49 protein-coding genes and 1 pseudogene are annotated in these 57,671 nt (G+C 39.2%); 6 read left to right on the top strand and 44 right to left on the bottom strand.

Annotation, left to right across the window (positions count from 1 at the left end):
• Window positions 1-398 precede the first annotated feature (398 nt).
• Window positions 399-3,389 (bottom strand): type I restriction endonuclease subunit R, encoded by a 2,991-nt coding sequence (locus tag PCY12_RS06465; RefSeq protein ID WP_301352117.1) that lies wholly within the window; start codon window positions 3,387-3,389, stop codon window positions 399-401.
• A gap of 147 nt (window positions 3,390-3,536) precedes the next feature.
• On the opposite strand from PCY12_RS06465, the gene PCY12_RS06460 reads away from it, so the two are divergent.
• Window positions 3,537-4,154: a TVP38/TMEM64 family protein gene (locus PCY12_RS06460; RefSeq protein WP_000076168.1), complete on the top strand. Its 618-nt coding sequence runs from the start codon at window positions 3,537-3,539 to the stop codon at window positions 4,152-4,154.
• 42 nt (window positions 4,155-4,196) lie between these two features.
• Here PCY12_RS06460 and scrK read toward each other — a convergent pair whose 3' ends face one another.
• Window positions 4,197-5,084 carry a fructokinase ScrK gene (gene scrK, locus PCY12_RS06455; protein ID WP_000164311.1) on the bottom strand — a complete coding sequence of 296 codons (888 nt, stop codon included), beginning with the start codon at window positions 5,082-5,084 and terminating at the stop codon, window positions 4,197-4,199.
• Between the two features lie 148 nt (window positions 5,085-5,232).
• Window positions 5,233-7,170, bottom strand: coding sequence for a sucrose-specific PTS transporter subunit IIBC (locus PCY12_RS06450; protein ID WP_301352115.1), 1,938 nt, complete (start codon window positions 7,168-7,170; stop codon window positions 5,233-5,235).
• A 378-nt stretch (window positions 7,171-7,548) separates the two neighbouring features.
• On the opposite strand from PCY12_RS06450, the gene PCY12_RS06445 reads away from it, so the two are divergent.
• Genes PCY12_RS06445 through PCY12_RS06435 form a run of 3 tightly spaced genes read left to right on the top strand, consistent with a single transcriptional unit; the run spans window position 7,549 to window position 10,082 of the window.
• Entirely contained in the window at window positions 7,549-9,003 is a 1,455-nt protein-coding gene (locus tag PCY12_RS06445) for a sucrose-6-phosphate hydrolase (protein ID WP_173306617.1), read from the top strand.
• Window positions 8,984-9,949, top strand: coding sequence for a LacI family DNA-binding transcriptional regulator (locus PCY12_RS06440; RefSeq protein ID WP_175880591.1), 966 nt, complete (start codon window positions 8,984-8,986; stop codon window positions 9,947-9,949). Before PCY12_RS06445 ends, PCY12_RS06440 begins: the two co-directional genes overlap by 20 nt.
• A gap of 7 nt (window positions 9,950-9,956) precedes the next feature.
• Window positions 9,957-10,082, top strand: coding sequence for a hypothetical protein (locus PCY12_RS06435; RefSeq protein ID WP_033689216.1), 126 nt, complete (start codon window positions 9,957-9,959; stop codon window positions 10,080-10,082).
• 56 nt (window positions 10,083-10,138) lie between these two features.
• Here the strand turns inward: PCY12_RS06435 and PCY12_RS06430 are convergent, their stop codons facing one another.
• The 23 genes from PCY12_RS06430 to PCY12_RS06320 all read right to left on the bottom strand — a co-directional run bounded on the left by PCY12_RS06430 (window position 10,139) and on the right by PCY12_RS06320 (window position 32,096).
• Window positions 10,139-11,413 (bottom strand): hydroxymethylglutaryl-CoA reductase, degradative, encoded by a 1,275-nt coding sequence (locus PCY12_RS06430; protein ID WP_301352165.1) that lies wholly within the window; start codon window positions 11,411-11,413, stop codon window positions 10,139-10,141.
• Window positions 11,413-12,585 carry a hydroxymethylglutaryl-CoA synthase gene (locus PCY12_RS06425; RefSeq protein ID WP_301352113.1) on the bottom strand — a complete coding sequence of 391 codons (1,173 nt, stop codon included), beginning with the start codon at window positions 12,583-12,585 and terminating at the stop codon, window positions 11,413-11,415. The genes PCY12_RS06430 and PCY12_RS06425 overlap by 1 nt, the downstream gene beginning before the upstream one ends.
• Before the next feature lie 130 nt (window positions 12,586-12,715).
• Window positions 12,716-12,964: a hypothetical protein gene (locus PCY12_RS06420; protein ID WP_301352164.1), complete on the bottom strand. Its 249-nt coding sequence runs from the start codon at window positions 12,962-12,964 to the stop codon at window positions 12,716-12,718.
• A 160-nt stretch (window positions 12,965-13,124) separates the two neighbouring features.
• Window positions 13,125-13,574, bottom strand: coding sequence for a threonine/serine exporter family protein (locus PCY12_RS06415; protein WP_057487161.1), 450 nt, complete (start codon window positions 13,572-13,574; stop codon window positions 13,125-13,127).
• Between the two features lies 1 nt (window position 13,575).
• A complete protein-coding gene (locus tag PCY12_RS06410) occupies window positions 13,576-14,334 on the bottom strand; it encodes a threonine/serine exporter family protein (protein WP_301352112.1) in 759 nt (252 codons plus the stop codon).
• 114 nt (window positions 14,335-14,448) lie between these two features.
• Window positions 14,449-16,428: a Stk1 family PASTA domain-containing Ser/Thr kinase gene (gene pknB, locus PCY12_RS06405; RefSeq protein WP_301352111.1), complete on the bottom strand. Its 1,980-nt coding sequence runs from the start codon at window positions 16,426-16,428 to the stop codon at window positions 14,449-14,451.
• Window positions 16,425-17,165: a Stp1/IreP family PP2C-type Ser/Thr phosphatase gene (locus PCY12_RS06400; protein ID WP_000406237.1), complete on the bottom strand. Its 741-nt coding sequence runs from the start codon at window positions 17,163-17,165 to the stop codon at window positions 16,425-16,427. Before PCY12_RS06400 ends, pknB begins: the two co-directional genes overlap by 4 nt.
• A gap of 14 nt (window positions 17,166-17,179) precedes the next feature.
• Complete coding sequence (gene rsmB, locus PCY12_RS06395; protein ID WP_301352110.1) at window positions 17,180-18,493, bottom strand: 16S rRNA (cytosine(967)-C(5))-methyltransferase RsmB; 1,314 nt, start codon at window positions 18,491-18,493, stop codon at window positions 17,180-17,182.
• Window positions 18,486-19,421, bottom strand: coding sequence for a methionyl-tRNA formyltransferase (gene fmt, locus PCY12_RS06390; protein WP_301352108.1), 936 nt, complete (start codon window positions 19,419-19,421; stop codon window positions 18,486-18,488). The genes rsmB and fmt overlap by 8 nt, the downstream gene beginning before the upstream one ends.
• A gap of 12 nt (window positions 19,422-19,433) precedes the next feature.
• On the bottom strand, window positions 19,434-21,830 hold the full coding sequence (locus PCY12_RS06385; RefSeq protein WP_301352107.1) for a primosomal protein N': 2,397 nt from the start codon (window positions 21,828-21,830) through the stop codon (window positions 19,434-19,436).
• Between the two features lie 65 nt (window positions 21,831-21,895).
• Window positions 21,896-22,210, bottom strand: a complete 315-nt coding sequence (gene rpoZ / locus PCY12_RS06380) for a DNA-directed RNA polymerase subunit omega (RefSeq protein ID WP_000979235.1) — start codon at window positions 22,208-22,210, stop codon at window positions 21,896-21,898.
• Window positions 22,211-22,234: 24 nt separating this feature from the next.
• Window positions 22,235-22,861 (bottom strand): guanylate kinase, encoded by a 627-nt coding sequence (gene gmk / locus PCY12_RS06375; protein ID WP_000775041.1) that lies wholly within the window; start codon window positions 22,859-22,861, stop codon window positions 22,235-22,237.
• Between the two features lie 129 nt (window positions 22,862-22,990).
• Window positions 22,991-24,604 carry a ribonuclease Y gene (locus PCY12_RS06370; RefSeq protein ID WP_000404934.1) on the bottom strand — a complete coding sequence of 538 codons (1,614 nt, stop codon included), beginning with the start codon at window positions 24,602-24,604 and terminating at the stop codon, window positions 22,991-22,993.
• A gap of 202 nt (window positions 24,605-24,806) precedes the next feature.
• On the bottom strand, window positions 24,807-25,904 hold the full coding sequence (locus tag PCY12_RS06365) for a nucleotidyltransferase (RefSeq protein ID WP_301352105.1): 1,098 nt from the start codon (window positions 25,902-25,904) through the stop codon (window positions 24,807-24,809).
• 9 nt (window positions 25,905-25,913) lie between these two features.
• The gene (locus tag PCY12_RS06360; RefSeq protein WP_301352163.1) at window positions 25,914-26,654 is read right to left on the bottom strand and encodes a class I SAM-dependent methyltransferase; all 741 of its coding nucleotides are present in this window, start codon (window positions 26,652-26,654) and stop codon (window positions 25,914-25,916) included.
• Window positions 26,655-26,763: 109 nt separating this feature from the next.
• On the bottom strand, window positions 26,764-27,117 hold the full coding sequence (gene rsfS, locus PCY12_RS06355; RefSeq protein ID WP_301352103.1) for a ribosome silencing factor: 354 nt from the start codon (window positions 27,115-27,117) through the stop codon (window positions 26,764-26,766).
• Window positions 27,118-27,711 carry a bis(5'-nucleosyl)-tetraphosphatase (symmetrical) YqeK gene (gene yqeK / locus PCY12_RS06350; RefSeq protein ID WP_301352100.1) on the bottom strand — a complete coding sequence of 198 codons (594 nt, stop codon included), beginning with the start codon at window positions 27,709-27,711 and terminating at the stop codon, window positions 27,118-27,120.
• Window positions 27,711-28,340 (bottom strand): nicotinate-nucleotide adenylyltransferase, encoded by a 630-nt coding sequence (locus PCY12_RS06345; RefSeq protein WP_176139697.1) that lies wholly within the window; start codon window positions 28,338-28,340, stop codon window positions 27,711-27,713. The genes yqeK and PCY12_RS06345 overlap by 1 nt, the downstream gene beginning before the upstream one ends.
• 51 nt (window positions 28,341-28,391) lie before the next feature.
• On the bottom strand, window positions 28,392-28,703 hold the full coding sequence (yhbY, locus tag PCY12_RS06340) for a ribosome assembly RNA-binding protein YhbY (protein WP_000060165.1): 312 nt from the start codon (window positions 28,701-28,703) through the stop codon (window positions 28,392-28,394).
• A gap of 212 nt (window positions 28,704-28,915) precedes the next feature.
• Window positions 28,916-30,022, bottom strand: a complete 1,107-nt coding sequence (yqeH, locus tag PCY12_RS06335) for a ribosome biogenesis GTPase YqeH (RefSeq protein ID WP_267240734.1) — start codon at window positions 30,020-30,022, stop codon at window positions 28,916-28,918.
• Between the two features lie 2 nt (window positions 30,023-30,024).
• Window positions 30,025-30,552 carry a YqeG family HAD IIIA-type phosphatase gene (locus tag PCY12_RS06330; RefSeq protein ID WP_173226865.1) on the bottom strand — a complete coding sequence of 176 codons (528 nt, stop codon included), beginning with the start codon at window positions 30,550-30,552 and terminating at the stop codon, window positions 30,025-30,027.
• 17 nt (window positions 30,553-30,569) lie between these two features.
• Entirely contained in the window at window positions 30,570-31,475 is a 906-nt protein-coding gene (locus tag PCY12_RS06325; protein WP_173226867.1) for a magnesium transporter CorA family protein, read from the bottom strand.
• A gap of 60 nt (window positions 31,476-31,535) precedes the next feature.
• A complete protein-coding gene (locus PCY12_RS06320; RefSeq protein ID WP_172922536.1) occupies window positions 31,536-32,096 on the bottom strand; it encodes a mechanosensitive ion channel family protein in 561 nt (186 codons plus the stop codon).
• 138 nt (window positions 32,097-32,234) lie between these two features.
• Between PCY12_RS06320 and sstT the strand changes: the two genes are divergently transcribed.
• Window positions 32,235-33,440, top strand: a complete 1,206-nt coding sequence (sstT, locus tag PCY12_RS06315; protein ID WP_173262016.1) for a serine/threonine transporter SstT — start codon at window positions 32,235-32,237, stop codon at window positions 33,438-33,440.
• Window positions 33,441-33,506: 66 nt separating this feature from the next.
• On the top strand, window positions 33,507-34,460 hold the full coding sequence (locus PCY12_RS06310; RefSeq protein ID WP_301352098.1) for an aromatic acid exporter family protein: 954 nt from the start codon (window positions 33,507-33,509) through the stop codon (window positions 34,458-34,460).
• 157 nt (window positions 34,461-34,617) lie between these two features.
• On the opposite strand, the gene PCY12_RS06305 is transcribed toward PCY12_RS06310, so the two are convergent.
• The 18 genes and pseudogenes from PCY12_RS06305 to PCY12_RS06220 form a co-directional block, all read right to left on the bottom strand.
• On the bottom strand, window positions 34,618-34,842 hold the full coding sequence (locus tag PCY12_RS06305) for an accessory secretory protein Asp5 (RefSeq protein WP_301352095.1): 225 nt from the start codon (window positions 34,840-34,842) through the stop codon (window positions 34,618-34,620).
• A gap of 4 nt (window positions 34,843-34,846) precedes the next feature.
• Window positions 34,847-35,026 (bottom strand): accessory secretory system protein Asp4, encoded by a 180-nt coding sequence (gene asp4 / locus PCY12_RS06300; RefSeq protein WP_001287962.1) that lies wholly within the window; start codon window positions 35,024-35,026, stop codon window positions 34,847-34,849.
• A gap of 1 nt (window position 35,027) precedes the next feature.
• Window positions 35,028-36,365, bottom strand: coding sequence for an accessory Sec system glycosylation chaperone GtfB (gtfB, locus tag PCY12_RS06295; protein WP_301352092.1), 1,338 nt, complete (start codon window positions 36,363-36,365; stop codon window positions 35,028-35,030).
• Window positions 36,358-37,869, bottom strand: a complete 1,512-nt coding sequence (gene gtfA, locus PCY12_RS06290) for an accessory Sec system glycosyltransferase GtfA (protein WP_301352090.1) — start codon at window positions 37,867-37,869, stop codon at window positions 36,358-36,360. The genes gtfB and gtfA overlap by 8 nt, the downstream gene beginning before the upstream one ends.
• Before the next feature lie 11 nt (window positions 37,870-37,880).
• Complete coding sequence (gene secA2 / locus PCY12_RS06285) at window positions 37,881-40,253, bottom strand: accessory Sec system translocase SecA2 (protein ID WP_301352088.1); 2,373 nt, start codon at window positions 40,251-40,253, stop codon at window positions 37,881-37,883.
• Window positions 40,246-40,686 carry an accessory Sec system protein Asp3 gene (gene asp3 / locus PCY12_RS06280; RefSeq protein ID WP_301352087.1) on the bottom strand — a complete coding sequence of 147 codons (441 nt, stop codon included), beginning with the start codon at window positions 40,684-40,686 and terminating at the stop codon, window positions 40,246-40,248. The genes secA2 and asp3 overlap by 8 nt, the downstream gene beginning before the upstream one ends.
• Window positions 40,683-42,215 carry an accessory Sec system protein Asp2 gene (gene asp2 / locus PCY12_RS06275; protein WP_301352085.1) on the bottom strand — a complete coding sequence of 511 codons (1,533 nt, stop codon included), beginning with the start codon at window positions 42,213-42,215 and terminating at the stop codon, window positions 40,683-40,685. Before asp2 ends, asp3 begins: the two co-directional genes overlap by 4 nt.
• On the bottom strand, window positions 42,199-43,779 hold the full coding sequence (gene asp1 / locus PCY12_RS06270; RefSeq protein ID WP_301352082.1) for an accessory Sec system protein Asp1: 1,581 nt from the start codon (window positions 43,777-43,779) through the stop codon (window positions 42,199-42,201). The genes asp2 and asp1 overlap by 17 nt, the downstream gene beginning before the upstream one ends.
• Before the next feature lie 9 nt (window positions 43,780-43,788).
• Entirely contained in the window at window positions 43,789-45,006 is a 1,218-nt protein-coding gene (secY2, locus tag PCY12_RS06265; protein ID WP_301352079.1) for an accessory Sec system protein translocase subunit SecY2, read from the bottom strand.
• Window positions 45,007-45,258: 252 nt separating this feature from the next.
• Window positions 45,259-46,457: pseudogene (locus tag PCY12_RS06260) on the bottom strand (glycosyltransferase family 8 protein).
• A 58-nt stretch (window positions 46,458-46,515) separates the two neighbouring features.
• Window positions 46,516-47,622, bottom strand: a complete 1,107-nt coding sequence (locus PCY12_RS06255) for a glycosyltransferase (protein ID WP_301352162.1) — start codon at window positions 47,620-47,622, stop codon at window positions 46,516-46,518.
• Between the two features lie 231 nt (window positions 47,623-47,853).
• On the bottom strand, window positions 47,854-49,329 hold the full coding sequence (locus PCY12_RS06250) for a glycosyltransferase (protein ID WP_301352077.1): 1,476 nt from the start codon (window positions 49,327-49,329) through the stop codon (window positions 47,854-47,856).
• Window positions 49,329-50,615: a hypothetical protein gene (locus PCY12_RS06245; protein ID WP_301352074.1), complete on the bottom strand. Its 1,287-nt coding sequence runs from the start codon at window positions 50,613-50,615 to the stop codon at window positions 49,329-49,331. The genes PCY12_RS06250 and PCY12_RS06245 overlap by 1 nt, the downstream gene beginning before the upstream one ends.
• 103 nt (window positions 50,616-50,718) lie before the next feature.
• Window positions 50,719-52,500: a glycosyltransferase family 2 protein gene (locus tag PCY12_RS06240; RefSeq protein WP_301352072.1), complete on the bottom strand. Its 1,782-nt coding sequence runs from the start codon at window positions 52,498-52,500 to the stop codon at window positions 50,719-50,721.
• Between the two features lie 58 nt (window positions 52,501-52,558).
• Window positions 52,559-54,322 carry a glycosyltransferase family 2 protein gene (locus PCY12_RS06235; RefSeq protein WP_301352071.1) on the bottom strand — a complete coding sequence of 588 codons (1,764 nt, stop codon included), beginning with the start codon at window positions 54,320-54,322 and terminating at the stop codon, window positions 52,559-52,561.
• A 55-nt stretch (window positions 54,323-54,377) separates the two neighbouring features.
• Window positions 54,378-55,259 (bottom strand): glycosyltransferase family 2 protein, encoded by an 882-nt coding sequence (locus PCY12_RS06230; RefSeq protein WP_049511897.1) that lies wholly within the window; start codon window positions 55,257-55,259, stop codon window positions 54,378-54,380.
• A gap of 55 nt (window positions 55,260-55,314) precedes the next feature.
• Window positions 55,315-56,487, bottom strand: a complete 1,173-nt coding sequence (locus PCY12_RS06225; protein ID WP_301352070.1) for a glycosyltransferase family 8 protein — start codon at window positions 56,485-56,487, stop codon at window positions 55,315-55,317.
• Between the two features lie 769 nt (window positions 56,488-57,256).
• The coding region (locus PCY12_RS06220; protein WP_301352068.1) for an LPXTG cell wall anchor domain-containing protein at window positions 57,257-57,671 on the bottom strand (415 nt) is incomplete at its 5' end.

Genomic DNA, 57,671 nt, shown 5'->3' with positions numbered 1-57,671 from the left:
TGATATTCTTTCTATTTTTCATTATGTAAACTTTTAAAATAATTCTAACAGTTACTTTAAAAGATTTATTCCGCTTCCGCTCAACTGTCATTATTTCCATCTAAAACGTACTTTTCAGGACAAATCAGACATTTTCAAATTAAAAAACCCCTATCTGATGGACATACACTCCGTCCATCAGATAGAGACTCTTACTATTTTTAGATTTTACCTTTTCGAGTTTTAGAATACATATAAAATTTAGTAAATATGACTATTCGAAAGCTCGAAGACCTCAAAACTTTTGTAGATAAGTAATTCGAAACGTAGAATACTTGTAAATTTATGTAATCGCAATCATTCGAGGCTTAGAATACATGTAAACTTTAGGAAGTAGGCCTATTCTAAGTCTCGAAGAGCTATCTTCCAACCCTCAATGGCTCAATGACTTCCTCCACTAGTTGGGTATAGGCTTCCTTGATTTGTTTTTTATAGAGGAGAGGATTGAGGGCATCCGCCACCTCTAGCTTATAGTCCTGATAGCGCTGGCTCTTGGTCAGCTGACTTTCTCCTAGTTGTTTTTTCGCTCCCTTACGGTAGTGTTCGACATAGTAACGGAGTTCATCCTCACCGACATACCAGCGCTTGCTAAAGACTTTGATATGTTGCTGGATGACAGCCTCAATCATCTGATCCAAAATATTTGCGATAGACTGACCACGATAGCTTTTCGGATGTTCTTGTACCTCTCTCCAAAGTTCAGTGATGATCTGAGCAAGATTGGGATTGGTCTTCTCAAGACTCTGAATATAGTTATCCACGGCTTCCCTATCTTGAGCGCTTAGGTTCTTTTCTTGACTCTGACCTTGTTCAATCAGGCTTTGGATTAAGGTCAAGATATAGGCATAGTTAATTTCGTCCACTTGGATAGACTCCAGTTCATAGTGGATATCAAGTGGCTCTCCATCGTCATCATCCTCTACTCGGCTTTTTAATTCTGCAAGGACATTTCGATAAAGTCCCAGATACCTTTCCAACTTCTCTCCATCAAGTCCCGTCTGACTGTAAAGTTCTTCCTCATCATACTCTTTGTACACTCGGATAGAGGCTAAATATTTATCAAAGGCTTGATAGGTTTTAGCTAGTTTCCTCAACTCAGGTGTAGAGATTTGCTCGATTTGGAGTCCTTCCTCAGGATCATCGGTGATGAGATTTTGGAAATCACTGCAACTCCGTAAAAAGTTCCTCTTTTCCTCTTCCCAGCTAGGGGCTAGGACCTCGTTTTCACCACCATTTGAGTAGAGCTTGAGGGCATTATCCACTGCTTCCTTAAAGGCTAGGGGCTTTTGGAAGGTGATGATATGACCGTAGGTCTTACTAGAATCAAAGATACGATTGGTTCGGCTAAAGGCTTGGATCAAGTCCTGCGGTTGCATGGGCTTGCGGTCAATAAAGAGAGTTGATAGACAAGGGGCATCAAATCCCGTTAGGAGACGATTGACTACGATGACTAAGTCCAACTGTTCATTTCGATAGAGGTATTTGTCATGCTTTCGAGCTAGACGGTTATTGACATCCGTATTAAAACCACGCAGATCCGCCATGGTAAAATGGGTATCAAACTCTTGGTTATAGTCCTCTAAGACCTGCTTCATGTGGTCTTGATTGGCTCTTGAGTCTTCTTCATTTTCTGTGACCGAGTAGGTGATGGTCGCCTTTGGAAAGTCAGGAAGGACCTGCTTGACCCTTTCCGATACCTTAACCCTCGTCTCCCCAGCCTTGACTCGTTTGAGGAGGTCATAGTAGGCTTGGGCTTGAGGGATGGATTTAACGGTTAGGATGGCATTGTAGGTCTTACCAACTCCTTTTTGGAATCCTAGCTGTTGACGGGATTTATTGATAATGGCATCCAAGACTTCCAGCATATGCTCTTCATCTTCGTAGACAGTATCTGGTATGTCATTTTCAGATTTATCCGTGATGAGGGTATTGCGATAATCTACCTTAAAGCCTAAAACAGCTCCATCATGAATGGCTTCCTTAACTGTATACTCATGGAGACGGTCTCCGTACTGTTGCTGGGTGGTTTGGGCTAGATCGCCGATTTGCTGGCGTTTATTTTCCTTAAAGATAGGTGTGCCTGTAAAACCATACCAGAGAGACTGTGGGAAAAATCCCTTAATGTCTTTTTGTGTTTGTGGCGTAACGGCACGGTGGCATTCATCCACGACAAAGGCCACTCGAAGGCCCCTGATTTTGTCCGCATCTCGTTGGTAAAGACCTTGCTCAAACTTACGCATCATGGTAGTAATTTTCTGGATGGTCGTTACCACCACACGCTTATCATTACTTCCTAGTCGCTTGACCAAATCATGAGTATTATCCGTCTCATCAATATCAATGACATCATTGGTCGCATAAGAGAGAAAAGATGAAGTGGTCTGTTGGTCCAAGTCTCTGCGGTCAACGACAAAAATTGTCTTTTGGATAGACGGGATTTGGAGGAGATTCCGCGCTACTTTATAAGAGGTCAGAGTCTTCCCTGAACCTGTCGTATGCCAAACATAGCCTGATGCTTGCTGGCGAGAAGCTTCTTGCACTGCTTCGATGGCATGGATCTGGTAGGGACGCAAGAGGATAAGAGCCTTCTTACTATCATCAAGGACAGAGTACTGCATGAGCATCTGATGCGCACGAGGGATAGAAAGAACTTCGTGGGCAAAACTGGTCAAGCTCGTTATGGGTTGGTTGTCCTTATCCACCCACTTGGTTAGAAATTGCTTGTTGAGTTTGTTTTCTCTAGCTGCAGCGATATAGCGTGTGTCTACCTTATTGGTCACAACAAACATCTGTAAGCTAGAGTAAATGCCACGAAACTTGCCTTCCCTATCATACTTCTTGATTTGATGAAAGGCATCTAAAAAAGCAACTCGAGGACTTTTAAGCTCAATCTGAATCATTGGAAGGCCATTGATCAAGAGGGTCACATCTAGCCTGCGGTCTTGATCCTGAGGATTTATCTTATCTCTCTCGACTTGGTTGACAACCTCATAACTAGACTTACCAGCTGCGATATTGTCTCTCCAGATGACAGATAAACGGATAGTCCCCAAACTAGCATCTTCTCTCTGAACTTCAACCTTGGCAATGCCATTTTCGCCGACCAACCACTTGGCCGCATCATAGTAGCTAATAAAGTTCAGTTGATTCTTTATCTGGCGTTTTTCCTGTTCTGTCAGGGGATGTTCTGCCAATCGAGCCACATTGTTCTGAGCTAACTTTTCAAAGAAGTTTTCCCATAATTGCTCTTCTGTTTTGAGGTCATCTCTGTAAGTCCATTGACTTTCCCCAGTTACCAGTTGGCTGATCAGTTGTTTTTCTATCCCCAGTTCTGGTTTTACCTGTATCATACTCTCTCCTTTGCTACATGTCTGCTCCCTTTATTATAGCATGTTTAGGCTCAAATTCCATCACTCTTCCCATGACAAAAATACTCATTCCCCCTTTCTCCTCCAAAATATGGTATAGTAGAAATATACTATCTAAGAGGAGTTTACATGTCACAGGATAAACAAATGAAAGCTGTTTCTCCCCTTCTGCAGCAAGTTATCAATATCTCATCCATTGTCGGTGGTGTTGGGAGTTTGATTTTCTGTATTTGGGCTTATCAGGCTGGGATTTTACAGTCTAAGGAAACCCTCTCTGCCTTTATCCAGCAGGCAGGTATCTGGGGGCCACCTCTCTTTATCTTTTTACAGATTTTACAGACGGTCGTCCCTATCATTCCTGGGGCCTTGACCTCGGTGGCTGGGGTCTTTATCTACGGTCACATCATCGGGACTATCTACAACTATATCGGGATCGTGATTGGCTGCGCCATTATCTTTTATCTGGTGCGACTCTATGGGGCCGCCTTTGTCCAGTCTGTCGTCAGCAAGCGCACCTATGACAAGTATATCGGCTGGTTGGATAAAGGAAATCGTTTTGACCGTTTCTTTATCTTTATGATGATTTGGCCCATTAGTCCGGCTGACTTTCTCTGTATGCTGGCTGCACTGACCAAGATGAGTTTCAAGCGTTATATGACTATCATCATTCTGACCAAACCCTTTACCCTCGTGGTTTATACCTACGGTCTGACCTATATTATCGACTTTTTCTGGCAAATGCTTTGACACATAAAAAATCCGTTTGGTTTCCCAAGCGGATTTTGTGCTTTATTTTGAAACTTCTTTTGCAAGAACAAAGTTCCCAAGAGTAGCAGAACCATTTCCTGCGACTGCTGGAGTTACGATGTATTCACGCACATCTGGTACTGGTAGGTAGCCATTAAGAAGAGATGTAAATTTCTCACGGACACGGTCCAGCATGTGTTGTTGAGCCATGACCCCTCCACCAAAGACAATCACGTCTGGGCGGAAAGTCACTGTCGCATTAACCGCAGCTTGAGCGATATAGTAGGCTTGGACATCCCAAACAGGGTTGTTGAGTTCAATGTTTTCCCCACGAACACCTGTACGAGCTTCCAAACTTGGACCAGCTGCATAGCCTTCCAGACATCCCTTATGGAAAGGACAAACACCCTTAAACTCTTTTTCAATATCCATTGGATGTCTAGCAACATAATAATGACCCATTTCAGGATGACCCACACCGCCGATAAACTCACCACGTTGGATGACACCTGCACCGATACCTGTACCGATTGTGTAGTAAACCAAGTTTTCGATACGGCCACCAGCATTGTTACGGGCAACCACTTCACCATAAGCAGAGCTGTTTACGTCTGTCGTGAAGTACATAGGAACGTTGAGGGCGCGACGAAGGGCACCAAGCAAGTCCACATTTGCCCAGTTTGGTTTTGGAGTCGTTGTGATAAAGCCATAAGTTTTTGAGTTTTTATCAATATCAATCGGACCAAATGAACCAACTGCAAGACCAGCAAGGTTATCGAATTTTGAGAAGAACTCGATGGTTTTATCGATTGTTTCGATTGGTGTTGTTGTTGGAAATTGTGTTTTTTCTACAACGTTAAAGTTTTCATCACCGACAGCACAGACAAACTTTGTACCGCCCGCTTCCAAGCTTCCATATAATTTTGTCATGATAAACCTCTTGTTTTTATTTTCTTTATTATAGCATATTTCGAAAATCTAAGTTTCTCTATTTTTTAGATTTTCCTCTGTAAATCTTACCATCTAATAAAAACGAACAAACATATCATTTGTTCGTTTTCACCTTAGAGAGGATTGATTAGATTTTCACTTCGATCACAGCATCCCCCTTAGCAACTGAACCTGTTGCGACTGGAGCTACTGAAGCATAGTCAGCTGTATTTGTAACGATAACCATTGTTGTATCATCAAGTCCAGCTGCAGCGATTTTGTTTGAGTCAAATGTTCCAAGAACATCGCCAGCTTTAACCTTATCACCTTGAGCAACTTTTGCTTCAAAACCGTCACCGTTCATAGACACAGTGTCAATACCAACGTGAATCAAAACTTCAGCACCATCAGTTGTTTTCAAACCAAAAGCGTGTCCTGTTGGAAAGGCAATTGAAACTTCAGCATCAGCTGGTGCATAAACCACACCTTGGCTAGGCTTCACAGCGATACCTTGTCCCATAGCTCCACTTGAGAAAACAGGGTCATTGACATCAGCAAGAGCGACAACATCACCGACGATAGGAGTTACAAGTGTTTCATTTTGAAGAGTATCAGTCTCTTCCACTACTGGTGCTTCTACTGTAGGTTCTGTAACTGTTTCTGCGGTTGCTGTGGCAGCTTCATCAGCAAAGACACTAGCTGCTTTTGTTTTCCCGTAGAAATAAGTGAAAGCAAAGGCGGCAACAAAGGACATAATTTCCGCAATTATATACATAGGGATTGAACCAGCCTTAATAGAAAGGAATCCAATAAATCCAGCCGCTCCCAATGAAACTGCAATAACGTGAGTTAAACCTGCTACGAAGGCACCAATTGCTGAACCAGCAAGGGCGCAGAAGAATGGGAATTTGTATTTCAAGTTTACCCCAAAGAGAGCAGGTTCTGTAATACCAAGGAAGGCAGAAACAGCAGCCGAACTTGACAATCCTTTTGTTTTAGCATTTTTTGTCAAGAAGTAGATTGCAAGAGTAGCCGCACCTTGTGCTACGTTTGCCATTGAAGCAACAACAAAGATGTAGTCTCCAAATCCAGTACCGTTATTATTGTAAGCAGACAACAATTGTGTTTCGATTGCTGGGAATGATTGGTGAAGACCTGTCATAACGATTAGTGAGTAAGTTCCACCAAATAGCCCCATACCAAAGGCACCTGTTGTGTTGTACAACCATACAATCGCATTTGTAATCGCATCAGACACAACCAACATAACAGGACCGATAACTGTAAAGGTAAGGAATCCCGTAATCATCACTGATAAAAGCGGTGTGAAAGTGAAGTCAACTGCAGATGGCAATTTCTTGTGGAAGAATTTTTCCAAATTTGCTAACAACCAGACTGCAACAAGGACTGGAATCACTTGATAAGCATAGTTTGTTTGTGTAACATGGAAACCTAAGATGTCCCAGAAGGCTTCTTTACCACCCAAATCTGGAGTGGTCATAATCATACCGATTGCCGCACCAAGGAACTGGTTTGCTCCAAAGCGCTTGGCTGCTGAAATACCAACCAAAACAGGGAGGAACATAAATGGAGCAGCAGACATCAATTGAATCATAGCTGAGAAGCCTTTGATTGCAGGATACATATCTTCAATTGATTGAGGTCCAAACAAGTCTGGCGATGTCAAGAAGTTACGTAAAGCCATCAAGAGACCACCTGCAACTAAGGCAGGGATAATAGGAACAAAGATATCTGACAAAAGTTTAATCAAGTCCATCAATGGATTGAACTTTTTGTCTTTATTAGCAATCTCTTTCAAATCATCTGTCGAAACTTCTTTCAAACCAGTTTTCTTGATGATTTCCGCATACACGAAGTTAACATCACCAGGGCCAATGATAATTTGATATTGTCCGTTAGTGCTAAAAGTTCCCTTGACATCCGCATTATTATCCAGAGCTGCTTGATTCACTTTTGATTCGTCTTTCAATACCAAACGAAGACGAGTTGCACAGTGGGCTGCAGCTACAAGATTATCCTTACCGACAGCCTCAATGACCTCGGCAGCAACTTTACTATAATCCATAGCAAAAATCTCCTTATATAAAATTTTGTTCTTGTTTGAAAGCGATTTTATTCGCCCTACGACTATTATTTTATCATGTTTTAGAAATATGTCAAGCGTTTTGCAGAAAAAATATTCTATCCACTTAGTTTGCTCGCTTTAGATTGATTGATTTTGACTGTTTTATCAGGTGTTCCTTAAAAAAATAAGTTTAAAATCTTGGTTAAAAGGGTTTTATTTCATTCTCTTTCATATTTTTGTGAAAATTTGATTGATTTCCTGCATTTATTTTATGATAAACGTTTGACAGTTTTTTCTCTTTTTTAACATAAAAGTCTTGCTTTTTTTTCCGAAAACGGTTACTATTAAAAGTGATAAGATTTTTGGAGGAATAGAAGAATGGAATGGACAACTGAGCGTCGTTACAGACTTTATCAAGATTGGACGCAAGAAGAAATTAAGAATATTAAAGAAAATATGGCACAATCTCCATGGCATACTCATTATCATGTTGAGCCAAAAACAGGACTTCTTAACGACCCAAATGGCTTTTCTTACTTTGATGGAAAGTGGATTGTTTTTTATCAGAACTTTCCTTTTGGTGCAGCCCACGGTTTGAAATCTTGGGTTCAATTGGAAAGTGAGAACTTGGTTCATTTCACAGAAACTGGAGTCAAAGTTTTGCCTGATACTCCATTAGATAGCCACGGTGCCTACTCTGGTTCTGCCATGCAGTTTGGCGATAACTTATTCCTATTCTATACAGGAAATGTCCGTGATGAAAACTGGATCCGTCACCCTTACCAGATCGGTGCTTTGATGGATAAGGATGGCAAGATTACGAAGATTGACAAGATCTTGATTGACCAGCCAGCAGACTCTACTGACCACTTCCGCGATCCGCAAATTTTTAACTTTAAAGGTCAATATTATGCTATCGTCGGAGGACAGGACTTGGAGAAAAAAGGCTTCGTCCGTCTCTACAAGGCTGTGGACAACGACTACACAAACTGGCAAGCAGTTGGCGACCTTGACTTTGCTAACGACCGCACTGCCTACATGATGGAATGCCCAAATCTAGTCTTTGTAGGAGAGCAACCTGTCCTTCTCTACTGCCCACAAGGATTGGATAAGAAAGTTCTAGACTACGACAATATCTATCCAAATATGTACAAAATTGGGGCTTCCTTTGACCCTGAAAACGCCAAAATGGTAGATGTATCTCAACTTCAAAACATGGATTATGGTTTCGAAGCCTATGCAACTCAAGCCTTCAACGCTCCTGATGGACGTGCTCTAGCAGTTAGCTGGCTTGGTTTGCCAGATGTTTCTTACCCATCTGACCGTTTTGACCACCAAGGAACCTTCTCATTGGTCAAAGAACTGACTATCAAAGACGGCAAACTCTACCAATACCCAGTCGCAGCTATCAAGGACCTTCGTGCTTCTGAAGAAGTCTTCTCAAACCGTGCTCAAACCAATAACACCTACGAACTCGAGCTCAACTTGGAAGCTAATAGCCAGAGCGAGATTGTCTTACTTGCTGACAAAGAAGGCAAGGGACTTGCAATCAACTTTGACCTTGTAAATGGTCAAGTGACAGTGGATCGTAGCCAGGCTGGTGAACAGTATGCTCAAGAATTTGGGACAACTCGTTCTTGCCCAATCGATAATCAGGCTACTACTGCTACAATCTTCATCGATAACTCTGTCTTTGAAATTTTCATCAATAAAGGAGAAAAAGTATTTTCTGGTCGTGTCTTCCCACATGCGGACCAAAATGGGATCCTGATCAAATCTGGAAACCCAACTGGAACTTACTATGAATTAGATTATGGTCGCAAAACTAACTGATGTCGCCAAACTTGCAGGCGTCAGCCCTACTACCGTTTCTCGGGTTATCAATAAAAAAGGGTATCTATCTGAAAAAACCATTCAAAAGGTCAATGAAGCCATGCGAGAATTGGGCTATAAACCCAACAACCTGGCTCGTAGTCTGCAAGGAAAATCAGCTAAGTTAATCGGCTTGATTTTCCCCAATATTTCCAATGTTTTCTATGCAGAATTGATTGATAAATTGGAACACCAACTCTTCAAAAATGGTTACAAGACCATCATCTGCAACAGTGAACATGATTCTGAGAAGGAACGCGAATACATCGAAATGTTGGAAGCCAATCAGGTGGACGGCATCATTTCTGGTAGTCACAACCTAGGAATTGAAGACTACAATCGTGTGACGGCACCTATTATTTCCTTTGACCGAAACCTATCGCCAGACATCCCTGTCGTCTCCTCTGACAACTATGCTGGTGGAGTCCTAGCCGCCCAGACCTTGGTTAAGACAGGTGCCCAGTCTATCATCATGATTACAGGGAATGACAATTCTAACTCACCAACCGGACTGCGCCACGCTGGTTTTGCATCCGTACTCCCCAAAGCACCTATTATCAATGTTTCCAGTGACTTTTCTCCCGTCAGAAAAGAAATGGAAATCAAGAATATCTTGACCCGACAAAAACCAGATGCCATCTTTACTTCGGATGATTTGACTGCCATTCTGGTCATTAAAATCGCTCAAGAACTGGGCATTTCTGTCCCAGAAGAGCTCAAGGTCATCGGCTATGATGGGACTTACTTTATCGAAAATTACTATCCTCAACTCGCGACCATCAAACAACCTTTGGAAGAGATTGCCTGCCTCACTGTTGACCTTCTCTTGCAAAAGATTGAAGGCAAGGAAGTCGCAACAACCGGTTACTTCCTACCAGTTACTCTATTACCAGGAAAAAGTATTTAATACCTCAATGAAAATCAAAGAGCAAACTAGGAAGCTAGCCACAGGCTGCTCAAAGCACTGCTTTGAGGTTGTAGATAAGACTGACGAAGTCAGTTACATATATCTACGGCAAGGCGAAGCTGACGTGGTTTGAAGAGATTTTCGAAGAATATAAGCACAAGAAAACTCAGACCAATTCGTCTGAGTTTTTTATGATCTTAAATTTTCTAAATAACGCTGGGCTGTCTCTAGGTTAAAGGTTTTATCTACGATGAGGCGCTCGACTAGGGGAGCTACCTCGGATTCACTGGCACCTGCTAGGAGAGCTAAGGATTTGGCCTGCAATTTCATGTGGCCTTGCTGAATTCCTGTGCTGACTAAAGCTTTCAGGGCTGCAAAATTTTGTGCAAGACCGATAGACACGATAATCTGGGCCAATTCTTTGGCAGAAGGATTTCCCAGTAGCTCATGACTGAGGGCTACACGAGGGTTAAGGCCGATAGAGCCACCCTTGGTCGCCACAGGCATGGGCAGGGTCATCTCACCAACCAATTCTTCTCTTTCAAGATCCAGCGTCCATTGACTAAGACCTTGGTAGCGTCCATCTCGACTGGCAAAGGCATGAGCTCCTGCCTCAATAGCACGCCAGTCATTACCAGTGGCAATTAAAATGGCATCAATACCATTAAAAATCCCTTTATTGTGAGTAGCAGCTCGGTAAGGATCAGCCTGCGCAAACTGGCTAGCCAAAGTTATTTTCTCCGCAATCTCTCGCCCTTGATCCTTTTGACGGCTCAAGTATCGAAAGGCAATGCGACAATTTGCAGTCACCAGAGAATCGGTCGCGTAGTTGGACAAAATTCCCATAAGGCTCTGTCCCTGACTGAGTTCTTCTAAGACGGGTTTCAAGGCTTCCAGCATGGTGTTAAGCATATTGGCTCCCATAGCTTCCTGGGTATCGACATGGAGATAAACAACGAGAAAGTCTGTTTCGCCTTTGATCTGTTCTACATGCAAATCACGCGCCCCGCCCCCACGTTTAACAATGGAAGGATAGGCTTGATTAGCAAGCTCCAAGAGCTCAGTCTTTTTGTTTGCAATCTTCTCTTGAGCTTGTTCAGGATTAGCAACTTGATAAAGGGCTACCTGACCAATCATCTGACGCTCATGGACTTGTGCGGTAAAACCGCCTGCACGCTTGATGATTTTGCTGGCATAGCTGGCCGCAGCAACCACGGACGGTTCTTCTGTCACATAGGGAACTGTGTATTCCTGACCGTTAACGAGAACCTCTGGGACCAGCGAATAAGGCAGAGAAAAAGTTCCCACTACATTCTCACTCAGCTGATCTGCCACAGTCACACTAATCTGTTCATCCTGCTCCAAACTCACTTGCTTCTCAGGACTAAGGAGCGCCTGAGCTTGTAACAGCTCGAGGCGCTCTTGGTATGATTTTTTAGAAAATCCATTCCAACTTATCTTCATCATTTTTCAACCTTGCTATAACGGCGTTGGTGGTCAACAATTTCCACCAAGGCAAAATCTTGATTTTCATAGCCAGCAAACTGGGCAGAGTTTGTTTCATCCAACACCACTTCCTCAAAGAAGATGTTTTCATAGTCTGCAACAGACAGGGCAGTTCGTTGGTTGAGCTTGTTCAAACGGTCTTTATCCAGATAAGCTTCATATCCTTCAACCAATTCACCACTGAAGAACTCAGCTACAGCCCCGCTTCCATAACTATAAAGGGCGATTTTATCCCCAGCCTTCAAGCTATCTGTATTTTCCAAGAGAGACAAAAGTCCAAGGAAGAGGGAACCTGTGTAGATATTCCCCACCTTTTGACTGTAGAGAATAGACTGGTCAAAATGCTTTTGCAAGAGGTCTTTTTTCTCTTGAGGCAGGCTCTTATCCATGATTTTTTTCAAACCTTTTAGCGCTAATTTAGGATAAGGCAAGTGGAAGCAAACCGCTGCGAAATCATCCAAAGTAAGCTGGTAGCGTTTTTGGTATTCAAGCCAAGTTGTTTTCAAACTATCCAAATATTGTTGGGTAGAATAGACACCATTGACATAAGGAGTTGTCGAGTAATTTGGACGCCAGAAATCCATGATGTCACGAGTCTGAGCCACATTGTCATTATTAAAAGCCATCATGCGTGGATTTTGTGTAATCAACATGGCCACACTGCCAGCACCCTGAGTGGGTTCTCCTGGAGTTTCAATACCATACTTGGCAATATCACTGGCAATGACCAAGACCTTGGACTGTGGAGAATTTTCCACATGCAATTTGGCATAATGAAGGGCAGCTGTCGCTCCATAGCAGGCTTCTTTAATTTCGAAACTACGAGCAAAGGGCTGAATACCCAGCAAGCCATGCACAAAGACAGCTGCAGCCTTACTCTGGTCAATTCCTGACTCAGTCGCCACAATGACCATATCGATTTCTGCTCTTTCTTGCTCAGTTAAGATAGAGTCACTAGCACTGGCAGCCAAGGTCACGATGTCCTCAGTTAGGGGTGCAATACTCAATTCCTCGAGTAAGAGTCCTTTGCTTAATTTTTCAGGGTCAATGCCCCTCGCTTCTGCTAAGTCTTGTAACTTCAAGACATATTGACTGGTCGCAAAACCAATCTTATCAATACCGATTGTCATATTTACCTCTGTTTTATCATTCATGTAAAAAATCGTTCAGTACTATTTTATCACAAATGGTAGTAAAAGAGAGAAAAAAGACTTGATTCACCAAATCAAGCCTCTTATTGGTCATAATTTTAAAGAATGATTAGTTGCTATAGAGTTCACCGACATAAGTAGCTTTATAAGCGCCATTCACAGTTCTCAGCTCCTGGAGGATCAAATCTCCTGAGTAAGTCCTTCCCATCTCATCTACAAATTCTTGATAAAACTGACTGGTCGGAATTTCTCTGATATTCTTATCAAATGTCTTGTCAAGTGTTTTACTAACCTTTTCGGCAATCAACTGATGCTCTTGCAATCCACTTTGAAATTCTGAACCCGAACTAGAAACCATGACTGGGATAAACAGCAAGGTCAGTAGACTTACAGACAATAAGGAAAATAGTGATTTTTTCATGATTTTTCCTCCTATATGTAGAGAGAATAGCATACATAGAAAGCCTTGTCAATTCATTTGTCTTATTTTTCAGAAAATTCTTTCATTTCTGTAAAGCCTAGGATACTCGATGTGTTTTTATATAATGATACAGTCTGAGAATTACTGTTCCGCTAGCCATTCCAATAGAGATTACCAGAGCCAGCATGACAACCAAGGTCGCACTTGCCAGCGCTTTATTATAGTCCCCTGTCACAAAAAAGGCAGTTGTTCGGTAGGAGAGATAACCTGGAACCAGCGGTGCCAAGATGGCCAAGATAAAGACCACAGCAGGTGTCTTATAAAGAATACTTAAAATCTGACTGACACAAGAACCTATAATGGCTGCAATAAAAGTAGCCACAATAACATTGGTCGGTTCCTTGAGCAAAAGATAGATTAGCCAGACAGCCATGCCCAAAATCCCTCCAGGTAAGAGCATGGACCGTTGCACATTGAGTACGATTAGAAAAGTGATAATGGCAAGAAGACTTGCTACTGCTTGTAATAAAAAGGTTGTTAGTGTCATATTAGTTCATCAATACCAAGGCGACAGAAGTTCCCGCCCCTAAAGCAAGGGTAATGAGCAGGGATTCAAACATCTTGCTCATACCAGAGTTTATGTGGTTAGTCATAATATCACGAACCGCATTGGTCAAGGCAATACCTGGTACAAAAGGCATGACCGCACCAGCTATAATCAAATCTGCCGTTGAGGGAAAGCCTGTGTAGCGCGCCCAAAACTGAGCTATCATCCCAAAGACAAAGGCTCCAGCAAATGCTGTTACAAAAGGAATTCGGATAAACTTCTCCACATAGAGGGAAAAGGCAAAACCAAATAAGGTAGCCACTCCTGCCCCAAGTGCGTCGTAGATATTTCCACTAAACATAACCGAAAAGAAAGGAGCACTTAAGGTCGCAGCCAAAGTTACCTGCAACTTGGTATAAGGAAGAGGTTGGGCCTGCAAGGCTGTCAATTGCTTGAAGGCTGTCTCCAAATCAATCTGCCCCCCAACCAGCTGACGAGAAATCTGGTTGACATCGCAGACTTTTTCAATGTTATAAGAAGAGGAAGTCACGCGTTTCATTCGCGAAATATTGGTGTTTTCAATGGAGAAAAAGATAGCTGCAGGCATAGCAAGAACATTGCAATCCATAATCCCCTGCGAATGCGCGATCCGAATCATGGTATCTTCTACACGATGAATCTCTGAGCCACTTTTGAGAAGAATGGTTCCAGCTAACATAATCACATCGATGACGGCATTTAATTCTTTTGACTCTTCCATGCTTGCCTCCTTTTATCAACTCCCTCTATTCTATCACAAATCTGGAGTCAAAAAAAATCTTTGCCATGAAATCATGACAAAGATTGATTACTTATTTTGATTATCCATCTGATTTTAAGGAGTAGCTGAACTTGTTTTAGGTTTGTAGATTGAAATCTTGACCCTTGTCTTATTGAGGTCTACCTTTTCACCTGCTCTAGGACTTTGTTCAACAACCATGCCTTCTGCACTACCTGCAGGCGCTTTCGTCACTTCTACAACTTCTATATTGGCTTCCTTAATCCCAACAATTTGAATCAAATTGTTCTTAGTAAACTCCAAGCTGGAACCAATGTAGCTCGGCATGGCAACACTTGTAACTTTTTTAGCTACTGTCAAGACGATTTGAGTAGGTTTACTCAAATCATAAGGAACACCTGCACCTGGACTTTGTTTTATAATCATTCCTGGTTCGCTTTCGCTGGACTCTTCTTCCTCTATCTTAATCAAATTCTCAGGAATCTTCTTCTGCTTGAGTTCTGAGATTACTTCTGTAGAGTTCCGTCCAATATAGTTCCCTAATTGAATCGTCGTAGCTTTTTTAGCTACTGTCAAGACGATTTGAGTTGCCTTGCTCAAATCATAGGTTGTTCCAGCAGCTGGACTCTGTCTGAGAACAGTTCCTGCTTCGCTCTCACTTGATTCCTCTTCTTCAATCTTGATGAGATTTTCAGGAACCTTCTTCTGCTTGAGTTCTGCGATAACATCTGTCGATTTACGGCCGATATAGTTACTCAATTGGAAAGATTGCTTGCCTGATGAGACAACCAAATTGATTTTCGAACCTTCTTTTCGAGTCTTTCTAGCTTCAGGATCTGTACGGATAATCCGCCCTTCTTCCACCTTTTCACTAGCCTCTGATTTCTCCTCGCCAATCTCAAAATTGGCTTTCTTGAGCGTTTCCTTGGCCTCCGCAACTGTCTGACCTGCCACATCTGGAATGGCAATGGTTGCAGGAGTTCTGGATAGTATCCAAATAAGAGAAGCTGCCACCAATACAATGCTGGCCAACAAAATCATATAACGAACTCTAAATTTCCGTTTCTTAACAGGCTTGGTTGCGTAATTGTCTTCTGAAACCTGCTGACTCGGCTTCGCAGTCTGTGGCTTCGGACTTTGTGTTTGCACCTTAGGAATCGAAGTCAAGGTACTCTGGGATACCTTTGGTAGTGTCTTGGTGTCCGCCTTAGTAGTATCATTAAATACCAGTTTAGGCTCATTGCGACGATTGTAAGACAAGCTACTAGACAAGTCCACATACATCTCTGCAACTGATTTATAGCGATCTGTCAATTTCTTAGCAGTTGCCTTGATAACAACATTCTCCAAAGCCTGGGGCACAGATGGATTTTCAGCTATAACCGATGGCAGTGGTTTCTGGAAATGCTGGAGGGCGATGGTCACCGCACTATCCCCGTCATAAGGAATATGACCTGTCAGCATCTCATAGAAAATAATCCCCATTGCATAGATATCACTTTGTACAGTCGCCTTCGAACCACGCGCCTGCTCTGGTGACAAGTAATGGACTGAACCCAGCATCGAGTTAGTCTGAGTCAGACTCGTCTCAGCAAAGGCTACTGCAATCCCAAAGTCTGTAACCTTGACAGTCCCATCTGGTGTCAAGAGGATGTTTTGAGGTTTCAAGTCCCGGTGAACAATTCCTCTGGTATGGGCCAAACGCATGGCGAGAAGAATTTGTCCCATAATACGGACGGCTTCTTCATTAGAGAGAGGATAGTGTTCCTTGATATAGCGTTTGAGGTCAAGCCCAGCCACATACTCCATAGCGAGGTACTGTTGACCGTCTTCCTCACCAATATCTGTTATCCGAACGATATGAGGATGGTCTAAATCTGCCATAGCTCTCGCTTCACGCTGAAAACGAGCTACAGCTATCGGGTCTGTCTGGTAGTTGGTTCTCAGAACCTTCACTGCCACTTCTTCCCCGTCTAGAATCAAATCTTTGGCCAAGTAAACATCTGCCATGCCTCCTCGACCAATCTGTTTGATAATCCGATAGCGCCCGGCAAAAATCTTGCCGATTTGGATCATTCTGCATCCTCCTCGTTCATAGAAACAAGGGCAACCGTAATGTTGTCTAAACCTCCTGCATTGTTAGCAAAACGAACAAGTGTCTCCGTTTTATCTGCTAAAGGAATATCACTGGTTACAATATCACGAATCTCACTGCCTGAAATCATGTTGGTCAAACCGTCACTATTGAGCAAGAGATAGTCACCTGACTCAAGGATAACTGTCCCAAAATCAGGCTGAATTTCATCTTTTTGCCCAATAGACTGGGTGATAATATTTTTCTGTGGATGAGCTTCTGCCTCTTCTGGTGTCAATTGACCAGCCTTGAGCAATTCATTGACCAAGGAATGGTCGCTCGTCAACTGATGGTATTCTTCCCCACGAATCAAGCCGATACGCGAATCACCAATATGAGCATAGATAGCCTGATTATCAATAATAGCAAGGACTTCCAAAGTAGTTCCCATGCCTCTGTAAGCTTCATCCTGACCAAGCTGGTGAATCTTTTGATTTTCAATTTCTAGGTAATGGGCGAACCATTCACGCACTTCATTGACTGTATCGATTTGGGTATCGACCCAAGCTATACCTAGGTCTGTTACCGCCATTTCACTAGCGATATTCCCTGCGCGATGACCTCCCATCCCATCAGCTAAAATAATCATGGTACGTCCAGCTCTATTGACATAGTGGTTGACATAGTCTTGGTTATTTGTCCGTTTCTGACCAACATCTGTTAATAATGAAATTTCCATGTGTCAGTTCCTTCCTAATCCGATATCTTACGAAATTGACTGATGAAGAATCCATCACTTCCATACAATTCAGGTGTAATGAGGATACAGCCATCTTTCATGATATCCTTACATTCATGTTCTAGCTTTACCTGCTCGAACTCAGGATGACTTTCTAAAAACGCCTCAACGACTTGAAAATTCTCCTCTGAGACAATAGTACAGGTACTATAAGTTATTATACCACCTTTGCCTAGTGTTTGACAAACACTACCTAATATTTCTAGCTGAATTTCCTTTAAGGACGCGAAATCTGCCGTTTCTTTATTGTATTTGATATCTGGTTTTCGGCGCAAAAGACCGATTCCTGAACAGGGAGCATCCACTAAAATCTTATCAAATGAATCCTGACCAAAAAACTCATGCACCTTTCTGGCATCTAATTTTTGCGTTTGAACCCGATCTGCAACTCCCAGACGTTGGGCATTTTCTTGAATCAAGTCCAACTTGTGGTCGTAAAGGTCCAGAGCAGTAACCTGACCTGTCGTGAGATAAGAGGCTATATGGGCTGTTTTCCCACCTGGAGCAGCACAGGCATCAAGCACTCGCTCATCTCCCTGCAAATTCAAAGTTGGCGCAACCAGCTGACTAGACTCGTCTTGGATAGTAATAGCCCCTTCTTCAAACAAATCATGGCCTGCAAAATGCCCCTGCTCCTTAACCAGACCAGAGGGAGACAAGGATGAGTCACTAGCCTCCAACAAGGCTTGAATTTCCTCTTTTCGGCTTAGGTCTGTTACACGAATGCTGGCCTTGTTTCGCACCAAGAGACTTTCAAAAATAGCCTGCGCTCGCTCTTCTCCGTATTCTTCCTTGAGCTTGGCAACTAGCCAAACTGGGAGAGAATAGGCAATGGAATCACGCTTGTTTTTTCGTTTGATGCTAGCAATATCTGGCCAGCCTTCACGCAAGATACGGCGAAGGACGGCGTTGACCAATTTTTCACTGCCTTTTTTACGGACTTTGGCCAATTCCACTGCTTCATTGACCACAGCATGGTCTGGAATCTTGTCCAAATAGCGGAGCTGGTAAGCACTCATGAGAAGAAGGACATAAAGCCAACTGTCTAACTGGTCTCTGTCTTCGATAAAGTGGGATAGGTACCATTCCAGAGTCAATTTACGGGCTACCGTTCCATAGACCAGCTCGGTCACTAAGCCCTTGTCTGCTGCAGAGAGCTGACTTCCCTTGAGGTGTTTATTTAAGGCGATATTTGAGTATGCTTGATTGATAAAAACATCCTCTAATACTGCTAGGGCTAAACTTCTAGCCGTTTCTACTTTAGTCACCAAATCGTTCTCCTACAGTCAATGTCCGTCCAACTCCGTTGAGGAAGGAAGCAATGTCCATCTTAGGCTTACCAGCTGGTTGCACTTGTTTGAGGGATAAAGCCCCTTCAGCCGTTGCGACAATCAATTCTTTCTTGCCGATAGAGAGGATTTCTCCTGGATTTCCCTGACCTTCTACAGCTAGAGCTTCATAAATCTTAAAGCGGTCGCCCTTAAGGAAAGTATGGGCAACAGGCCAAGGGTTCATGCCACGGATTTGGTTGAAAAGTTGGCGATTGCTTTTAGTCCAGTCCAATTTTTCTTCCTCTGGCTTGATATTTGGCGAGAAGGTAACCTGACTCGGATCCTGCGGTTCAGGTTTGATATCACCAGCAATATAAGCTGGCAAAGTGTCCAAAAGCAAATCACGACCAACTAGCGCCAATTTTTCAAACAAGGTGCCAACATTGTCCTCATCCGTGATAGGAATACTGCGACGAGAAATCATATCTCCTGCGTCCATTTCCTTAACCATCTCCATAATGGTCACACCAGCTTCCTCATCACCTTGAATCAAGGCATAATGGATAGGCGCACCACCACGGTGTTTAGGAAGGAGGGAAGCGTGAACGTTGATCGCAAAATCCATGCTATCAAGGAGTTTACTTGGGAGAAACTGCCCAAATGCAGCAGTCACAATTCCATCTGCTCCTAGCTTCATAATAGCTTCCATCTCTGGACTTCCAGATAGTTTTTCAGGTTGGTAGATTGGAAGACCCGCTTCTTTGGCAGCCTGCTTGACTGGGGTTTCTTGGATCACTTTTTTACGACCAACAGCACGGTCTGGCTGGGTCACAACGGCTAGAATTTCGTAACGGTCATCCGTCAAAAGCCCTTTTAAGACTGTTGCTGAAAAGTCGGGTGTCCCCATAAAGATTAGTTTTGTCATATCTTCTCCTTCTTATAAAAATTGCTGTGGCTCATGGTCAATGCTGAGACGGAGCTCACTATTTTCTCGTTCTTGAGTCAAGGCCAGAACCTGGTTGAGGGTCGGACCAAGCTCATCTTCTAAACGATATTTAATTAAAATCTGGTAATGATAGAGGTTGTGGGTGCGTGCGATAGGTTTGGGCGTTGGACCAAGAATGTGACTAGTTTCAGACAAACCTGACCGCAAAATGTTCATGACTTCATAGGCACGTTTGACTACCTCTTCTTCTTTCTTGTGAGAAAGGGTAATGCCAATGGTGAAATAGTAAGGCGGATAACCTAGTTGTCGTCTAATGCCCATTTCATAGGCATAAAATCCTTCGTAGTCCTGATCCTTGGCAAATCGGATAGCGTAGTGCTGAGGATTGTAAGACTGGATCAAGACCTGCCCAGCTTTTTCAGCCCGTCCTGCACGACCTGCAACCTGAGTCAAAAGCTGGAAGGTTCTCTCAGAAGAACGGAAATCAGGCAGATTCAAGGCCGTATCCGCATTTAGAACTCCGACTAGGGTAACATTGGGAAAATCCAAACCCTTTGCAATCATCTGAGTACCAAGTAAAATATCTGCTTCCCCTCGACCAAACTGGTCAAGCAGAGCTTGATGACTGCCTTTCTTTCGAGTCGTATCCACATCCATGCGCAGAATACGGGCCTGGGGAAAGAGTTCTGCCAGCTCGTCATAAGCCTTCTGAGTTCCTGTCCCATAGTAACGAATACTGCGACTCTTACAGTTAGGACAGACCTGAGGAATGTCCTTCGAAAAACCACAATAATGGCAGTTCATGTTCTTGGTATCCATGTGCAAGGTCAGGGAAATGTCACAGTTGGGACAAGTATCCACAGTTCCACACTCCCGACACATGACAAAGCTAGAATAACCACGACGATTGAGCATGAGAACCACCTGCTCTTTTTTAACCAGACGGTCCTGAATAGCTTCTAACAAAGGTGGCGTAAAGTTTGACGTCTCATTTTGTCCGATATAGTCTCGAAAGTCAATTACTTGAACCTCAGGGATTGTAGCCAAAGGATTGGCACGTTGGGTCAAACGCAAGTGTTGATAGACGCCTTTGCCAGCACGCGCCCGACTTTCCAGACTAGGAGTTGCTGAACCAAGCACCAGAGCTGCTTGATTATACTGAGCCCGTAAAATGGCCACTTCTCTGGCATGGTAACGGGGATTACTGTCCTGCTTATAAGTCGCTTCATGCTCCTCATCGATAATCATGACCCCCAGATTTTTCAGCGGAGCAAAGATGGCTGATCTGGCGCCAACCACAACTTGGGCATCTCCTCGTTCCACCTTGCGCCATTCGTCATACTTTTCACCATTGGACAGGCCTGAGTGAAGGATGGCCACTTTCTCACCAAAACGGGCGATAAAACGCTCCGTCATCTGTGGAGTCAAGGAAATCTCAGGCACCAGCAAAATAGCTGTCTTGCCCTTGTCCAAGGCCCCTTGGATAATCTGCAAATAAACCTCGGTCTTCCCACTTCCTGTAATCCCTTGAAGGAGGAAGGGAGGCTGATGACTTCCAATCTCACTGACAACCACATCTCGCGCCTGTCTTTGCTCTGGATTCAACTCTAAAGGCTGACTTGCCTCAATACCTTCAAAATAGGCAGCCGAGCGTTGAACTTCCTTTTGGACTATGGTCACAGCACCTTGTTCCACAAAGAAGTTAACTTGCTCCCTCGAATAGAACTCTAGCAAACTAGCCAAGGAAGCACTCTCAGGATGAGAAAGCAAATAGTCTCTCAATTCCAACTTTTTCTTGGCACGTGCAGAAATCTCTACATTTTCTAATTGAGCAAGATTCACCTCATACCAAGACTGGGTCTTGACCTTCTTTTGATCAATCGCCTGATATTCTAGACCAAGCAAGCCTTTTCTAGTCAAACGCATCATTTCAGCTTGCTTACCTAAATCTAGAGAAGAAAAGGCTAGCGAATCTTCTGAACCAAACAAGCGCTCTCGGTCTTCCTGACTTAGGCCTGCCAGAGGATAGAGAATCTTGTCATAGCTGGAGTTTAGAAATCCCGGTAACATAGCCTTGAGGATGGAAATTTTGTAGGAGAAGACGGACTTGCGGAGCTCTTCAGCCAGCCAGAGTTGTTCTTGCGTGAGAACAGGAGAAAAATCCAGCACCTCAGCAATATCTTTTAAATCTTGCTCCATCTCTTCCTTATCTGATTGGGACTCCAAACCAAGAACAATCCCTTGAATCAGGCGATTCCCCTTACCAAAAGGCACATGAACCCGCATCCCAACTTCCAGCATTCCCTCAAATTCCTCAGGAATCCTGTAACTATAGGGCTGGTCCGTCTGCATCAAAGGCACATCTACGATAATTTTAGCTATGCCCATCCTCTCACCTCCTCCTTGTCAGTACATTCTTGCAATAGAAAAAATAAGATTGAGTCCCCCCAACCTTAAATTTTTTCACCATCTTCTTTTTCTTTAGCGATTTGCTCTTTGATTTTCTTTTCTTCTTCTTCTTTACGGCGTTTTTCTTCTTCGATACGGCGACGCACCGCTTCACGTTTTCCTTCTGGATCTGGGTGAATTGTTACGTTTCCTGATTCGATTTCTTCTAAAGCGCGAAGAGTTGATTTTTCAGATTTGAAACCTTGAGTTGCTGGCGCACCTGCTTCCAATTCGTGGGCACGTTTTGCTTCCAAGATTACGAGTGAATATTTTGAAGGAACCTTGTCGAGCAAGGTATCAATAGAGGGTTTTAACATCATTTGCTTGTACCTATTTTCTAAATTTTATCGGGTAGTTGGAGATTTTGGTAACATCTCCTGATAGTGACCAATGACACGATCCACACGGAAGTGCTCTGCTTCAATTACACGTTTGACACGCTCAGCAGCTAGGGGCACCTGATCGTTGACAATCGCATAATCATACTCACGCATGAGAGCAATTTCTTCCTTGGCTTTTTCGATTCGTTGGGCAATTACTTCTGCACTATCTGTCCCACGACCTACCAAGCGATCTTGCAATTCATCCAAATCTGGTGGTGTCAGGAAGATAAAGACAGCATCTGGAACCTTTTTCTTGACCTGAAGAGCGCCCTGAACTTCAATTTCAAGGAAAACATCAATTCCCTTGTCCAAGGTTTCATTGACATAGGTTAGAGGCGTTCCATAGTAGTTGCCGACATATTCTGCGTATTCCAACATCTGTCCTTGGCGAATCAGCTCTTCAAACTCTTCGCGAGTACGGAAGAAATAGTCAACACCGTCCACTTCTCCAGGACGTTGTGCGCGTGTCGTCATCGATACAGAGTATTGAAATTGGTTTTCAGAACTCTCAAAAATCTCTCTTCTAACCGTTCCTTTTCCAACCCCTGAAGGACCAGAAAAAACGATTAGTAAGCCTCGGTCTGCCATTGTGTCTCCTTTTAGTCAGTCTGTGAAATAACATTTCTCTAGAATAATGGCAAACAGCCAGATTATCCTTTACAGTCTTTCTATCTAGTGTAACAAAAAAGCAGTAATTTTTCAACTGCTCTTTCTTATTTATTTAGCATAATCTACTGCACGAAGCTCGCGAATCACGGTTACCTTGATATTTCCTGGGTAATCGAGATTGTTTTCAATTTTCTCACGAACTTTGTGAGCCAAGATTGTGACTTTGTCGTCCTTGATTTGTCCTGGATTGACCATGATGCGGATTTCACGTCCTGCTTGAAGGGCAAAACTATTTTGTACTCCTTCAAAGCCATTCGCAATTTCTTCCAAATCATGGAGACGCTTGATGTAGCTTTCAAGAGACTCACTACGAGCACCTGGACGGGCCGCACTCAAAGCATCTGCTGCAGCGACGATAACTGCAATCACGCTCTCAGCTTCAACATCTCCGTGGTGACTAGCAATCGTATTGACCACAACTGGGTGTTCCTTGTACTTACGTGCCAGTTCCATACCGATTTCAACGTGGCTACCTTCAACCTCACGGTCAATAGCTTTTCCGATATCGTGAAGGAATCCAGCACGACGGGCAAGAGCCGCATTTTCACCAAGTTCGCTCGCCATAATACCAGCTAACTTAGCAACCTCAATCGAATGGCGCAAGACGTTTTGTCCATATGAAGTACGGAACTGCAAACGCCCCATAATCTTCATCAAGTCAGGGTGAAGGTTTGGCGCACCAATCTCATAGGCTGCTGCCTCACCATATTCACGGATCTTATTGTCAATCTCTTGACGGTTTTTCTCAACCAACTCTTCGATACGAGCTGGATGAATACGACCATCTTTGAGTAGCATTTCCATAGTCATACGGGCAATCTCGCGACGAATCGGATCAAAACCTGACAAGGTCACCACTTCTGGTGTATCGTCGATAATCACATCAACCCCTGTCAAACTTTCAAAGGTACGAATGTTACGACCTTCACGACCAATAATGCGTCCCTTCATAGTATCGTCTGGCAGATGAACCGTTGAGTTTGTTGATTCCGCTACATATTCACCAGCGATACGTTGCATAGCTTGAACCAAGATGTCCTTGGCCATTTTGTCAGAACGTTCCTTGACCTCTTGCTCAGCTTCGCGAATACGGCTGGCAATCTCCTTGGTCAAGTTTTCCTCTGTCTGTGCCAAGATAATATCTCGTGCTTCTGCCTGAGACAGAGCACCAATACGCTCTAACTCTGCTTCTTTTTGTCTTTCGACTTCCTCTAATTGCTCTTCACGCGCATCAAGGTTTTTCGCTCTATCAGAAATACTTTGTTCTTTTTGTTCAAGTGTTTGTTCTTTACTCGTCAAATTGTCGTCCTTACGGTCGAGGCTAGTAGCTCTCTCGGTCAAACGACTTTCGATTTGTTTGAGTTCTTGACGTTCTGATTTGAATTCAGCGTCCACTTCTTCACGGTATTTTCTGGCTTCTTCTTTGGCCTCCAATAGTGCTTCTTTTTTAAGAGACTTGCTTTCACGTTTAGCTTCATTAACAAGTAAATCCGCTTCACGTTCAGCTTGTCCACGTAAATTAGTTGCTTCTTGTTCAGCATTTAAAAGCATCAACTCCGCAGCTTCCTGAGATGATTTCATCTTAGCTGAGATGCTGACATATCCAATGACTAAACCAATGATGACGGCAAAAACAGCAATCGCAAGCGACATGATTTCCATGTTTTTACCTCATTTTATTGTTATTCCGAATGACATACATTCTTTTACATTCTACCATAAAAAAGTGATTTTCACAAACCTAAAATAGAATATGTTTTGGGGAAATTGGAGTTTAATTGCCTATAATTTATTAGCACAATCTCTATTTCTTAGAAATCCTAGTTTTAGTAGAGATTTAAGAAAAGCCTACTTTTCAGTATATTTAGTTTGTTTCTATTCTAATCGGTACTCTTCCAAAATTCTGTTCTGCTATACTGGGATTTCCCAGTTGGTAAATCTGGTCTACCTTTTGGGTCATAGCATCCCAAGGTTCTTTACCAATTCGGCTGACTAGATTGACCTGCCCTTTCAGAGACTTAAGATGTTGTCTGCCTTTTTCGGTAAAGCCAAGGACATGAATGGCTTCTGGCAAATTACTTTCTCTTGCCTGTACTAAGATATAGGTCAAGAGGCGTCTGACACGCGCCTTGGTGTAACGTTTGGTCGCAACAGACTCGATCAGATCTTCCACAGACTGGGCTGTCTTGATGGCTTCCTTAATGCGTACTACCATTTCTTGATTGACCTGATAGACGGTGGTTAGGTCGGGATTTGACAAAATTTGATATCGGAGCAAGGGAAAATAGTCATCCCAGCTCACCTTATTAGCCTGCTCAAAGAGAGCAACAGAAGGCATAAAGCGTTCTAAGAAATCTTTGTCCCTCTGGTGCTGACGAAGGGCTGTCGCCGAAGCAAAGTCCACATCCTTGTCCACAGAATGATAACCCGCTCCCTGACGCTGAATTGGCTCAAGCTTGATGTTTCGTCCTGCAACTGCCTTGGCATAGGCCAGAGCAAGGACATGATTGGGCGTATTGCCTGAAAAATCAAGACCTGCAAATTCCTTCCACATGGCCTGAGTTTTCTGGGGATAGGAAAGGGAATCAGCCAGATTTTCCACAAATTGCTCCATCTCAGCACCCTGCTCTGTGTATAAGTCAGCGATTTTCTGGTAATCCAGAATTTCCTCCGTCCCAAATGCTAAAGTATCAATGCCCAACCGAGCCAAGATAGCCACAGCTCCTTGACCAAAGAAATCCGCCGCCTGGACACTGACTAAAAAGGGCAATTCCACTACCAAGTCTGCGCCATTTTCCAGTGCCATCTGGGCCCTTGTCCACTTGTCCACAATAGCAGGCTCGCCTCTCTGCATGAAATTCCCTGACATGGCAACAATTTTCAATCCCTCAGCCTGATTTAGCAGGTATTTGTGGCCATTATGAAAAGGATTAAACTCCGCGATAATACCTGTGATGGTCATGGTAATCTCCTACTTCTGCGCCACAAAAAACCAACGGGTACTAGTTTCTGTTGGCTCCTTGTCCTCAAAGTCCGCATAGAGTTTGAAGGATTTGAAACCAGCCTGTTCCAGCAAAATATCATAGGTCAAAACCTCATAGGTCCGCTCCTCATGCACTTCATCGTGGCGACTAAAGGAACCATCAGCCTCCTTGATAAAAAAGGTCAACTCATGCACGATGGAGTGAGGCGCCGCATCCTCATAGGTATCCCAGAGCATGGCGAACTCTTCCGCATTTTCATGGTAAGAATAACCCGGAAAGACCTCATCTGTCTGATAGGTGGAATGCACATCAAAGATGAAGACACCATCTTCGTTGAGGGAATTATATACTTCCTTAAAGACGTCTCCTACTTCCACCTCATCCTGCATGTAGCAGATTGAGTCCGAATAACAAGTGACAAAATCATATTGACCTGCCTTGGACAAATCCAGCATATTGCCTTCAATAAATTCAATCTTTTGTTTGGCTGAAGAAGCTCTCTTCTCCGCAATCTTCAACATATCCCCACTCAAGTCAAGTCCAGTCACATCAAAACCAGCCAGAGAAAAGCGAACAGACTGGATACCTGTCCCACAAGCCAATTCCAAGAGTTTCTTTCTCTCCTTAGTTTTTGGCAAATGACGCAGAGAAAAATCAGTCCATTTGTCGTATAAACTGTCATCCATGACCGCATCATAGACCGCCGCAAAGGTTTCATAAGTTGCCATAATCATGATACCAAGAGCGTCAATGGCAAACACCACTCGCCCTTTACCTTTCTATCAATTTTTCTAAAATAAGCAAAGAAACCCAGTTGACTACAACTGAGTTCATCTTCTAAGCAAGAGCTTCTGAAATATCTACTGAATCTGCCTCATGCCATAGCTTTTCTAGGTTATAGTGGGCACGCATTTCTTCTGAAAAGACATGCACTACGACAGCACCGAGGTCTAGTAGAACCCAGCCTCCAGCTGCGTCGCCTTCGACATGGCTACCTTTAAAGCCTGCTTCCACTACTTTTTCACGGATATTATCAGCGATAGCATCCAACTGACGGCTATTCATTGAACTAGTAATAACAAAGTAATCAGTCACGCTAGTCAATTCTTGTACGTCAAGTGCGAGGATATCCTCCGCACGTTTCTCATCAGCCGCTTTCACGACTAGTTCTAGTAATTCTTTTTCGTTCATTTAGTCCTCTTTCAAATAGTGCACAAAGGCGTTATAGGTTTCAAGGGTTTGGGGATAGATAGGGAATCCCTGATGAGCTAGATGCTCCACGGTACGAGCTGTTTCGTAGGCCACTGCCTTATCAAGCGATAGACTTGCAATCTCACGTGCCACATCCACTCCTGGAAAGACACGATTGTGCTCGATATAGTCTGCGACATAGATTATCTTATCAAGATAGGTCATCTGACCAGCCCCAACTGTATGGATTTCAATAGCTCGTATAATTTCAGAATCATGCAAATCCAAGTCTTCTTGAATCTTGTAAATTCCGACCATACCATGCCAGACATTATTACCCCAGTTTTTGAGGTCAGGGTCTAGCTGATAACGGTCAATCAAGTCTAAAAACTCCTGATCTGACAGCTTCTTAGCATAGTCATGCAGAAGACCTGCAAGACCTGCTTTCTCAGAATCGACTCCAAATCGCTGAGCCAGTTCTATGGCTGCACGCTCCACACCCAAGCAATGGGTTAACCGTTTTTCAGGCAGAAGCTCTGCCATTTTTTCCAACAAAGCCTCACGAGAGCAGTTGATATAGTCTTGATAGGCCATCAGTAGAGCCCCTCCTTCTCGATGTAGTCTAGCACAGGCTGAGGTAGGAGAAAATTGGGTTTCCGTCCCTGGGCAAGGAAGTCACGCACCATACTGGACGAGATATCCATGAGAGGCACATCCACCCAGATAACTGGATAGGAAGTGCCAGCCTTGTAGCGTGGGCGCTGAACTCCCACAAACTGAACCATATCTACCAGTTCATCAATTCGGTACCACTTAGGCAGATAGTCCACCATGTCAGCACCGATGATAAAGTAATAATCCGTATCAGGATGTTGCTCTGTCAAAATCTTCATAGTGTCGTAGGTGTAAGAAATGCCCTTACGTTCCAACTCAATAGTTTCAATGTCCAGACCTTCAATCCCCTCAATCGCCAACTCAATCATCTTGAGGCGATGGTGCTCAGGGATGGTTTCCTTTTTATCTACATGAGGAGGTTGGTATTCAGGCATGAGTAGAACTTGGTCCAGTCCCAACTGTTGCCGTACTTGGTCCGCAACAATCAGATGGGCATTGTGAACAGGGTTAAAATTCCCTCCTAAAATACCGACTTGTTTGCGTTTTTTCTCCTTAATTTCTGGCTCCAACTCTACCTTGGTAAAGGGAGTCAATAATTCGATTGCCATAGGCTAGTCTCCTTTATTTCTCTGTAAAAACAGTTGTTTGGAGTAGTTTTTCTAGATTTCTTTGACTTTTTTAGAAATCTTGCGATTTTCTTTCTTGCTGGATTGTTTAAACAAAATCAAGATGCGTCCGATTTTTTGGACTGTATCCACACCGATTTCTTCTTCCAAGATTTCAGCTACATCGTGGATATTTTCATCGGTATTTTGCAAGAGCGTTACTTTAATCAATTCACGCGCGTCAAGAGCTTGGCGAACGCTGGTTTTGATTTGGTCGTTAAGTCCATTTTTTCCAATTTGGATGATGGGTTTGAGGGTGTGTGCCTGGCTGTTGAGGAAGGCACGTTGTTTTGATGTTAATGACATAATTTTCTTCCTTGTTTTTTGATAGTTATTTTAGGTGGTGAGGGACGATCGGAACTAATTTTCCAAAGATCTCATCTTTGAAAAATGGATTTCCTGACCTCACAATTGAGCCTTGGTCTCAATTGTGCCCCTTGCCAATCTATCGATTGGCAAGACACCACGGCAATAACTATCTTTTTATGAGCTCACTTTGTTCGCTCAGCGATTTTATTTTAAATTATTGCTTTTCGTATGACGACGGCGACGCCTTCTGGTGCCCAGACGGCGACTTTTGCTGTGCCTGTTACGCGGATCCAGCCGAGTCCAGAGATGACTAAATCTGTCTTTTCCTTAATGTTAAATACATGCTGGACTAGCCTTGGGAAATCTTCTTTTTCCTTGCTATTTGGTGGTGTCAAAAGTGTTCCGAGATGCTTATCGTAGAAAGCACTAGCTCCTTCTAGCTTGGTACGATGGAGTTTGAGTTCATTGTCAAAGAAGGCAGTGAAACCTTGCTTCTCACCCGCAATGAAGTCAAAACGTCCGAGACCTCCTAAAAACAGGGTTTGTTCAGGATTGAGCTGATAGGTTTTAGGTTTGATTTCCTTTTTAGGGCTGACATACTTGAGGTTTTTGGCCGTCAAGTAGTGGGCCATCTGGTGACGGTGGATGATTCCCGGCGTATCGTAAATATAAGATCCGTCGTCAAGCGGAATCTCAATCTTATCCAAGGTTGTCCCTGGGAAGCGCGAAGTCGTGATGACATTCTGGTCACCCGTGATTTCTTGGATAATAGCATTGATAAGAGTTGATTTTCCAACGTTGGTTACACCGACCACATAGACATCGCGGCCCTTACGGTAGTGTTCAATCTTGTCAATGACTTCCTTAATGGCATGTTTATTTTGAGCTGAAGTTAGGACGACATCAACAGGACGAAGCCCTTCTTCATGGGCACGTTCCATGAGCCACTGGCTAATCTTGCCCGGTTTAACTGACTTAGGTAGAATATCTTTTTTATTTCCCACCAAGAGGACATCATTGCCCGATACAAAGCGTGGCAAGCCTGGGATGACAGAGCCATTAAAATCAAAGATATCAATGACATTGACCACTAAGGCATCACTGTCTCCCACCTCATGCAAGAGCTTGAGGAAATCATCGTCCGTCAGCTGGACATCCGTAATTTCATTGTAGTGGCGGAGACGGAAACAACGTTGGCAATAGACTTCGCCAGTTTCCAAACCTTTTTCAAGTGCCGACTGGGGGGTAAAACCAAGACCAGACTTGTCTGTCGTCTGAATGGTTGCTCCACAACCAATACAGAGAATTTCTTCCATAGTTAAATTCCTTTTTTATATGTAATCGGTCCGTACTTTTCCGTTATTTGCTTCATAACACGGCGCTCACGAGCTCGGTTAATCTGCGTTTTGATTGAGTCATGTTGGACCAAGGGTTTGACTAAAATCGAGCGAATACCAGCACGGTGGGCTGCTCGAATATCGGTCATAAGCTGGTCGCCGACCATGACCACTTCACTTTTCTCATAGTGGAATTCCTTCATAGCACGATCAATCCCAAATGTGAAGGGCTTCAAGGCCCAATAAATGTAATCAATTTCAAACTTCTCAACTGCTCTTTGGACGCGTTTCTTAGTGTTATTTGAGACTACGATAATGCGAATGCCCGCGTCCCGAAGATCATGTAGCCATTGTTTCATCTCTGGCGTCCCATCAGGGTTGTTCCAAGCAATGAGGGTATTGTCCAAATCGACCAAAACAGCCTTGATTCCCTGCGCCTGCAGGCTTGGAACTGTCAGATCATAAACTGCTTCCACAGCAAAATCTGGCATGTAGTTTTCAATCGCCATTCTGGCTCCTTTTCTTTTTAATTTCTAGTAATTTTCTTCATCCATTGAGATAAGGCTGCCCATAAAATCAAGCTAGCCATTAAGATATAAATCCAAGCATTTGGCTCTTCTGTAAATGGTAGAGGAACATTCATTCCGAAGAAACCTGTAATAACCGCAAGTACTGCTAGTAAGACGGAGATAATAGTCAAAATTGACAAACTATCATTCAAGTTATTGTTTAGGATGTTGTTGTAAGAAGCTGAGAGTTGTTGCAAGACTTGAGAAATCAAGTCTGTCATAGACACCAACTGATGGGCTTCAATCATGGCATCATCAAACTGCTCTCGTTCGACATCATTAAATCTCCGATAAAGAGCATGGCCCTGGATATGTTCCAAGAGGAGTCGATTTTGTTTTGCTGCTGCTGTCAAGTAAACCATACCAGTCTCCAAGTCAGAGAGAGCGAAGAGATTTTTCTTTGTTGTAGTTTGACGTAGCAAGGCACTAATTTCGTCCTTACTTTTATCCATCTCTTCAATGACAGGATAATAAGCGTTACTGATAATCTCTAAACCAGCAAAGAGAAACTTGTAAATAGAAAGCGACTCATGGCTATCCAGATAAGCTGACATCTGATCAATGACATAAGCATTCTTATGGTTGCTGATGGTAATCATTCGTTGTCTTTCGACGATAAAGGTCATGGGAATCGCTTCATAATATTCTTTGTCTTTTTCTAAATCAAGAACATTATAAATAAAGGTTACCGTCTCCGTTTCACGGTTATAATCCATATGAGCTCGTTCATTTCTATCCAGAGCATACTCAATGGTTTCCTTGTCCAATCCATAGATGTCAGAAAGATCTTCCATATTTTTAATCTTATCCACATCAAGGTCTATCCAAATACAACCATTGCCCAACTGCTTTTCTAAAACCATCTTTTTTTCTCCTTTATTAAACTCTTTCTATTGTACCACAAATTACTTAAAATAACAGGTCTAGTCTGTGCGTGAGAAATTGCTAACAACCGTGATATTTCGGTTAGGGACAAAGTGAAGGGCTTGCTCCTCACTACGAAGCTGGGTCGTACGAATTCCCACGCTGACGACCTTGCCCGATACAGTAATGGGGCCATTTGTCAGAACGACCTCATCTCCCACATCCAGTTGACGTTCAAAGAGGATGAAAAAGCCATTGATGACATCAGATAGAAAGCCTTGGGCTCCCATCCCAATCGCCACCCCAGCGATTCCAGCCCCAGCCAACAAACTAGATACAGGTAAGCCTAAAATCGATAAAATACAGTAGAGTAAAAAGAAATATAGCGTATAATTAAACACATTTTCTAGTAAACGCGCAATAGTCTTTTGGCGTCCGACATCATGATGAGACATTTTTAGAGAAGGTTTGACAATTCTCTGCACCATAGTATGAAGCATTTTTTTAGCAATATAAAATACAATCAAAAGCAGTAAAAGAGAAATGACCTTGGTTAGAATATTCTCGATAATGGTTGTCACATCTAGCTTTTCAATATAAGCTTGAATAAATTTTTGCATATAAAACTCCTTTATTTCATTATACCATATTTTCATCAGTCTCATTCTCCATAAATATTCAAAAAATAGACAGAAAATTCTTGATTTTGTCTATTATTTATACTATAATCATAATCACTACACAAAAAGGAGATTATTATGAAAAGAATCATTCATGCTTGGAACAAGGCAAGCCTTGTCAAGCGTATCTTGATTGGTATGCTTTGTGGGGGAATCCTAGGACTGACCCTTCCTAATCTCTCAGGAATTGGTCTACTCGGGGATTTATTCGTCGGAGGTCTAAAAGCTGTTGCTCCTATCCTAGTCTTTGCCCTCGTTGCCAATGCCCTTTCCCAACATCAAAAGGGGCAAGATAGCAATATGAAAACTGTTGTTTTCTTGTATATCCTAGGAACTTTTGCTGCTGCTCTTGTAGCTGTTGTAGCTAGTTTCATCGTCCCTATTGAAATTACCCTAAATAGTGCCAATACTGAAATTGCACCACCAGATGGGATTGGGCAGGTCCTCAGCAACCTCTTGCTCAAACTGGTTGACAACCCAGTCAACGCCCTGCTTACTGCCAACTACATCGGTATACTATCTTGGGCAGTCATTTTTGGAATTGCTATGAGAGAGGCCAGCAAAAATAGTAAAGAATTACTAAAAACTATCGCTGACGTGACTTCTAAAATTGTCGAATGGATCATCAATCTGGCTCCATTTGGAATCCTTGGTCTTGTTTTTAAAACCATTTCTGACAAGGGAATCGGAAGCCTTGCCAACTACGGTATTTTATTGGTTCTATTAGTAACGACTATGCTTTTTGTCGCCCTTGTGGTCAACCCTTTGATTGCCTTCTTCTTTATGAGACGCAATCCTTACCCTCTAGTTTGGAACTGCCTCCGTGTCAGCGGTGTGACAGCCTTTTTCACTCGTAGTTCTGCGGCTAACATTCCTGTCAATATGAAACTCTGCCATGACCTTGGACTCAACCCAGATACCTATTCTGTTTCTATCCCACTTGGTTCTACTATCAACATGGCAGGGGCAGCGATTACCATTAACGTTTTGACCCTTGCTGCAGTTAATACTCTTGGAATTCCTGTTGACTTTGCCACAGCCTTTGTCCTCAGTGTGGTAGCAGCTATCTCAGCCTGTGGTGCTTCTGGTATTGCTGGAGGTTCCCTCCTTCTTATCCCAGTTGCTTGTAGCCTTTTCGGTATTTCTAACGATATTGCCATGCAAGTTGTTGGGGTTGGATTTGTGATTGGGGTCATCCAAGACTCATGTGAAACAGCCCTTAACTCTTCTACAGATGTTCTCTTTACCGCCGTTGCCGAATACGCAGCAGCCCGTAAAAAATAAGCAAGAAGACAAGCCTGCTCAGGTCTTGTCTTTTACGCTTTTATTCTAACTTATCAGGAAATTCTTATGTCTATTAGCCAACGTACGACCAAGCTCATCTTAGCTACCTGTCTTGCCTATTTTCTTGCTTATTTTCTCAATCTTTCCTCAGCAGTTTCGGCTGGAATTATCGCTCTCTTGAGCCTATCTGATACGCGTAGAAGTACCTTAAAACTGGCTCGCAATCGACTCTTTTCCATGCTCCTAGCTCTGGCTATCGGTGTTCTAGCTTTTCACTTGAGCGGATTTCATATCTGGAGCCTTGGCCTCTATCTTGCCTTCTATGTGCCTCTAGCCTACAAGATGGGCTGGGAAATTGGCATCACACCAAGTAGCGTTTTGGTTAGCCATCTCTTGGTGCAAAAATCAACCTCTCCAGACCTTCTAGTCAATGAACTCCTTCTCTTTGCAATCGGTACAGGATTTGCCTTACTGGTCAATCTCTACATGCCTTCACGAGAAGAGGAAATTCATCACTACCACACATTGGTAGAAGAAAAGTTAAAAGATATCCTCCTACGCTTCAAATACTATTTATCCAGAGGAGACGGACGCAACCAAGCACAGCTGGTAGCAGAATTAGACACGCTTTTGGAAGAAGCCCTCAGACTGGTCTATTTGGATCACTCTGACCACCTCTTTCACCAGACCGACTACCATATCCACTACTTTGAGATGAGACAGCGACAAAGTCGTATCCTGCGAAATATGGCCCAGCAAATCAACACCTGTCACCTAGCTGCCAGTGAAAGCCTGATTTTAGCGCAGCTCTTTTCAAAAATTGCTAGTCAACTGAGCCAGACCAATCCTGCTTCTGATTTACTAGATGAAATTGAACGCTATCTGGAAGTCTTTCGCAACCGTAGTCTGCCCAAAACAAGAGACGAATTTGAAACCCGCGCCACCCTCCTCCAACTCCTACGTGAAGCCAAAACTTTCATCCAAGTAAAAGTTGATTTTTACCAAAAATATGGACAGTAATACTCAATGAAAATCAAAAAGCAAACTAGGAAACTAGCCGCAAGCTGTACTTGAGTACGGTAAGGCGACGCTGACGTGGTTTGAATTTGATTTTCGAAGAGTATAAAAAAGAAAACTTCAGACCAATCCACAAAAGGTGAATATCTGAAGTTTTCTTTTATTTGTAAGTTAGCACCATAAAGGTTAATAGTAGAACAAATAAAGCCAAACTCACTAATAAGGTGAGCACTTTTACCAAGGTGTTGCTCTGCCAGTAACTTGGTTTTCCAATATTACTAGTGGCATCCATGGAAAATAGTTGATTTTGACGGGGTTGTATGGTTACCAATACAATCAAAGCAATAGATAGGACAATAGCTAAAACAATCAGTATGTCAATCATAGGCCTACCTCAAAATTCCCAACAAAGTAAAGAGCAAACCAATCAGAATCATTAAACCCAGTAAGAGTGAAAAAGTCTTACTAATCTTTTCCCCTCGAGTTTCTTTTTCCTTCTTGATAGGTTTTTGTTTCAACTCTTCCATGCGACCTTCAACGTCTTTGTAAAATAAATCTTCCTCTGACATGTTAGCCTCCTAAAACAGTTTGCATGGTTTCCTGATATCGCACCAAGTCAACATAGTTGGCATGTTGTCCTTGTTTGCCAAGTGCCTGACGCATTTGATCAACATCTGAAAGGGCCAGTTTAATAGTCTCAACCAAAGAAGAAACTTCACTACTCTCAAATAGATGATCTGGAGCTATGTAAAGTCTATTGTGCACCGTTTGGTTAAATCCAAGAATCAAAAGATTATGCTCAAAGGCCTGTCGTACTGCCTGCAACAACTCATTGCTATAGTTGATATCCAAGTAAATATCCGACAATTGATAGAGCTCCTGAATCTTCTGTGGACTAGCGTTTTGATAAAGTACCACATTAGGATAACGAAGCATATCTAAGAGCTTAGAAGACATCTCTGTCACCGCTGCGATACGGAAAGTGACATCAGGCAAGGCTTCTACGATTGCTTCCACTTGCTCAATCTGATCGGAATTAGTCAAGATTAAGGCATCTCGTCTTAGGAAATTATCACGTTTGAACTGGTAATGGTAACCCAAGTGAACAAACTGATCATGGTATTTCTCGTCAGTCAATTCTAAAGCGCGCTCATAAGTCGCCTTATTTGGAATGATGATCTTCTTAGTACGCACATTATCACTTTCCAAAATCAACTGCATATTTCCCGGAATGGCATCATAAAGAGGTTCCTGCCAAACCAAAACATCTGAGCCAGACTTATCTGGATGATAGAAGGAAACCAAGAAAGGAGTCGCTAAGGTATTAAAGATAAGCTGACTTGTGTCTATTTCCAAATCTTGCAAAAAGAAGGTGATAAATTCAACCTTATTTGCAAAGTAACGCATGGACTGACCAGGCAAAGTCAATAAGATATCACCCGTCACATGGTTTTCAAGCAAAACTTGTTGGTCATTGACATCTTGGTAAACTGTCATAATCGGCTCACTATCTGCGCTATAGGTCGTTGTAGCAAAGCAAGCACCAAAGCGATTATAGTGGTCAACCTGACGTACTCGACCTTCTAGGTCTTTCCAATCTACCTGTTTAACCAAGCGAGCCTGCATTCCGTCAGCATAATGAATGACAGCCCTCTCCTGTGTCACATCCTCAATACGAGCAGACTGATTATTTCCTGAAATTTCCCAAAAAGCTGGAACAGGTACTTGGTTAAAATAAAGAGGTTTTCCCTTTTCATATCCTAGATAATAAGTAAAAGGAGAAACCAGACCATCAGGCAGAAAGCCATCTGCATCGATAACTACTCCAAGTTGGGAAAGACCAGTAGCGACTAGACTTTCATGTAAATCTCGACTTTCCTGACTATATCGATCATAAAGTTCAATCATGGAGCACCTCCTCTACTGTTTTCTTCCACTTTTCCAAAATTTCTTTTGTCAAGAAACCTTCCGCAATTTGATAAGAATGGGCACGCATTGCTCCCAAGCGATTTTCTTGATACAATTGACAAATCTTAGTTGAAAAAGCTTGCTTAATTTGGTCTTCTACATGGTCAGATGAACTTGGAATCAAATAACCATTTTGCCCATCTTCTATAAAGGTCTGGTTGCCATAAGGCACATCAAAACCGATTAGTGGTAGACCTGATCCAACAGCTTCCATCAAGGTCAAACCAAAGCCTTCGCTGGTAGAAGCCGTCAAGTAGACCTCATACTGACTATAAATCTGCGCAAGATCCGCATGCCCCTTGAGTTGGATATAATTCTCTGCCTTATGAGTTGAAATAATTTCTCTTAGTAGAGAATCCTCTCCACCACTACCATAAATATCAAAGGTTAATTCAGGTATTTCCTTATGAGCCTCAATGACCGCCTTGACCAACCAATCAATGTGTTTTTCTTTGGCAAGACGCGAAGCCGTAATCAATGAAAAGGGCTTACGTCCCTGACTTGACTCAGTTAATGCATCAATACTTCCTACAGGAATAGTAACAATCTTTGGACGATGCTGAGTATATTTGGCAAATTGCTCTTGCAACACTTCATTCTGTCTGTCAGTTGATACGATAAAGAAATCAACCTTATCTGCATTGGTAAACTGGTAGTCATAGTAGTTGTTCCAAAGGATATAGTCCTCATTTGTAGCATTTTCACTATAATGCTCCGCATGAACAACTACCGCTAAATGCGCTGCCTGTGCTTCCTCAAAAACAACTTGTCCAATGCCTGTCTCTCTATCAAGAATGACCAAATCAGACTTGTTCAAATGTAAGGATTTCATAAAGGCACGCATAAAGGCTTGTTTCCCATATAAAATCTTATCCTTGAAACGATAAACTTCTTCCTTCCCTTGATTCATCAAGATATCATAGGCCGGAGTCCCGTCTTCATTATAGAAAGTTCTTTGGTATAGGACTGCAACATTATCCTTGGGAGCAAAGTATTCAGTGCAGTAACGAGTATAAGAAAAGTAATCCTTACGAATCAATTTTCCTTTAAAGACATACTCGGCATATTGAACCAAGTTCTTGCCCTCATCAACCAAATAACAGGTTACAAACTTATCTTGGTCAGAAAAGAAGACACGCAAGACCTTCCCATTCTTTTCTCTACGACTTTCGACACCACCAAAATAAGTCAAGACATCATCCACTGTCACACTTGTCGGTGCAATCTTAATGTCTGTAAAGTGGTTATAAAGCCAGATGACTTGATCATCATCAAAACCAATATTGGCTGTCAAGTGCTGAATGTTATCGGCTAAAATCATATCTGTAAAGATAAACTTAGAGGACAGATTTAAATTCCGAAAAATACCAGCACGATAGGCTTGAGCGTATTCAACACCACTACTAGCCCAGCCAATTCCTAAATTTATATTGTAAATTGTCATATTTTCTCCTCTTATGGAAAATGAGTCACGATTTCACCTTTTGGAGTGACCTCAACCAGCCCCATCAGGAGATTTTGTACCATATCAGCACGGATTTGTTCTTTCATAGCTTCAAAGCCTGCATAAGCTTCTTGATAATATTCTACAATCGGGTTTTTCTGAGCCACAGGCTGACCACCAATAGCCATAGCTAATTGCTGAAGATAATCCACCTGCTCCACCCAGTTGTCATCAATAGCCTTGAGCATAGAAAGTCGTAAAAACTGCTCATATAGGTCATGTTGGTCAAGCAATTCTTTCTTTTCAGAAAGTTCTTTATCAATCACCTGCTTTATAAAGCTACGAACTGCAGTTTTGTCAGTCACATTTACATAGTCTGGAATCTCTTTAATATGAAAACTAATATTAGTTACAATAAAATGGAAGAGCAACTCTCGGCTTTCATAATTTGAAGCGGTCACTTGATCTATGTAGCTAGCGATGATTTCCTCAATAACATCCTCTAAGTCACGGGAACCATCTATTAGTCGATTACGCTCCTTGTAAATCATATCCCGTTGAATATTCATGCTCTCAGCATACTCCAGAGTCTGACGACGTGCCGAACGTCCAGCACTATCACTGGCATGCTGAGCCTTTTCGACTAGCTTTCGGTATTTACGACCTTTCAATACTTCTGGTTGAGTCATATCTTGAACTTGATAATCTTTATACTTTTTATGAACCCAAGATGGACCAAATTTCTTAATAACATCATCTTCTAAGGATACAAAAAACTTACTCATACCAGGATCTCCCTGACGACCAGAACGGCCACGAATTTGCAGGTCAATCCGTTGGCTTTCCATCCGCTCTGTTCCAATGACAATCAAGCCACCAAGCTCTGCAACTCCCTTACCAAGTTTGATATCTGTACCCCGTCCTGCCATAGATGTGGCCACTGTCACAGCCCCCATCTGACCTGACTCGGAGATGATCTGGGCTTCACGCGCCGCATTATTTGCATTTAAGACATTGTGCGCAATCCCTTCACGAAGCAAGAGAGATGAATAAAGCTGGGACATCTCCACTGAGCCTACAAAAACGAGCAAAGGATTCCCCTTAGCATGGTATTTTTTGATATATTCCAAAGAAGCATACACTTTTTCAGGCAAGGTCACATAGAGATTATCGGGATAATCAATTCGTTTTTTAGGACGATTTGTTGGAATGCACACTACCGACATATTGTAAGTTTCAAGAAGTTCTTTCTCTGCAACTTTACCTGTACCCGTCATTCCGGATACCTTATTAAACATCTTAAATAGACTTTGATAAGTGATAGAAGCCATGGCTCTCGTTTCTGGAGATAATTTGACATGTTCCTTCGCCTCAATCGCCTGATGAAGACCCCCTTGCAATTTGGTCATTTCCATAAGACGTCCTGTCCCCTTATCGACCAGTACCATTTCATCCCCTCGAACGATATAGTCCTTATCTCTTGTATAAAGCTTATGAGCTCTTATTGCATAGACTAGATGACGAGCAAAAACCGCATGTTCTTCCTTGTAAAAATGATCTATTCCTAAAAAGCTTTCAGCAGCTTTAGCACCTTTAGTGGTCAACCAAACTTCATCTTTCTCCTCTTTAAAAATGTAATCCTCACCTTCAACCAAGGTCGTTACCAGCGTATCAATAATACCGTAGTGATTAGATTGAACACGCGGAGCACCCGCAATGACAAGAGGTGTCTGGGCGCTATCCAATAAAATATCATCAATTTCGTCAATAATGACATAATCAAAGGGACGTAAAAATTTTCCCTTTTCATTGGAAGCTAGATTATCATGCAAATAATCAAATCCTAAAGAACCATTAGTCGTATAAATAATATCGGACTCATAAATTCTTTTTTTCACTTCTGGTGTCATTTCTTCTTGAGGATTGTCTGTAAATGGTACGCCAATTGTTAAACCAAGAAAGCGATAAACTTGTCCCATTTCTTCAGCATCACGCTTAGCCAGATACTCATTCGTTGTAACCAGCATCGTACCTTTTCCTGTAAGGGCATTGAGATAAACAGGCATAGTAGCTGTCAAGGTTTTTCCCTCGCCTGTATTCATCTCAGCGACATTTCCTTGATGGATAACAATCCCACCCATAACTTGGACATCATATGGGAACATGCCCAATACACGTCTATCCGCTTCACGAACAACTGCAAAAGCCTCTACCAATAGGTCATCGAGAGTGGATCCATCAGCAAGACGTTGGCGAAACTCCACTGTTTTTGCAGCTAATTCTTGGTCTGATAGAGACTCCATCTTTCCTCTAAGGGCGTTGATTTTTTTTAAAGTCCTCTTAACTTTCCGAAGTTGGAAATCTTGATAAAAACCTTTAAACACGATTCAGCTCCTTAATAGAAAAAGAATAGAAATCTAAGGACTCAAAACCAGCACTTAGAAGGGAGACCTGGTAGGTATAGGTATCATCTGGATAGGTAAAATCAAATACTTTCACTTTTTCTACCTTCTCTTCTAAAATGTCATTATACCTATCAAAAAAAGTTATCTTAGTATAAACTCCTTTCTCAGGTTGGCAGTCCATCTCGATGGTTAATCGATAATCGTGATTTCTTTTTAACAAGGGGAGACTAGGCTGCGTACGAGCTGCTTGATAATTTACACTTGAGGTCCAACTTTTAATCACTTCCCCAGATGTCATTAAAGGATTGTAGAAACGAATATGCCAATCTGAGTGATACTGCACTCTAGTTCCATACATAAAACTTCCATTAACCTCTCCCCAAGCGATATTTTCTCTTTGCTTGATAATCATAGCTCACCTCTCCCAAAATCAGCCTGTAAAACCATACGATAAAAATGTAAGACCCAGGCAACATTTGTGTCCGTATCATCATTGTGTCGTCCAGCAGTTCCTTTAGACAAAATCTTCGCACCTGTATTACATAAATAAGTCACTAATTGTTCATATGCCTGAGGATCCATATCCTCATCCTTCATATAGGATAAACCAAAAGTCGTCTTGGAGAAATCAGCTTGCTTAAAGGCTTTCCAAAAACGTTGATTTAATTCCAACATATGTTGTGGGCTAATCCCTCCAGATTGATGTCTCAGTATGTCATAGGCAGTGTTAAAAACCCCTGGAGCTGCTAGTCGACCACGATTAGCTATAGTTCCAATATTGGCAAGAGGTTTACCGACAAGGATTGCTTGCGGTTCGAAACTTGCTCCATAATATAGGGCTGGAAAAGTCCCCATGGAAAGCCCTGACAAGATTAATTCCTTAGAGGTTAGACCTAGATAATCCAAATAATATTGAATAGTAGCTTTAATCTTACTCTCTAACTCCTCACTACCAAGATAAAATGCTCCCCCATTTATACGAGGATCAGAAAACAAAAGAAAAGGACAACCTAGATTTTTCATCATATAGTATCCTTCAAACCCCTCCGCTGTACGATATCCCGCAAAATAGACAGCTAAAGGTGGTTTAAAATCACCTGGATGGAAGAAATAGTTAATTTCTTCACGCTTACTATCGTGTAAGATATTCCCTCCCAAGAAAAACTTTCCAAACTGTTTACGACTCCAGCGCTGATGAAGACTCCCTAACTGTAATCTCCCATTCCCTCTAGCTTCAACGGAAACAGATAAATAGGCGTCATAGTCTTGCTCTATGACAATAGCCTTTTCTATGTCTTTCTCTGTATAAATCAAATCTTCAGTCATGTCTGAAATAGAGCCACTAACTATTTTCTGAATCCTAAATCGAAAATCTACATTCTCACTTTTTTCGTACTCCAACCATAATTCTATAGGTCCATTTTTTTCAACTAAAAAATTATAAGACCAATAAGCCACCTGTTGGAACTCATCTCCAAAATTTCCTTCTAAAGTCACATATTCAAATCCCTGATAAGAAACTTGGATGGAGGAACTTGGATGAATCTTAATAGTAAAAGGCTTCAACTTATCCCCATATCCTCCCCTAAATAGAGAAGTTGACAAGTCATTCAATAACTGCTGAGGATTTGAAAAATCTACAGCCTGAGCACACCTCTTTTTTAAGCAATCAAGAATACTCAAATCTATCGTTTGAAAATCTTGACTATAAAGTAAAGTATAGGGCTCGATATGGTGTACAAAAGGCATTAAATCTCTTATATGCTGACCATCCTCTACCAAAATTGCATGAAAATTTGTGATGCTATCCATTTCCATCATTTTACGGAGGGCTAGCGGTGAGTTGGGACAGAAATAATACCAATCCATATTTTCAGGAATTGTGTAATGATGAGCCCAATTATCAATCCCTATTTGTAGGATTTTATAGTCCTTTGACATCTGTAACCTCCTCAAGCCAACGATGCAATTTATCTAAGAAACGTTGACCAGTATGTTCCTTGATTTTATCAATAGAATAAACCAAGGCCTGGTTCCATTCTTTTAGCCTATCTGTATAGTAGCGTGCAGCCGTTGAAAACTCTGTCACATCTGAAAGTAAATAGCCATTTTTCAAATGTTCTACATAAACAGTTTCAACCAGATTAATTTGAGGAATTCCCGCACTAATACCTGCTATTTGAGTATAGAGGTGCGGTTGTTTATTCAAATCCACAATCAAACGAACAAACTCTAATGTCTTAATCAACTCCAACTCATCATTCAAATTGACAAACTGAAAACGTAGTTCCTGCTCTTGATTCTCCTCTAATGGATTTTCCGCATCTCCGTAGTTTATTCCTTTTTCTAATGTATCAATATGGATTTGCTCTTGGATGATTTCCTGAACAAGATTTTCCACTTCTTGCATTTGTTCCTGACTAGCAGAGAAAGCCCCAAAAACAATTTCTGTATGTTTAGTTTCAGCAATAAATAACAAAACTTGAGTCAATGCTTCCCTATCAATTTCTTCGTTGAAATCAAGTTGATAGTAAATAATAGACTCTTTTCTTGTTTGACTTCGCCCCAGACGTAAACGTGTATCAAAAGGAGAGAGATGGTAAAATTTATTAGAAAGTTCAGGATATAGTTCCTGCAAAAGTTGTAAACTATCCTCTCTATCCACTAAGACTAAGCTAGCTCGATCAATCGATACTGATAACTCTCTAAAGGTGTTCTGTGAATTCCGATTGATAAAGAGACTCAAAATTTTAGGATTAGTACTTGGAATATGATCAAAGATAAACTGATCATGATAAGGATGTGACGGAATGATAAAAATATCCTGCTTTTTTCTGATTTTTTTTAAATATTTATCAAAAAATTCTGCTACCAAATGCTCCATATTTCGATAGTTAAGCAATTTAAATCGATAGGCAAAAATCGGATTGATCTCTATTCTACCTTCCTCTTGAATATATTCCCTAAATCGCCAAATTCCTTTAGGATCCAGATAGTCCTGATAAATAGCTTGTCCATCTTCAAAATAGATTACACTAGATACAAATCCTCTGTCGTCCATGATATAGCGCTTGCTCATCTGACCATTTGGATCAAAATACCGAATCTCACTAATAAAACCCTCAATACCATGTTCTACTTGAGCATATTTCTTACCTTTTTTTTGCACGATAATAGCAAAGGGACTATAAAGAAATTGGCAATCACTATCCCACTCTATATCTCTAAGATTGAGAACCTGAGTATGTAAATCATGAAAGTCCTGCAAATCATCAAAAATAGAATAAACTTCTGTTTCCAAAACACCCTGTCGATGTAAAAAATAACGTAGATGAGGCTGATAGGACAGTACTAATAATTTTGCTTGTAGTTCTTGTTTTTGAAAAAGCCTGATTTGATTTAAAGTATCATCAAATTCAAATCTAAAATAAGAACGATACCATGGAATCAAATCAGCATGCCACCGACGTTCTGAACCATACCAAGCTGGAATAAAATAATACATGACAACCTCCTAAATCAATGGTTGATAGGTTTCATTTAATCTAAGAGCTTTAATCTCATCTCTAACCGTAAAAATCATACCACCAAACATCATAAATAAGCCAGGAATCATCGCAACTCTCAATAACTTTTCATCAAATAGAACAAAAAGCATCGGTCCCCCAGCCATGATAACATTAAAAAAAGCACCTATCAAAGAAAATTGAAAGACTAACCTATTAATAAATCGTCGAGTTTCCTCACCAGGATAAACTCCATAGATGTACTCTCCTGTTTTTTTCATACGATCTGCAATTTCTTCTCCACTTATGTTAATAAAGGCAAAAGCTATACTAAATAAAAAGAGAATGAGCATATAGGTATAGATCCAAAGTGGTTTCCCAATTGTAAACTGAGAAGACAATTCAAAGAAGCTAGCATTAGATGGAAACAGTTTCTGTAGCAATAAAAGAATATAGGTTGGCAGGCCTAAAAAAGTTGTTACATACATAAAAGGCATCCCTCCAGCTGGATTCAGAACCACATCAAAATAGGAGTACTTTTTAAAACGATTGTGTAAACCAATTTTATGTATTGCAATCCGATAACGAGCTCTATAAATAACAGCAAGTAGATAAACAAATAAAATTCCCATCACTATTAAAGATATTAATACAAAGATAGAAACGGGTACTGTTTGGAAAGTATCAATCAAATCTTGAGGAATATTTAAAACCATCCCAACCAATAAGATAATCGTCTGACCTCCAACCCCAATACTTGCATTCATATTTGATAACCACACTAAGAAAAAGGCTCCTGCTATTAAAAGGCAGGTATTCATAACTAATATCAGAAGATTAGATAGATTGGATTGAATGGGCAAATTTAATGAAACGGCTAATGCTTGAATCAAAGCTATAAACAAAGTCAAATACATCTGTCGTCTACTTTGAATCTCTTCAGGCATGGAAGAGAGACCAATTCTTTTAGAAAGAGAAATCATTTGCCATAAAATCATAGAAGACATCCACGGAGATAAACCTATTGAAAACAAAGACAAACTTCTCAAATTTCCACCTACCAGTGCAGTAGAAAAGGATAAATAGGCTGTAGCATCACCTAAAAAATTCCTATTACTTAAGTCAACAAAAGGAAGTGTCAATCTACTACCCAAAACATAGATAAACATCAAAAGCAGTGTAACAAAACCTTTTCTTACAACTATTGATGAAATATATTTTTTCATAAAACTTCCTTTCATTTTGATTTAACAGCCTGAAAAAGACTCTAATAACTAAAAACTAATGGCTAATCGGCACGTTAAAAATTCAATTTCTAAATAGCTAATCTTACTTCAAATAGTTACCGAACAAGTCTATTAAAAACTCCATCTTACCATTATAAACAGCTGTTCCTATACTGTCAATCAATACTTCATACTCCAAATCAATATACCAACCAAAATGTCAAAGAATTGCTATAACAACAAAAATTATCATTAATTAAACAATCGTTTTATTTCGTCCACCATTTTCTCTGGATTTTCTTTATTAAATATATATCTAGACTTATCTTCACTACGAACCGTAGTATTAAAAGCAAATATCGGTTTCCCAGTTTTATATACTTTTTCTATAATATTCTCAACTTCTACTCCATAGTTAATATCCAAATAAAAGTCAATTTTTCCCAATGTTTTAATCACATTCATTGGATTATAAGTTGGAAAGATTCTTACATTTAAATATCTTTGTAAGTCCATAATTTCTGATGCAAATAATGTAGGTGCTAATATTGAAAAATGAATGTAGGGTAAATTTTTAATTAAATATTCTAAATGTTCAATACGACATGTATTAGTAAAGATTGCGGTATGATATTGTTGTTCATGAATTAGGGAATTTAATCCTTTTTCAAAATTCATTTTTCTCATCACAATTTCAGACCATTCTAATCCATAATAATACCACCATTCTTCTCTAAAACGATTTAGATTCACCAAATACCAAGGTTTATTCCTGTATAATGAATAATCTTCGCTTCATTTTCTACTTTGAGAGATTCTGTATACCATGAATCAATTCCATAATTTCTTGCTACTGTATCCATTCCCACCATAAAATTATACTTTTGAGGTAATCTCTTCCAATTATTTTGAAATAATCTGTTCAAAATCCCTTGATCTCCATAACTACTCTCATGAAATTCATTTGTTAATTGAAGTAATTTCTTAGTAATGCCCTCTCTTCTCCAAGCATCTACATCAATCAACATAACGCCTGAATTAAAGGTGTTTTTCGCAAGATCATCTTCCACTGCTGCAATAGGAAAGCCATCAAAATCTTCTGAAAACAATTCCTCTATGCTATCTCTGACAATAATATCAGCATCGAGATATAAAGCTTTCTTTTCTTTTACATACTGAGGAATAAAATAACGAAAGAAAGCTGCGTAACTTAAATGTGGAAGTGGTAAATGATAATTTTTAAGACTGTGACTGCTAATTTTCACATTCACAATTTCTGAAGATAAGGGTTCCAACCGCTTTGTCATTAATTGAAACCATTCTGAAGGCATGTCATCATTAAATATATAGAACTTTACATTTCGATTATGGGCACATACTGACTTGATTGTTGTTTCAATCTTATCACGATACCCACTATCTACTCCCATAGCAATAACTTTTTTATTCATTTAGATAGCTCCTTCTACATTCCTAATAATATATCTAATCTAAAAACATTATTTAAAATTATAAGATATTCAGATACGTTTTTTCTTGTATTAATTCATGTATTTTTGAAATCATATCTTCAGTATTTTCACAGATAATCGCTTTATCTCCAACATGATTTGTCTCTTTATAAGCAAAAAATGGTACATTCTTCTTCAGTGCTTCTTGAGTTGGTTCTTCCCATGTTGCTCCCTCTGCTATATCCAAAACTGCTAGTGCTTTCTCTAGGATATGCTTGTAGCTATTGTTTGTGTGTGCATTTGGATAATAGTAAAGATTTGGATATTCTATATACTGTTGTTGAATTGCTGGAAAACAAGGTTGAAAAATATGAAATTGGCAATCGGGAAATTCTTCTAATAAATTTGAGAACTTAAAAAGATGACATGTATTCGTAAATACTAAAATATGATGAGTAAAATGCCTTTGATTAAAACTTGCTAATTCTAATTGAAATTGGCGTTGATTATAGAGTGTACTCCAATCCAATCCATAGTAAAACCACCATAACTTTTTAAATCTGGTTGAAAAACTTTCTTCATTCCAAGGTTTATTATATCCTAGGTAATGTAAGATACGAGGCATTCGATTCTCTTTTATAGTGGTTCTCTCTTTTTTAAATTCACTAATCTCGTATGCATCATATCCGACTAAAAAATTATATGCATCTTTCAATGGTAACCATTCTTCTCCAAATGCCATAATCATAATTGATTGATCTCCATTTGGTACATGCATATAATGTTCTCGAGTCAATTCTATCAATTTTTCTCGTACATTTTCTTCTCTCCAACGCTTTAAATTAACCACTAATACTCCAGAATTCAACTCTTTTTTTACATTAGGATGTTTAGTTGGATCTAAATCACTATCATTTACTGCTGCAACATAATAATCTTCTAAATCATATTCTAATAAATGGTCAATTTTACCTGTTACTAATAAATCACAATCTAAAAAGATAGCCTTATCTTCTTTTACATAATCTGCCATATAATAAACAAGAAATTTAGTTGCTGATATGTGTTTACTATTATTAACATTAAACTGTCTCAATTCCTGTTCTTCTTCAGGCAATCGAATATTACAAACCTTAGAATTAAATGGAGTTAACCAATTTTGCAGAGCTCCAAACCATTCTTGTGGAATACTCCCGTTATTGAATATATATTTTCAAGTTTCTATGATAAGCACACAATGATTTTATGGTCACAATAGCTTGCTCACAATAACTTCTATCAAAACACAGTACAATTGTTTTCTTGTCCATCTTGTTAGTACTCTTTCTGAAATTTACTGCTCAATATTTTTCCTGCTTTTTGCTTTGATTTTTTCACTTTCTACTTTTTGTTCCTTTTAACTATTATCTTTAACACTTAACACTTTAAGCCATTTATCAGCAACAGTTTCATCTAAATAATTCCTTGCAATAGCATATGAGTACTTAGTAACTATATCTTGGTCTAACTCATAATATTTAATGATAGCTTCTGATATCTTTTCAATTAATTCATCTTCTGTTTTACTTTCTGCCTCTGGAATCAAAAAGCCATTCTTCCCATTTTCTATAAATGTAGGCCCTCCATATGGTGCATCTAATCCGATAATCCCCAATCCATTTGTAACAGCCTCCAGTAAAGTGATACCTAAGGTTTCCCAAGATGCAGTAGATATATAGAGCTGATGTTTTCTATACTGCTCGGTCAATATTTGATAACCGCATAGTTTAATATAGTCTTGGGCATTATTTTCAGTAATAATCTGGTTTAATTTCTCATATTCATCACCTTTGCCAAATATGTTTAAATGAAACTGAGGTATTACCTCTCGTACTTTTATAGCTGCCTTAATGGCTATATGAATTTGCTTTCGCGGATTTAATCGTGCAGCTATCATTGCAGAATAGGGTATCACTTTATCTCTGTTTAGGCTCAACTCTTCAATACTTGCGGCAGGGATAACCACGATTGGGCAATATTTTAGATCAAGATTAGTTAAATATTTTTCTAATTCTATTTTTTGTAATTCTGTTGATACAATGACAAAATCAAATTCTGTAGCATATTTGAACAAGTAAAAATATCCATAGTTCATATCTCCGTATCGAAATTGATGAATGGAGTGCAGGAATACTCCTTTTTTCACATCTTTTGCATATCTTAATAGGGACTGAGAATAAGGAAAACCTGATATTCTATCCATAATCACTGTATCATCTTTGGACAATGATAATGATTTTATAAACAAGTCCATTAAACCAAAATCTCCATCAATCCAATTTATATCAAAACGATATCGGATTTTTCCTGAGATTTGAAAACCTTCATACACGAGCGCTCCTGTTGAATTATAGAAAAGCCTATGATGCCAATTGAATCCATCCTTTTGTAGATACTCTCTACAGATTAAATAAGAGGTATAATAATCTCTCTGATACAATTTATCTAAGTATAAATGTTCTACTTGATATACCATATTGTTTTCAAACCAAAGAATGATTTTATGCTCTGCAGTTAATTGAAAGACAATTTTTTGAGAATTTCTTTCAACGCACTCACTGTCATCCAAAGATAGTTTCCGAATCATTTCTTCAACGGAAAGGGTTGATTTAACCTCTTTTTCTCCCGCCAAATAGAAAGGAGCAATGATCATACTCTCTTCTGGTATTCCAATATCTCGAAAATAAGAAAATTTATATCGAGGCGGAAGAACTGAAAAAATATAACGATAATCAAGATTCATTTTTGAAAATACTCTCGCACGATGAGCTTGAGAATTATCAACTCCATTTGCTTCATAGCCTACTAATAGATCAAATATATAGATACTCATTAAATTCCCTCCCTCTGAAAGACTTTTCTATAATAGTCTTTACTAGAAGCATGAATAAACTGCAATTGTCTTTGTATTGCCAAGTCATATTCTTCTTCTGAAAAGATGATTTTTTTCAAATCCTCAATCATACAACTAATATCATCACTAAAGTATAGATACTCTGAACAAATAAAATCTCTTCTATGACATGTTTCCTCAAAACCAAGTAAGAGCATTCCTTTTTCTAAAGCTTCTTCTACAGCATTTAATATTTCTATATTATGGTTAATGTCTAAATAGAGCGTACAAGTTTCTAACAATGACTTAAATTGATGTTCTAATATACCGGGATATAAAAACACATTTTCTTTTTCCTGTAAATCTGTTAATCTACCACCCATAGCAGTAATCGCTGCGATATGGAATTCAAGCATTGGTAAATTTTCAACTAAGGCTTCAATTTTTTCAACCTCTTGTGTATGAGTGGCAATCAAGGCTCGATGACCATTCCTTATATTTTTGGGTGGATATAAAGGACTAAGATGACGAACCTTATCATTATCAGAAAGAGAATGAAATACAGAATAATGGTAAATATATAAGTAATCTACATACATTAACCAATCCTGAATCTCCTTTTCAGATAAGATTCCCTGTCCAAGATAGCAGGCAATAGTATTTTCTTTTTGTAAATATTGGGCAATCGATTGATCCCCAATAACAACTACATCCCTCTCGGCATTCATTCGAGACATACAATTTTGCCAAAGTTGCTCCTCATTGTAAATCCGAGTTACATCATTCTCAAATACTGTAAAAAGATGATTCTCAGTGTCTTCTATCATTAACAAGACATCTTCAGGACTGTAGTATTGGATAAAAATAGTTTTTCCTTCCGGATCTAGTATATCTTGTTTATATCTCCAGCCATTCTCCTGATAATAATCCCTACTTAATGCTCTCCCTTTTTCATCTAGCCATTCCACCATTTTAACAGTCTTGAATTCTCTGTTTAAATAGTGAATAACCCCTCTCTTAACATCCTTATCCCATATCGTTCCTTCATTATAGTCCATATGAATTTCCCAAAATTTAGGAACAGCCACTTTTAAGGCAAACAGGGGAGGCTTAGTATCTAAAGTAGATGACGTTTGATTCGCAAGTATCATTGGTAAAAAACAACTACAGTTTGAATAGGTATCCAATTCTTCTTTTATTACTACACGGACGGCTATTCCCGAGGAAATAACATCATCTATAAAACCTTGTTCATCATTATTAAATCGATTTGTGAGATAAATCATCTATTTCTCCCTTTATTTTCATAATCCAAGTTAGTTAAATTTCGACATATCTATTTCATTGACTACAAACCTTCTACTCTTTTATCAGATAAAAGGAGAAATACTAATCCACTAAATAGAGAAATTCCTTATAACGTCTAAAAATTTCTGTCTCTTGGAATCCAGCCTCTGACATTTGTTTATATTGAAGTTGAAGTCGATCGATTAAGGTTCTTTTCTCTTCGGAAATATCTATTCCTAATAAAGCCAGAGTAGCTATTCTTTCCAAAAGTGCTTCAAATATATCTGTAAAATATTTCTCTGTAAGCAGAGCGCTTAAACTACCTTTCCTAATACGATGTATATACAAATCTTTATGAATATAGCTAGCCTTACATGACTCCATGAATAATTTAAAATTTGTAAAACAATCTCCTATGCTTTTACCAACAGGAAATAGTATCATTTCAAATAGTCGTTTATGGAACAAAATCCCCCAACTAGTTTCAAACTCTATTTCTCTTTTTTGAATCAATTCATTTTGGTTAAAATGCTCTTCTTTATAGTCAAAAACGTGAATATAATAGTTATTATCATTTTCATTAAATTTTTTATAGCTTCCTATCACTATTTCTGAATCATTTTTTAATGCTGATTGATATAATTCTGCTAGATAATTAGGAACAACAAAATCATCACCTTCTATAAAGGTAATAAATTCTCCTTTTGAATTTAGGATTCCTGTATTTCTTGCAGCAGAAAGACCTAAATTCTCTTGTTCAAAATAACGAAAACGTTTATCTTTATTGATAAACTCTTGACAAATATCTTCTGAATTATCTCTAGAACCATCATTCACTAGTAAAACTTCAAAATACGGATAGGTCTGATTTTCGATACTTTCTAAACATAATCTTAAATATGGGGATACATTATAAATCGGAATGACAACACTAATTAGTGTATTAGGATACGTTACAGTTCCCTCTATATTTTTTAAAAAGTCTAAATGTTCATTTAACAAAACTTTATTTTTTATATAATTCACTCTAGCTTTCAATAATTTTTGAAATTTATTGAAATAATGAATAGTAGGTAATCCTATTTCTTGTATTTTTTTAAACATTTTTTTAAAAATACTTAGTTCTTGCTCTGCATATTCTTGATTAAAGTTACTTGTTGTGCTATCTCCATGGATTCTATAAACATAAGTTAGTTCATCAACATATGAAACACTTTCTACATTCAGATATAAGCTGAAATAAAAATCTAAATCTTCTCCATATTTTATTGAAGTGTCAAATCGTAGATTATTCACTAGTTCTTTTCTGAATAATTTAGCTACAGCATTATTAAAACATACATTGATACTCATTAGTTTTGGAAAGATAGTAAGAAAATCATCTCTATTCATCTTTTCAAAATTTAGCAAGTTTTTTTCTTGTTTTGTATATACTATGGTGTAGTATGTATCTATATTATTATCAAATTCTTTATAGCAAGAAACTACAATATCAGAATTGGTTTTTTTGATTGAATTTATCAATAATTCTAAATGGTTTTCTGCAATCCAATCATCCGAATCAATGAATGTTATAAAGTCTCCTTTTACATTATCTAACCCTAAGTTTCTCGCAGATGAAACCCCTCCGTTTGCCTTTAAATAATATCTAAATCTAGTATCAGATTCTACAAATGCCTTACAAATAGACTCAGAATTATCTATTGAACCATCATTAACAAGAATTACCTCAAAATTTTTATACGTCTGATTTTTTATACTATTTAAACATTGCTCTAGGTATTTTTCTGCATTATAAATAGGGATTACAATACTTATTAGAAAATCTTCATCATTCAGTTTCAACATTTTTCCGTCTTCATTTACCAATTCCTTGTCATTCATCAAGAAAATCTCTCCTTAACACAACATTTTAAACTATATAACACTTCTGAACAATCATTTACTTATTTAAAAAATATAGTATTTCTTTACATCTTCTATATATTTCTGTATTTTCTAAGCCTGCTTCTTTAGCTTGGAAACAACGGGTTTTAAGCCTATCTTTTAACATCTCTTTTTCCTTAGAAATATCAATGTCAACTATACTTAACACAGCTATTCTTTCCAATAGTGCTTCTAATTCATCGGTTAAAAATTCTTCAGATATATTATCGCTAATACTGCCTTTTCTAATTCTATAAACATATAAATCTTTGTGAATATACGTAGTCTTACACGATTCCATATATAATTTATAATTAGTTCGCGTATCTGCTATATTTTTACCAACAGAAAACATCACATTCTCAAACAACCTTTTATGATATAAATTTCCCCAAATCTTTTGGAATTCTAATCCTTTATTTTCAAGTTGGGCAATGTTTTCTATTAACTCATGTTTTATAAAATGCTCTTCTCTATAGTCGAATATATGAATATAATAATTATTATCCTCTTCATTGAATTTTTTATAACTTCCGACAACAATTTCAGAATCATTTTTTAATGAAGCGTAATATAATTCTTCTAGATAATTAGGCTCTACAAAATCATCCCCATCTATAAAAGTAATAAACTCACCTGTTGCATTTAAAATCCCTGTATTTCTAGCTGCTGAAAGTCCAGCATTTTTCTGCTCAATATACTTAAATCTTTTATCTCTTTCTGCAAATTCTAGACAAATATCTTTTGAATTATCTCTAGAACCATCGTTTATTAGTAATACTTCAAAATGTGGATAAGTTTGGTTCTCAATACGTTCTAAACATAACCGTAAATAAGGATATACATTATAGATTGGAACAATGATACTTATTAAATCTTTAGGATAAGTAACAGATTTTTCTTTGGTTTCTAAAAACTCTAGATATTCATTAAACAAAACTCTGTTTTCTAATAAATCTTTTCGAAACTCTAATAAATCTCTAATAGTATTATAGTAATGAATTGTAGGTAGACCTAATTCTTCTATTTTCTCATACATTTTTTTATAAATGCCTAATTCCTGTTCCATATACAATTGCCCAAATTTACTAGAAGTGCTCTCATCATATAATCGATAAATATACGAAACTTCATCAACATACGAAATACTACTAATATTATTATATATCTTAAAGAAGAACTCCAAATCTTCCCCATAGACAATAGATTCATCAAATCTAATATCCATAACTAATTCTTTTTTAAATAATTTAGATACGGCAATTTTATAACTATTACTAGCATGGATTAATTTTGGAAGAATTACTAAGAATTCTTCTCTATTCAATTTATTATAATTTAACAAGTATTTTTCTTGATTTGAATACACCCTAAACTTAAATCTACTTACATTATCAAACTTTTTGATGGAAGACACTGCCATATCAGAATTATTTTCTTTTATATTATTGATAAGTACCTCTAAATGGTTTTCGTCAACCCAATCATCAGCATCTATAAATGTAATAAAATCTCCCGTAATATTATCTAATCCAAAATTTCTAGCAGAGGATGCTCCTCCATTTAATTTAGTGAAATATCTAAATCTTGTATCTTCTTCTGAAAAACTCTTGCAAATATCTTCTGAAATATCATCTGAACCATCATTAACAAGAATCACCTCAAAATTTTTATACGTCTGATTTTTTATACTATTTAAACATTGCTCTAAGTATTTTTCTGCATTGTAAACAGGTATCACAATACTTATTAAAAAGTATTCTTCGTTTATAATTTCCATTTTTTCTCTCTTTCTCCTTACAAACGTCTTCTCTCACAAACAGTTGAGCAATTCTTTAAATAATATTATTTTTCTTTAATTCATCTATTTTATTTTGAAGAATAACTTTTTCCTTTTCATAACCATAATAGTCTAGCTCACCAACTCTCCTATTCAATACATATTTATACATTTTGTATGTTTTTTCTATATCAATTCCTTTAATATTTCTTGTTTCCTCGATTCTTTCTTCCAAAGCATCAATATAATCTAAATGGCTTAAATCAAAATTTAAACTTAATCCTTCATAATTTTTCCTATATGCATATATCGTATGATTACAAACCGCTATTTTTTCAGATGCTAAATATAATTTCCAAGTAGTAAATTGATCTTCCGCATATTTTCCTAAAGGATAACGAATCTCTTTAAACAAACTGCTTTTATATAATTTTCCCCATGCTGTTGAATAACATAAGAAAGGCACCTCAAACATCTCATCCATTTGATTAACCGCAAATTCTTTTTCAACAATAGTAATAGGTAGATTTCCAAAACGTTTTCTATCAAATATATAAAAATTCGGACTGTCAAAGTGACAAAAACCACCTACAACTAAATCAGATTCCCCTAATAGTGCCGTAGCATGTAATTTTTCTATTGCCTCTTCCAAAAAGAAATCATCTGAATCTACGAATGTTATATATTCACCTTTTGCGCGTTCTATTCCATAATTTCTTGCATCAGATAATCCTCCATTTTCTTTCTCAAAATAATAACAACGCTTATCTTTATCAAGATATTCTCTACAAATTTCAGCTGAAGAATCTGGAGATCCATCATTTATTAATAAAAGCTCAATATTTTTATAGGATTGACTTAAGATACTTTCTATACATTTTCTTAAATATTTTTCTGTATTATATATGGGAACTATGACACTAATTAAATCATCCATTCTGTTACTCCTATAAAAATTTTAATATTATTTTGTATGTATAATTTCTTTGCTATTACACACTTTTTATATGCTCTATCATTTGTTCAATCTCTGAAAGATTAAATACTTTATCTGTATAATATTCATTTGCAGTATTTTCAAATGATAAAATTAATTTCCCTGATTCTTTTACTTTTTCAATAACTTCTAGATTTTTAACTTCATGATTAATATCTAAGTAAACATCACATTCACGAATTAAACGATTAATATTCCACTCTAAAACTGCAGGATGCAATCGTACATTTTCATATTTTCTAAGGCTATTTAATTTATCTCCCATTAATGTCAATGCCATAATATTAAATGTACATTCTGGTAATCGTCTCATTAAAATTTCGATTTGTTCTAATTCTTGACTGTGCGTCATAATTAAAATTGATTTGAATGTTTTCGGAATTTCATGGGCAATTATCTCTGACCAATCCATTAGTGAATATTTCCACCAAACATCTCTTAACCTACAAAAAGAAAACAAATTCCAAGGCTTATCATCAGATAAATAATGAATAATAGCTGGTAAAGGATTTAGAGATTTCTCTAAAATAAAGTATTGTTTTCTTTGTTCTGCAAGACGATCATATCCTATTTGAAAATTATAAGTATCGTCTAAAACTATATAGCGCTGTCCACATAATCGATTCAATACAGTTTGATCCGCTTCTATAAGAGTCTCATGCTCATTGTTAGTAATATCAATACATTGTCTTTGAATGTTTTCCGCTTTCCATAGTTTATTATTAATTAATAATACTCCAGCATTAAATCTGTCTTCCAATCCATATACAACTTTTGCGGCAGCTACTAGATGGTTTCCTAACTCTATTTTAAATAAATCATTCAAATTTCGAGTTACAATAACATCCGAGTCCAAGTATAATACCTTCTCTTCCTCCACAAATTGTGGAATAAAATAACGTGCAAATGTCATATAATTTATATGACAACCATAAGGTGCCATTTTCCACTCTTTAGAAATAGCATCACCAGTTAATTTTATATCTACTAATTCACTATTTCTACATTTTAATCTTTTTCTAATACCAATAAACCACTCTTGAGGTATGTCTCTATTCATTATATATACTTTACAATTATCATGATGATAACAAACTGACTTCAACGTAGCTTCTAAATATCTAAGGTATCCATAATCAGCAGCTAATACAAATGTTGCCTTATTCATTACAAATATTCTCCGTTCAATTTAATTAAGAATGTAAAAAGTAAAAGTTTGAAATATGAGACAATAAGTATCATCAAAAATCAGAACAAAGATGGTCATTTTATCTTATAAACAGTTCAGCAAAAGTTGATAGATTCCAAAAGCTAACCGGGATCTATCACCAACTATTTTAATCATCATTTTTAGATAATTCTTTAACTACAACAATATAAGTAAATTCCACTTCTAATGACAGATACGTTTCAGAGGATGATTTAAAGCTCTTATAAATTTTATCTATCAATTAGAGACTAACATTACTTAATTCTCACCGATCATCATTTTCTGATAAGCTTCGTTAACAAAATAGCAGCTCAATTTCATAATACATTGTCCTAACACTCTTTAAAAGACAAAAGATGTTTTAAAGAATGCCATTAATAATAAAAGGAAAATACTTTTCCCCTAGCTAGCGAGACTTTAAAAGTTTATTACCCACCATAATATTAATGGTCGAATTGATTTCATAATTCTTACTACTAAGTATAACATTTTTTATATCAGTTCACTAACATTACAAAAAAAGAAGAGTCTGGGACAAAAAGATTTTGATTTTAGAAATTCTTTATTATAAGTTTTTAAAATCGATAGATTAGACAAAAAAGCGAACAAAATAGAATTCTGAGTGTCGGACAACTTGTTTTGTTCGCTTTTTATATTTAAAGTTAGACTTTTGTCCCAGACTCTTTACTTAGATATATTTTTCAACAAAATGAATCAAACAGATAAATTATGCCTCGTCTCCATTTTCATCGTGACGGCGTTTAGCTAGTAAACCTAATCCAGTTACACCTGCCAAAGCACCCAGGACAATAGATAATTTAGAAGCTTCTGTACCAGTATTCGGTAATTTATTACTTGAATTTCCTGTTACTTCTGATGTTGATTCAGAATGCAATCTATCTGCTGATATTGATTCAGAGACTGATGTACTTGCTAATGCTGATATTGATTCTGATTCTGAGGTACTTTCACTTGCTGAGGCGCTCTTAGAAGCCGACTCACTTACTGAGGTACTTTCTGATTCTGAGGTACTTTCACTTGCTGAGGCGCTCTTAGAAGCCGACTCACTTACTGAGGTACTTTCTGATTCTGAGGTACTTTCACTTGCTGAGGCGCTCTTAGAAGCCGACTCACTTACTGAG

The organism is Streptococcus sp. SPS1 (genome assembly GCF_030439915.1).
Lineage (GTDB): Bacteria > Bacillota > Bacilli > Lactobacillales > Streptococcaceae > Streptococcus.
The sequence above is the reverse complement of the archived record's forward strand: the minus strand, read 5'-3'. Positions and strand labels throughout refer to the sequence as shown.

Coding starts and splice junctions, on each gene's coding strand:
- pknB (WP_301352111.1), bottom strand. CDS start 16,428: ATGATCCAAATCGGCAAGATTTTTGCCGGGCGCTATCGGATTATCAAA.
- PCY12_RS06430 (WP_301352165.1), bottom strand. CDS start 11,413: ATGAAGATAAGTTGGAATGGATTTTCTAAAAAATCATACCAAGAGCGC.
- PCY12_RS06305 (WP_301352095.1), bottom strand. CDS start 34,842: ATGATTGACATACTGATTGTTTTAGCTATTGTCCTATCTATTGCTTTG.
- sstT (WP_173262016.1), top strand. CDS start 32,235: ATGAAAAGAATCATTCATGCTTGGAACAAGGCAAGCCTTGTCAAGCGT.
- PCY12_RS06440 (WP_175880591.1), top strand. CDS start 8,984: ATGGTCGCAAAACTAACTGATGTCGCCAAACTTGCAGGCGTCAGCCCT.
- PCY12_RS06410 (WP_301352112.1), bottom strand. CDS start 14,334: ATGGAAGAGTCAAAAGAATTAAATGCCGTCATCGATGTGATTATGTTA.
- PCY12_RS06310 (WP_301352098.1), top strand. CDS start 33,507: ATGTCTATTAGCCAACGTACGACCAAGCTCATCTTAGCTACCTGTCTT.
- rsfS (WP_301352103.1), bottom strand. CDS start 27,117: ATGAACGAAAAAGAATTACTAGAACTAGTCGTGAAAGCGGCTGATGAG.
- PCY12_RS06330 (WP_173226865.1), bottom strand. CDS start 30,552: ATGGCGATTGAAAACTACATGCCAGATTTTGCTGTGGAAGCAGTTTAT.
- PCY12_RS06420 (WP_301352164.1), bottom strand. CDS start 12,964: ATGGTTTCTAGTTCGGGTTCAGAATTTCAAAGTGGATTGCAAGAGCAT.
- asp4 (WP_001287962.1), bottom strand. CDS start 35,026: ATGTCAGAGGAAGATTTATTTTACAAAGACGTTGAAGGTCGCATGGAA.
- yqeK (WP_301352100.1), bottom strand. CDS start 27,711: ATGGCCTATCAAGACTATATCAACTGCTCTCGTGAGGCTTTGTTGGAA.
- PCY12_RS06445 (WP_173306617.1), top strand. CDS start 7,549: ATGGAATGGACAACTGAGCGTCGTTACAGACTTTATCAAGATTGGACG.
- gmk (WP_000775041.1), bottom strand. CDS start 22,861: ATGGCAGACCGAGGCTTACTAATCGTTTTTTCTGGTCCTTCAGGGGTT.
- PCY12_RS06320 (WP_172922536.1), bottom strand. CDS start 32,096: ATGCAAAAATTTATTCAAGCTTATATTGAAAAGCTAGATGTGACAACC.
- PCY12_RS06450 (WP_301352115.1), bottom strand. CDS start 7,170: ATGGATTATAGTAAAGTTGCTGCCGAGGTCATTGAGGCTGTCGGTAAG.
- PCY12_RS06230 (WP_049511897.1), bottom strand. CDS start 55,259: ATGGATGATTTAATTAGTGTCATAGTTCCCATATATAATACAGAAAAA.
- PCY12_RS06235 (WP_301352071.1), bottom strand. CDS start 54,322: ATGGAAATTATAAACGAAGAATACTTTTTAATAAGTATTGTGATACCT.
- PCY12_RS06360 (WP_301352163.1), bottom strand. CDS start 26,654: ATGGCAACTTATGAAACCTTTGCGGCGGTCTATGATGCGGTCATGGAT.
- asp3 (WP_301352087.1), bottom strand. CDS start 40,686: ATGATTATCAAGCAAAGAGAAAATATCGCTTGGGGAGAGGTTAATGGA.
- gtfB (WP_301352092.1), bottom strand. CDS start 36,365: ATGATTGAACTTTATGATCGATATAGTCAGGAAAGTCGAGATTTACAT.
- gtfA (WP_301352090.1), bottom strand. CDS start 37,869: ATGACAATTTACAATATAAATTTAGGAATTGGCTGGGCTAGTAGTGGT.
- asp1 (WP_301352082.1), bottom strand. CDS start 43,779: ATGTATTATTTTATTCCAGCTTGGTATGGTTCAGAACGTCGGTGGCAT.
- PCY12_RS06415 (WP_057487161.1), bottom strand. CDS start 13,574: ATGACACTAACAACCTTTTTATTACAAGCAGTAGCAAGTCTTCTTGCC.
- yhbY (WP_000060165.1), bottom strand. CDS start 28,703: ATGTCATTAACATCAAAACAACGTGCCTTCCTCAACAGCCAGGCACAC.
- PCY12_RS06325 (WP_173226867.1), bottom strand. CDS start 31,475: ATGGTTTTAGAAAAGCAGTTGGGCAATGGTTGTATTTGGATAGACCTT.
- PCY12_RS06365 (WP_301352105.1), bottom strand. CDS start 25,904: ATGACCATCACAGGTATTATCGCGGAGTTTAATCCTTTTCATAATGGC.
- PCY12_RS06370 (WP_000404934.1), bottom strand. CDS start 24,604: ATGGAAATCATGTCGCTTGCGATTGCTGTTTTTGCCGTCATCATTGGT.
- PCY12_RS06245 (WP_301352074.1), bottom strand. CDS start 50,615: ATGATTTATCTCACAAATCGATTTAATAATGATGAACAAGGTTTTATA.
- PCY12_RS06460 (WP_000076168.1), top strand. CDS start 3,537: ATGTCACAGGATAAACAAATGAAAGCTGTTTCTCCCCTTCTGCAGCAA.
- yqeH (WP_267240734.1), bottom strand. CDS start 30,022: ATGGAAGAAATTCTCTGTATTGGTTGTGGAGCAACCATTCAGACGACA.
- secY2 (WP_301352079.1), bottom strand. CDS start 45,006: ATGAAAAAATATATTTCATCAATAGTTGTAAGAAAAGGTTTTGTTACA.
- PCY12_RS06240 (WP_301352072.1), bottom strand. CDS start 52,500: ATGAATGACAAGGAATTGGTAAATGAAGACGGAAAAATGTTGAAACTG.
- PCY12_RS06385 (WP_301352107.1), bottom strand. CDS start 21,830: ATGGGCATAGCTAAAATTATCGTAGATGTGCCTTTGATGCAGACGGAC.
- PCY12_RS06250 (WP_301352077.1), bottom strand. CDS start 49,329: ATGAGTATCTATATATTTGATCTATTAGTAGGCTATGAAGCAAATGGA.
- fmt (WP_301352108.1), bottom strand. CDS start 19,421: ATGACAAAACTAATCTTTATGGGGACACCCGACTTTTCAGCAACAGTC.
- rpoZ (WP_000979235.1), bottom strand. CDS start 22,210: ATGATGTTAAAACCCTCTATTGATACCTTGCTCGACAAGGTTCCTTCA.
- PCY12_RS06400 (WP_000406237.1), bottom strand. CDS start 17,165: ATGGAAATTTCATTATTAACAGATGTTGGTCAGAAACGGACAAATAAC.
- PCY12_RS06425 (WP_301352113.1), bottom strand. CDS start 12,585: ATGACAATCGGTATTGATAAGATTGGTTTTGCGACCAGTCAATATGTC.
- PCY12_RS06345 (WP_176139697.1), bottom strand. CDS start 28,340: ATGGCAATCGAATTATTGACTCCCTTTACCAAGGTAGAGTTGGAGCCA.
- PCY12_RS06465 (WP_301352117.1), bottom strand. CDS start 3,389: ATGATACAGGTAAAACCAGAACTGGGGATAGAAAAACAACTGATCAGC.
- asp2 (WP_301352085.1), bottom strand. CDS start 42,215: ATGTCAAAGGACTATAAAATCCTACAAATAGGGATTGATAATTGGGCT.
- scrK (WP_000164311.1), bottom strand. CDS start 5,084: ATGACAAAATTATATGGAAGCTTGGAAGCGGGCGGTACAAAGTTTGTC.
- PCY12_RS06435 (WP_033689216.1), top strand. CDS start 9,957: ATGAAAATCAAAGAGCAAACTAGGAAGCTAGCCACAGGCTGCTCAAAG.
- PCY12_RS06225 (WP_301352070.1), bottom strand. CDS start 56,487: ATGAATAAGGCAACATTTGTATTAGCTGCTGATTATGGATACCTTAGA.